General features: G+C 38.1%; 49 protein-coding genes, 2 rRNA genes, 3 pseudogenes and 1 riboswitch (1 of these 55 only partly in view). Of the genes and pseudogenes, 48 read left to right on the top strand and 6 right to left on the bottom strand.

Annotated elements, in window-relative coordinates; all coding sequences use genetic code 11:
- From ACE38V_RS17525 to purD, 17 genes and pseudogenes are all read left to right on the top strand, one after another.
- Positions 1–128 (top strand): 23S ribosomal RNA (locus ACE38V_RS17525); the annotation flags it as partial.
- A 77-nt stretch (positions 129–205) separates the two neighbouring features.
- Positions 206–322: ribosomal RNA gene (gene rrf, locus ACE38V_RS17520) — 5S ribosomal RNA — on the top strand.
- A 193-nt stretch (positions 323–515) separates the two neighbouring features.
- Positions 516–910 (top strand): annotated as a pseudogene (locus ACE38V_RS17515) (transposase); the annotation flags it as partial.
- 44 nt (positions 911–954) lie between these two features.
- On the top strand, positions 955–1,317 hold the full coding sequence (locus ACE38V_RS17510; RefSeq protein ID WP_375843242.1) for a hypothetical protein: 363 nt from the start codon (positions 955–957) through the stop codon (positions 1,315–1,317).
- Positions 1,318–1,748: 431 nt separating this feature from the next.
- Entirely contained in the window at positions 1,749–1,949 is a 201-nt protein-coding gene (locus ACE38V_RS17505) for an NETI motif-containing protein (protein ID WP_375843250.1), read from the top strand.
- 94 nt (positions 1,950–2,043) lie between these two features.
- Positions 2,044–2,145: riboswitch (purine riboswitch) on the top strand.
- Positions 2,146–2,273: 128 nt separating this feature from the next.
- Positions 2,274–2,762, top strand: a complete 489-nt coding sequence (purE, locus tag ACE38V_RS17500; protein ID WP_375843241.1) for a 5-(carboxyamino)imidazole ribonucleotide mutase — start codon at positions 2,274–2,276, stop codon at positions 2,760–2,762.
- Positions 2,749–3,903, top strand: a complete 1,155-nt coding sequence (gene purK, locus ACE38V_RS17495; protein WP_375843239.1) for a 5-(carboxyamino)imidazole ribonucleotide synthase — start codon at positions 2,749–2,751, stop codon at positions 3,901–3,903. Before purE ends, purK begins: the two co-directional genes overlap by 14 nt.
- 3 nt (positions 3,904–3,906) lie before the next feature.
- A complete protein-coding gene (purB, locus tag ACE38V_RS17490) occupies positions 3,907–5,199 on the top strand; it encodes an adenylosuccinate lyase (RefSeq protein WP_375843237.1) in 1,293 nt (430 codons plus the stop codon).
- Positions 5,200–5,370: 171 nt separating this feature from the next.
- Positions 5,371–6,078, top strand: a complete 708-nt coding sequence (purC, locus tag ACE38V_RS17485; RefSeq protein ID WP_375843236.1) for a phosphoribosylaminoimidazolesuccinocarboxamide synthase — start codon at positions 5,371–5,373, stop codon at positions 6,076–6,078.
- A gap of 41 nt (positions 6,079–6,119) precedes the next feature.
- Complete coding sequence (gene purS, locus ACE38V_RS17480; RefSeq protein WP_375843234.1) at positions 6,120–6,374, top strand: phosphoribosylformylglycinamidine synthase subunit PurS; 255 nt, start codon at positions 6,120–6,122, stop codon at positions 6,372–6,374.
- Positions 6,371–7,054 carry a phosphoribosylformylglycinamidine synthase subunit PurQ gene (purQ, locus tag ACE38V_RS17475; RefSeq protein ID WP_375843232.1) on the top strand — a complete coding sequence of 228 codons (684 nt, stop codon included), beginning with the start codon at positions 6,371–6,373 and terminating at the stop codon, positions 7,052–7,054. The genes purS and purQ overlap by 4 nt, the downstream gene beginning before the upstream one ends.
- Positions 7,038–9,254 carry a phosphoribosylformylglycinamidine synthase subunit PurL gene (purL, locus tag ACE38V_RS17470; protein WP_375843230.1) on the top strand — a complete coding sequence of 739 codons (2,217 nt, stop codon included), beginning with the start codon at positions 7,038–7,040 and terminating at the stop codon, positions 9,252–9,254. Before purQ ends, purL begins: the two co-directional genes overlap by 17 nt.
- Positions 9,239–10,651, top strand: a complete 1,413-nt coding sequence (gene purF, locus ACE38V_RS17465; protein WP_375843229.1) for an amidophosphoribosyltransferase — start codon at positions 9,239–9,241, stop codon at positions 10,649–10,651. Before purL ends, purF begins: the two co-directional genes overlap by 16 nt.
- Positions 10,652–10,747: 96 nt before the next feature.
- Complete coding sequence (gene purM, locus ACE38V_RS17460; protein ID WP_375843227.1) at positions 10,748–11,788, top strand: phosphoribosylformylglycinamidine cyclo-ligase; 1,041 nt, start codon at positions 10,748–10,750, stop codon at positions 11,786–11,788.
- Between the two features lie 23 nt (positions 11,789–11,811).
- Positions 11,812–12,384: a phosphoribosylglycinamide formyltransferase gene (purN, locus tag ACE38V_RS17455; RefSeq protein ID WP_375843225.1), complete on the top strand. Its 573-nt coding sequence runs from the start codon at positions 11,812–11,814 to the stop codon at positions 12,382–12,384.
- Positions 12,385–12,386: 2 nt separating this feature from the next.
- Positions 12,387–13,922 carry a bifunctional phosphoribosylaminoimidazolecarboxamide formyltransferase/IMP cyclohydrolase gene (purH, locus tag ACE38V_RS17450; protein ID WP_375843223.1) on the top strand — a complete coding sequence of 512 codons (1,536 nt, stop codon included), beginning with the start codon at positions 12,387–12,389 and terminating at the stop codon, positions 13,920–13,922.
- Between the two features lie 17 nt (positions 13,923–13,939).
- Positions 13,940–15,208: a phosphoribosylamine--glycine ligase gene (gene purD / locus ACE38V_RS17445; protein ID WP_375843221.1), complete on the top strand. Its 1,269-nt coding sequence runs from the start codon at positions 13,940–13,942 to the stop codon at positions 15,206–15,208.
- Positions 15,209–15,624: 416 nt separating this feature from the next.
- Here purD and ACE38V_RS17440 read toward each other — a convergent pair whose 3' ends face one another.
- A complete protein-coding gene (locus ACE38V_RS17440; RefSeq protein ID WP_375843220.1) occupies positions 15,625–15,852 on the bottom strand; it encodes a YgaP family membrane protein in 228 nt (75 codons plus the stop codon).
- Positions 15,853–16,099: 247 nt separating this feature from the next.
- On the opposite strand from ACE38V_RS17440, the gene ACE38V_RS17435 reads away from it, so the two are divergent.
- The 13 genes from ACE38V_RS17435 (at position 16,100) to gatB (ending at position 33,713) form a co-directional block, all read left to right on the top strand.
- Positions 16,100–17,845, top strand: coding sequence for an adenine deaminase C-terminal domain-containing protein (locus ACE38V_RS17435; protein ID WP_375843218.1), 1,746 nt, complete (start codon positions 16,100–16,102; stop codon positions 17,843–17,845).
- An 84-nt stretch (positions 17,846–17,929) separates the two neighbouring features.
- Positions 17,930–18,973 carry a DUF3048 domain-containing protein gene (locus tag ACE38V_RS17430; RefSeq protein WP_375843216.1) on the top strand — a complete coding sequence of 348 codons (1,044 nt, stop codon included), beginning with the start codon at positions 17,930–17,932 and terminating at the stop codon, positions 18,971–18,973.
- A 26-nt stretch (positions 18,974–18,999) separates the two neighbouring features.
- Positions 19,000–19,314: a YerC/YecD family TrpR-related protein gene (locus tag ACE38V_RS17425; protein WP_375843214.1), complete on the top strand. Its 315-nt coding sequence runs from the start codon at positions 19,000–19,002 to the stop codon at positions 19,312–19,314.
- 595 nt (positions 19,315–19,909) lie between these two features.
- Positions 19,910–20,614: a heptaprenylglyceryl phosphate synthase gene (pcrB, locus tag ACE38V_RS17420; RefSeq protein WP_375843213.1), complete on the top strand. Its 705-nt coding sequence runs from the start codon at positions 19,910–19,912 to the stop codon at positions 20,612–20,614.
- Positions 20,615–20,667: 53 nt separating this feature from the next.
- Positions 20,668–22,884 carry a DNA helicase PcrA gene (pcrA, locus tag ACE38V_RS17415; protein ID WP_375843212.1) on the top strand — a complete coding sequence of 739 codons (2,217 nt, stop codon included), beginning with the start codon at positions 20,668–20,670 and terminating at the stop codon, positions 22,882–22,884.
- Positions 22,885–22,942: 58 nt separating this feature from the next.
- Positions 22,943–24,958 (top strand): NAD-dependent DNA ligase LigA, encoded by a 2,016-nt coding sequence (gene ligA, locus ACE38V_RS17410; protein ID WP_375843210.1) that lies wholly within the window; start codon positions 22,943–22,945, stop codon positions 24,956–24,958.
- Between the two features lie 4 nt (positions 24,959–24,962).
- On the top strand, positions 24,963–26,132 hold the full coding sequence (locus tag ACE38V_RS17405; protein WP_375843208.1) for a CamS family sex pheromone protein: 1,170 nt from the start codon (positions 24,963–24,965) through the stop codon (positions 26,130–26,132).
- 166 nt (positions 26,133–26,298) lie between these two features.
- The gene (pruA, locus tag ACE38V_RS17400) at positions 26,299–27,846 is read left to right on the top strand and encodes an L-glutamate gamma-semialdehyde dehydrogenase (RefSeq protein WP_375843207.1); all 1,548 of its coding nucleotides are present in this window, start codon (positions 26,299–26,301) and stop codon (positions 27,844–27,846) included.
- Positions 27,847–28,304: 458 nt separating this feature from the next.
- Positions 28,305–29,588, top strand: a complete 1,284-nt coding sequence (aceA, locus tag ACE38V_RS17395) for an isocitrate lyase (RefSeq protein ID WP_375843205.1) — start codon at positions 28,305–28,307, stop codon at positions 29,586–29,588.
- Between the two features lie 274 nt (positions 29,589–29,862).
- Positions 29,863–30,333 carry a YueI family protein gene (locus ACE38V_RS17390; RefSeq protein WP_375843203.1) on the top strand — a complete coding sequence of 157 codons (471 nt, stop codon included), beginning with the start codon at positions 29,863–29,865 and terminating at the stop codon, positions 30,331–30,333.
- 175 nt (positions 30,334–30,508) lie between these two features.
- Positions 30,509–30,799: an Asp-tRNA(Asn)/Glu-tRNA(Gln) amidotransferase subunit GatC gene (gene gatC / locus ACE38V_RS17385; protein WP_375843201.1), complete on the top strand. Its 291-nt coding sequence runs from the start codon at positions 30,509–30,511 to the stop codon at positions 30,797–30,799.
- Positions 30,800–30,811: 12 nt separating this feature from the next.
- Positions 30,812–32,272 (top strand): Asp-tRNA(Asn)/Glu-tRNA(Gln) amidotransferase subunit GatA, encoded by a 1,461-nt coding sequence (gene gatA / locus ACE38V_RS17380; protein WP_375843199.1) that lies wholly within the window; start codon positions 30,812–30,814, stop codon positions 32,270–32,272.
- Between the two features lie 13 nt (positions 32,273–32,285).
- Positions 32,286–33,713, top strand: a complete 1,428-nt coding sequence (gatB, locus tag ACE38V_RS17375; protein ID WP_375843197.1) for an Asp-tRNA(Asn)/Glu-tRNA(Gln) amidotransferase subunit GatB — start codon at positions 32,286–32,288, stop codon at positions 33,711–33,713.
- A gap of 146 nt (positions 33,714–33,859) precedes the next feature.
- Here the strand turns inward: gatB and ACE38V_RS17370 are convergent, their stop codons facing one another.
- Together ACE38V_RS17370 and ACE38V_RS17365 are read right to left on the bottom strand one after the other, a co-directional pair.
- On the bottom strand, positions 33,860–34,063 hold the full coding sequence (locus tag ACE38V_RS17370; RefSeq protein ID WP_375843196.1) for a hypothetical protein: 204 nt from the start codon (positions 34,061–34,063) through the stop codon (positions 33,860–33,862).
- Entirely contained in the window at positions 34,011–34,172 is a 162-nt protein-coding gene (locus ACE38V_RS17365) for a sodium:solute symporter family transporter (RefSeq protein ID WP_375843248.1), read from the bottom strand. The genes ACE38V_RS17370 and ACE38V_RS17365 overlap by 53 nt, the downstream gene beginning before the upstream one ends.
- Before the next feature lie 669 nt (positions 34,173–34,841).
- On the opposite strand from ACE38V_RS17365, the gene ACE38V_RS17360 reads away from it, so the two are divergent.
- The 9 genes and pseudogenes from ACE38V_RS17360 to ACE38V_RS17320 all read left to right on the top strand — a co-directional run bounded on the left by ACE38V_RS17360 (position 34,842) and on the right by ACE38V_RS17320 (position 44,587).
- Positions 34,842–35,915, top strand: a complete 1,074-nt coding sequence (locus ACE38V_RS17360) for an NAD(P)H-dependent flavin oxidoreductase (protein ID WP_375843194.1) — start codon at positions 34,842–34,844, stop codon at positions 35,913–35,915.
- 152 nt (positions 35,916–36,067) lie between these two features.
- On the top strand, positions 36,068–36,997 hold the full coding sequence (locus tag ACE38V_RS17355) for a diacylglycerol kinase (protein ID WP_375843192.1): 930 nt from the start codon (positions 36,068–36,070) through the stop codon (positions 36,995–36,997).
- Between the two features lie 142 nt (positions 36,998–37,139).
- Positions 37,140–38,513 carry a 23S rRNA (uracil(1939)-C(5))-methyltransferase RlmD gene (gene rlmD, locus ACE38V_RS17350; protein WP_375843191.1) on the top strand — a complete coding sequence of 458 codons (1,374 nt, stop codon included), beginning with the start codon at positions 37,140–37,142 and terminating at the stop codon, positions 38,511–38,513.
- A gap of 286 nt (positions 38,514–38,799) precedes the next feature.
- Positions 38,800–39,654 carry a DUF6612 family protein gene (locus ACE38V_RS17345; protein ID WP_375843189.1) on the top strand — a complete coding sequence of 285 codons (855 nt, stop codon included), beginning with the start codon at positions 38,800–38,802 and terminating at the stop codon, positions 39,652–39,654.
- A 1,331-nt stretch (positions 39,655–40,985) separates the two neighbouring features.
- A pseudogene (locus tag ACE38V_RS17340) lies at positions 40,986–41,551 on the top strand (DUF4256 domain-containing protein).
- A gap of 507 nt (positions 41,552–42,058) precedes the next feature.
- Positions 42,059–42,292, top strand: coding sequence for a single-stranded DNA-binding protein (locus tag ACE38V_RS17335; RefSeq protein ID WP_375843187.1), 234 nt, complete (start codon positions 42,059–42,061; stop codon positions 42,290–42,292).
- Positions 42,293–42,341: 49 nt separating this feature from the next.
- On the top strand, positions 42,342–43,235 hold the full coding sequence (locus ACE38V_RS17330; RefSeq protein ID WP_375843185.1) for an MBL fold metallo-hydrolase: 894 nt from the start codon (positions 42,342–42,344) through the stop codon (positions 43,233–43,235).
- A 12-nt stretch (positions 43,236–43,247) separates the two neighbouring features.
- Positions 43,248–44,096, top strand: coding sequence for a ComEC/Rec2 family competence protein (locus tag ACE38V_RS17325; RefSeq protein ID WP_375843183.1), 849 nt, complete (start codon positions 43,248–43,250; stop codon positions 44,094–44,096).
- A complete protein-coding gene (locus tag ACE38V_RS17320) occupies positions 44,096–44,587 on the top strand; it encodes a hypothetical protein (RefSeq protein WP_375843181.1) in 492 nt (163 codons plus the stop codon). The genes ACE38V_RS17325 and ACE38V_RS17320 overlap by 1 nt, the downstream gene beginning before the upstream one ends.
- Before the next feature lie 194 nt (positions 44,588–44,781).
- On the opposite strand, the gene ACE38V_RS17315 is transcribed toward ACE38V_RS17320, so the two are convergent.
- Positions 44,782–45,117, bottom strand: a complete 336-nt coding sequence (locus ACE38V_RS17315) for a type II toxin-antitoxin system RelE/ParE family toxin (protein ID WP_375843179.1) — start codon at positions 45,115–45,117, stop codon at positions 44,782–44,784.
- A 3-nt stretch (positions 45,118–45,120) separates the two neighbouring features.
- Positions 45,121–45,420: a type II toxin-antitoxin system RelB/DinJ family antitoxin gene (locus ACE38V_RS17310; RefSeq protein ID WP_375843177.1), complete on the bottom strand. Its 300-nt coding sequence runs from the start codon at positions 45,418–45,420 to the stop codon at positions 45,121–45,123.
- Positions 45,421–46,267: 847 nt separating this feature from the next.
- On the opposite strand from ACE38V_RS17310, the gene ACE38V_RS17305 reads away from it, so the two are divergent.
- The 8 genes from ACE38V_RS17305 to ACE38V_RS17270 all read left to right on the top strand — a co-directional run bounded on the left by ACE38V_RS17305 (position 46,268) and on the right by ACE38V_RS17270 (position 52,882).
- Complete coding sequence (locus tag ACE38V_RS17305; protein WP_375843175.1) at positions 46,268–47,032, top strand: stalk domain-containing protein; 765 nt, start codon at positions 46,268–46,270, stop codon at positions 47,030–47,032.
- Positions 47,014–47,322, top strand: coding sequence for a hypothetical protein (locus tag ACE38V_RS17300; protein ID WP_375843174.1), 309 nt, complete (start codon positions 47,014–47,016; stop codon positions 47,320–47,322). Before ACE38V_RS17305 ends, ACE38V_RS17300 begins: the two co-directional genes overlap by 19 nt.
- Before the next feature lie 545 nt (positions 47,323–47,867).
- Positions 47,868–48,320 carry a reverse transcriptase domain-containing protein gene (locus ACE38V_RS17295; RefSeq protein WP_375843172.1) on the top strand — a complete coding sequence of 151 codons (453 nt, stop codon included), beginning with the start codon at positions 47,868–47,870 and terminating at the stop codon, positions 48,318–48,320.
- 2 nt (positions 48,321–48,322) lie between these two features.
- A complete protein-coding gene (locus tag ACE38V_RS17290; protein WP_375843170.1) occupies positions 48,323–49,018 on the top strand; it encodes a group II intron maturase-specific domain-containing protein in 696 nt (231 codons plus the stop codon).
- Positions 49,019–49,152: 134 nt separating this feature from the next.
- Positions 49,153–49,455, top strand: a complete 303-nt coding sequence (locus ACE38V_RS17285; RefSeq protein ID WP_375843168.1) for a hypothetical protein — start codon at positions 49,153–49,155, stop codon at positions 49,453–49,455.
- Positions 49,456–50,033: 578 nt separating this feature from the next.
- On the top strand, positions 50,034–51,152 hold the full coding sequence (locus ACE38V_RS17280) for a DNA sulfur modification protein DndB (protein WP_375843166.1): 1,119 nt from the start codon (positions 50,034–50,036) through the stop codon (positions 51,150–51,152).
- Entirely contained in the window at positions 51,127–52,158 is a 1,032-nt protein-coding gene (locus ACE38V_RS17275; protein WP_375843164.1) for a DNA sulfur modification protein DndB, read from the top strand. Before ACE38V_RS17280 ends, ACE38V_RS17275 begins: the two co-directional genes overlap by 26 nt.
- 130 nt (positions 52,159–52,288) lie before the next feature.
- On the top strand, positions 52,289–52,882 hold the full coding sequence (locus ACE38V_RS17270; protein ID WP_375843162.1) for a competence protein ComK: 594 nt from the start codon (positions 52,289–52,291) through the stop codon (positions 52,880–52,882).
- On the opposite strand, the pseudogene ACE38V_RS17265 reads toward ACE38V_RS17270, so the two are convergent.
- Positions 52,878–53,917: pseudogene (locus ACE38V_RS17265) on the bottom strand (IS4 family transposase); the annotation flags it as partial. The gene ACE38V_RS17270 and the pseudogene ACE38V_RS17265 sit on opposite strands and share 5 nt — an antisense overlap.
- A gap of 225 nt (positions 53,918–54,142) precedes the next feature.
- Between ACE38V_RS17265 and ACE38V_RS17260 the strand changes: the two are divergent.
- Positions 54,143–56,492, top strand: partial view of a hypothetical protein gene (locus tag ACE38V_RS17260; RefSeq protein WP_375843160.1) — the 5' portion only. 2,342 nt of this gene lie beyond the right edge of the window; 2,350 of the gene's 4,692 nt are visible here — the first part of the coding sequence; the start codon lies at positions 54,143–54,145; its stop codon lies beyond the right edge, outside the window.

The raw sequence follows: 56,492 nt of genomic DNA, 5'->3' as shown, positions 1-56,492 counted from the left end.
CTCAAGATGAGATTTCCCATAGCGCAAGCTAGTAAGATCCCTGAAAGATGATCAGGTAGATAGGTTTGAGGTGGAAGCGTGGCGACACGTGGAGCTGACAAATACTAATCGATCGAGGACTTAACCATATTGATTACGATGGATTTCTTTCTTCTTCTGGAACATTATCTAGTTTTGAGAGAACAAACTCTCAAGTGAATACAAGTCTGGTGGCGATAGCGAGAAGGTCACACCCGTTCCCATATCGAACACGGAAGTTAAGCTTCTCAGCGCCGATGGTAGTTGGGGGCTCTCCCCCTGTGAGAGTAGGACGCTGCCAGGCAACAAAAAAACAGTCAATTTATTTGGCTGTTTTTTTGTTTCTTAATTTTGGAGAACACCGATGAGAAAAGTGTTGATCTTGTTGTAGTGTTGATTTTTTATATAGAGGCTATGTTAAATTATTCTGTTGATATTCGACAAAGACAAACGCTTGTTCTATATTATATAAAGAATATCTGTTTAGAGGATCTGAAATGGCGTTAAGAGAATTGATAGCTGAGATAAAAAAATAAATTCAGCAGAGTAATATCGTTTAAAAGAATACTTTGTTAATTCAATTGCCTCATATTCATTCAGTGAACCAGTATTTCGAGAAGTAACAGAACGTAAAAATAAAGATGGATACATTTGTGTACATTGTGATTCTAAACAGATTATACGTTTCGGCAAGTATACTGTTATAATGGGTCATAAAAAGATAGAACTCCAACGATACTATTGTAAAGATTGTCGAAAAACTTTTACAGATGTAACCTCTACAGTACTTTATCTAACCCATAAGCATGAAAAATGGTTGAACTTTATTAAATGTATGCTGGAAGGTTATTCCTTACGTAAATCAGCAGACCTTTTTGGTGATGTACAATTTTACTGCTCGGACTTTTTGTTGCAATCAAGAAAAGAGGTGTCAAATTGAAATACATTTACTATGTGTTATCACTAATTCCAGTAGCATTTTTATTTCATTTCTATGAATATGGGCAACAATTAAAAGGAGAAGAGGCAAGATATTTATTTCCAACTTGGCTTATTTATATCCTAATAATAGGGTTGTTGTCTGTGTATATCAAGAAGCGTAATATACTATTATTTCAAATTATTTCTTGTGTAATTTCAGTTTTATTAGCAAAATTATGGATAGCAGATGATGGTGGTTGGTTTACACCATTTGGGCGAGATGTAGCCGTAGTTTGGATTGCAGGGATAACTTGTATAGGGCAACTGATTATAAGAACTTGCTTAAAGGCATTTAAAAGGAATGACAAATTATCTTAAATCAAGATGGAAAGTAAAATAGGCTTGGTTCTTTTTAAATAGAACCAAGCCTATTTTTTTACGTTGTAAATCAACATCAAAGTATAACATAGCCTATATAAAATATAGGGAAACTCACATATAATGGGTTTCTCCATATACTAAAGCCCTAATAAGATATGGAGTACGTTACAAAAAACAGATCCACGTAGTGATTACTCATTAAAATCTAAATTACTTGGTTGTTCAGGTAAGTAGTCTTGTGTAAGCATATTCGCAGTAGCTACTTTCTCATCCACTTCTTCAAAACGGAAATCGTCTGCCCACACTTTCCCTCACCTATCAGAAAAAAATCCTACCACCAAACAGCATATCCCCCAAACTTTTTGATAAACTAAATGAGAATTAATACTATCCCCATTAATACAATAGAGAGAGGACCAATGTACAGAATGGCCAAGGAAAAGAACAAGCAGTTATTTGAAGTACTTGAAAGCGAAACAATTGAAGAATGTCTTGAGCGGATGAAAAAGGCTGGATATATGCCAATCAGGAGAATAGAAAAGCCCATATTTAAAGAAGTGAAGAAGGGGAATGAAACAATCTATGAGCCTGTTGGAAGGCAAATTGTATTTGAGGGAAAAAATGAATAATAGTAAAAAGCGAACATTACTTATGAATGAGTCATTAATGTTCGATATTTCCATTGACATAATGGAGAAATAGTTGGTAATATGTTATTAAGATATAATATGGATGAAACACCCTCGTATAATGATGGGAATATGGCCCATAAGTCTCTACCCGATGACCGTAAATTATCGGACTATGAGGGAAAGTTTATGCCCGGAAAATGGGTCTTTTTAGTTGCGTTTTTTGCAACATAAAAGAAACGAAGCTTAAGAAGCCCGGACAAATTGCTTTCCCTGATAACGGGAGCAATTTGTTTAGGGCTTTTATTCATGTGGAGGTATATGATGAACGTTCAAGTTGGAGTGATAATGGGGAGTAAATCGGATTGGGATACCATGAAATATACCTGTGAAGTATTAGATGAACTAGAAATACCCTATGAAAAAAAGGTAGTTTCAGCACATCGAACTCCTGATTTAATGTTTGAGTATGCAGAAAATGCTAGAGAACGCGGATTAAAGCTGATTATTGCAGGTGCAGGGGGGGCGGCTCATTTGCCAGGGATGGTGGCAGCGAAAACAACCTTGCCGGTAATCGGTGTACCAGTTCAATCAAAAGCGCTTAATGGACTTGACTCCTTGTTGTCCATTGTACAAATGCCAGGAGGTATTCCAGTTGCAACGGTAGCCATTGGTAAATCCGGTGCAACAAATGCTGGTTTGCTCGCAGCTCAAATTCTAGGTTCCTTTGATAAATTTATAGCGGAAAGACTTGACAGGAGGAGACAAGAGATTAAGAAATCAGTACTAGAAAGTAGTGTTGAGCTTGTCTAATACAATCATTTTACCGAGACAAACAATAGGAATTATTGGCGGTGGACAATTGGGCAGAATGATGGCACTTGCAGCGAAGAAGCAAGGTTTTCGAATTGCGGTGTTGGATCCAGTGGATGATTCACCATGTGGTCAGGTAGCAGATTATAAGATTGTTGGAGAATACAGTGATTTTGAAGCGATAAAAAAGCTCGCAAATATAAGTGATGTTATTACCTATGAATTTGAAAATATCGATGCGGAGTGCTTAGATTGGCTTTGTCAAAATGCTTATGTCCCACAGGGAAAAGTTCTCCTTGAAAAGACGCAAAATCGCATATCTGAAAAGCGGGCCATTGAAGATGCAGGGGTGCAGGTAGCACCATATGCAGTCATTAAGACAGTAGATGATATTTATAGTCATATTGAAAAACTCGGATTTCCTGCCGTACTAAAAACAGCTATGGGTGGTTATGACGGTAAAGGACAACTTGTAATGAAAGAAAAAGCTGACATCAAGGAAGCAGAAGATTTAATTGCGCACGGGCTTTGTGTCCTAGAACAGTGGATTCCTTTTGAGAAAGAAATTTCAGTCATCATTGTTCGAAGTGTTAGAGGGGAAACTGCTGTTTTTCCTGTGGGCGAAAATATTCATCAGGATAATATTTTACATGAAACGATTGTCCCAGCTAGAATTTCAGAAGCAGCCAAAAATAAAGCCATACGAATGGCTGAGATTTTAGCTGAGAAGTTAGAGCTTGTTGGTACGCTTGCAGTAGAAATGTTTTTAACCGCATCGGGTGATATTTTTATCAATGAATTAGCACCAAGGCCGCATAACTCAGGGCACTATAGTATTGAGGCTTGTGAGACCTCACAATTTGAACAACATGTCAGAGCTGTATGTAATTGGCCATTGGGAAGTACCGAGTTGTTAAAACCGGCTGTAATGGTCAACATATTAGGAGAACACCAAGAAAGACTTTTGGATAAAATCCCTGATTTGCCTGATTGGAAAATTCATTTATATGGCAAACAGGTGGCAAAGGTCAAAAGAAAAATGGGGCATGTGACCATTTTACGAAAAACAGTTGAGGATGCATTAGGGGAAATTGAAAACAGTCATATTTGGAATGATGTGAAAGAAAAGATTGGAGGATAAAACATGATAGATCGTTATACACGCCCGGAAATGGGAGCCATTTGGACAGAGGAAAACCGATTTAAGGCATGGCTTGAGGTTGAAATTCTTGCATGTGAAGCATGGGTTGAATTAGGTGTCATTCCAAATGAGGATGTACAAAAAATTCGTGAGAAGGCTTCTTTTGATATCAATCGGATTAAAGAAATTGAAGAAGAAACAAGACATGATGTTGTCGCATTTACACGTGCAGTTTCAGAAACGCTGGGTGAAGAAAGAAAATGGGTTCATTACGGCTTAACTTCAACGGATGTAGTTGATACCGCATTATCTTACTTAATAAAGCAAGCCAATAACATTCTTTTAAAAGATTTAGAGAATTTCATTGAAATCTTAAAAAACAAAGCACAAGAGCATAAATATACGGTTATGATGGGACGTACGCATGGAGTTCATGCAGAGCCAACAACCTTTGGTCTGAAAATGGCGCTATGGTACGAAGAAATGAAGCGTAACCTGGAAAGATTTAAGCAAGCATCGGCTGGAATTGAATTTGGTAAAATTTCAGGGGCAGTTGGAACATATGCAAATATCGATCCTTTTGTCGAAAAATATGTGTGTGAGAAATTAGGTCTGCAACCAGCACCGATTTCTACGCAAACCTTACAAAGAGATCGTCATGCCCACTATATGTCAACACTTGCTCTTATTGCGACTTCGATTGAAAAGTTTGCTATCGAAATTCGAGGGCTGCAAAAAAGTGAAACACGCGAAGTAGAAGAATTCTTTGCAAAAGGACAAAAGGGATCTTCAGCGATGCCGCATAAACGCAATCCTATTGGCTCGGAAAATATGACAGGGATGGCGCGTGTTATTCGCGGGTATATGTTAACTGCTTATGAAAATGTACCGTTATGGCATGAAAGAGATATCTCGCATTCATCTGCAGAAAGAATTATCCTTCCAGATGCAACGATTGCTTTGAATTATATGTTGAATCGATTTGGAAATATCGTGAAGAACTTAACGGTTTACCCTGAAAATATGAAGAGAAATATGGATCGCACTTTGGGATTGATTTATTCACAACGTGTTCTTTTAGCGTTAATTGATAAAGGTCTTCCGCGTGAGGAAGCATATGATACAGTCCAACCGAGAGCCATGGAGGCATGGGAGAAACAAGTTCCATTCCGAAGCTTGGTAGAAGCAGATGTAAAAATAACGGCAAAGCTTTCTTCAGAAGAAATTGCCGATTGCTTTGATTACCGTTACCACTTAAAACCGGTAGATGGTATATTTGAAAAATTAGGTTTGTAATCACATGTATGGGGTGAAAAGTTTCAAGGAGACTCCTTGAAGCGTGTTTCACCCTGCTTATCGATCGAAGATTCCCAATATTCATAAAGTAATGCGTTCATATATGAATGGGCCAGCTAAAAAGTACACCCCGCTGACCTTTAATAGAAAATAAAAGGAGGCTCTCCAATCATGGAAAAAAGAGCAATGGTATATGAAGGAAAAGCAAAAAGGGTATATGCAACAGATGATGAACATATCGTGTGGATTGAATATAAGGATTCAGCAACTGCTTTTAATGGGGAGAAAAAAGCACAGATTTCTGGGAAAGGTCGCTTAAATAATGAGATTACAAGTTTGATATTTTCAAAGCTTGATGAAGAAGGGATTCCCTCTCACTTTATTCAAAAATTATCAGAAACAGAGCAATTAGTGAAAAAGGTTTCCATAATTCCGTTAGAAGTGGTAGTGCGCAATGTTGCTGCTGGCAGCTTTTCAAAAAGATTGGGAATCGAAGAAGGAAAACCACTATCTAAACCATTAGTTGAATTTTATTTTAAAGATGATGCGTTAGGGGATCCGCTTATTACGGAAGATCATATTGAAGAATTACAATTGGCCACACCTTCAGAGGTCGCTTTATTAAAAGAAAAGGCTTTTCAAGTAGATGATGTACTTGTGAAGTTTTTTGAAGGACTTGGCATTCGCCTTATTGATTTTAAGCTTGAGTTTGGAAAGGATGCAAACGGAGAAATCCTTCTTGCTGATGAAATTTCCCCTGATACTTGCCGTTTATGGGATAAGGAAACGAATGAGAAGCTGGACAAAGATGTTTTTCGCCGTGATTTAGGTAATTTAACAGAAACCTATGAAAAATTATTAGCTCGAATCACCCATTAATCAAAATAGCGAAATGAAAATAGACTTGGAGGTCAATTGGAATGTACAAAGTGAAGGTTTACGTTACTTTAAGGGAGAGCGTTCTAGATCCACAAGGAACAGCTGTGAAAAATTCATTACACACACTAAAATATAAAAATGTAGCAGATGTCCGTATTGGAAAATACATGGAGCTTACGATTGAAAAGTCCGACCGCAATATTGAAGAAGTGGTAAATGAAATTTGTGATCGTGTATTGGCTAATACTGTGATTGAGGATTATCGCTTTGAGATTGAGGAGTGTGTTGCTCAGTGAGGTTTGCCGTAGTCGTTTTTCCTGGATCTAACTGTGATGTGGATATGCTTCATGCGATAAAAGACGAATTAGGAGAAGAAGTAGAATACGTTTGGCATGATGCAGAAAACCTTGATGAATTTGATGGCATTCTTCTTCCAGGTGGATTTTCTTATGGAGATTACTTGCGCACCGGAGCGATTGCACGTTTTAGTAATGTGATGAAGGAAGTTATAAAAGCAGCTGAAGCAGGAAAGCCCATTTTAGGTGTATGTAATGGATTTCAAATATTACTTGAAGCAGGTCTTCTTCCGGGAGCAATGCGGAGAAATGAAAGCCTAAAGTTTATTTGTAAGCCTATTGAATTAAAGGTTGAAAACAATGAGACGATGTTTACATCAGCCTATCAACAAGACGAAGTCATTACCATTCCAATTGCCCATGGAGAAGGAAATTATTATTGTGATGAGGCGACTTTAGCTCAATTAAAGGCGAATCACCAAATTGTTTTTACCTATGTGAATAATCCAAACGGAAGCTTGGAAAATATCGCCGGTATCACGAATGAAAAGGGAAATGTCTTAGGAATGATGCCTCACCCTGAAAGAGCGGTTGATGAACTATTAGGTGGAGCAGATGGATTGAAGCTATTTCAATCGATTGTTAAACAATGGAGGGAATCACATGTCATTAATGCTTGAACCAAGTCCGGAACAAATTAAAGCAGAAAAAATCTATCAGCAAATGGGATTGTCGGATGATGAATTTGCGATGGCAGAAAAGATACTTGGAAGAACTCCAAATTACACCGAAACTGGCCTTTTCTCGGTTATGTGGTCAGAGCATTGTAGCTATAAAAATTCTAAGCCTGTATTAAGAAAGTTTCCTACATCGGGCAGTCGTGTTCTCCAAGGTCCGGGAGAAGGTGCCGGAATTGTTGATATTGGGGATGAGCAGGCGGTTGTTTTTAAGATTGAAAGTCACAATCACCCTTCTGCGATTGAACCTTACCAAGGTGCGGCAACTGGTGTCGGTGGAATTATTCGTGACGTCTTTTCGATGGGAGCAAGACCCATTGCATTATTGAATTCTTTGCGTTTTGGAGAGCTGGATAATGATCGTGTTCGTTATCTCTTTAAAGAAGTAGTAGCGGGAATTGCTGGATATGGAAATTGTATTGGAATTCCAACTGTCGGGGGAGAAGTCCAATTTGATGCCTCTTATGAAGGAAATCCATTAGTTAATGCCATGTGTGTAGGGCTGATCGATCATAAGGATATTCAAAAGGGGCAAGCACGCGGTGTAGGAAATACGGTTATGTATGTTGGAGCGAAAACCGGCCGTGATGGAATTCATGGAGCAACCTTCGCATCAGAAGAATTAACGGAAGCTTCAGATGAAAAACGTCCTGCTGTTCAAGTTGGAGATCCTTTTATGGAAAAGCTGCTGCTTGAAGCTTGTTTAGAGCTTGTGCAATCCGATGCATTAGTAGGGATTCAAGATATGGGGGCAGCTGGATTGACCAGTTCTTCTGCAGAAATGGCAAGTAAGGCCGGTTACGGGATTGAAATGAATTTAGACCTTGTTCCCCAGCGCGAAACAGGGATGACTCCATATGAAATGATGCTGTCCGAATCGCAAGAGCGGATGCTCATTGTTGTCAAAAAAGGCAGGGAGCAAGAAATTAAGGATTTATTTTTGAAATATGGTTTGGACTGTGTGTCTATTGGAATCGTTACAGATGATAAAATGTTGCGTCTGATCCATAAGGGAGAGGTTGTTGCTGATGTACCGGCTGATGCCTTAGCTGAGGATGCTCCTGTTTATCATAAACCATCGAGCGAGCCAGAATATTATCGTGAATTTCAAGCAATGGCAAATGAAATTCCAGCTGTGAAAGATTATAAAGAAACCCTTATCCGATTATTACAGCAGCCAACGATTGCAAGTAAGGAATGGGTCTATGATCAATATGATTATATGGTTAGGACCAATACAGTGGTTTCGCCTGGCTCTGATGCTGCTGTCCTTCGAATTCGTGGAACGAAAAAGGCTTTAGCGATGACAACCGATTGTAATTCACGTTACCTCTATTTGGATCCAGAAGTCGGTGGGAAAATTGCTGTTGCAGAAGCAGCAAGAAATATTGTTGCTTCTGGCGGAGAGCCATTAGCTATTACGGATTGCTTAAACTTTGGGAATCCTGAAAAGCCAGAGATTTTCTGGCAAATTGAAAAGGCAGCAGATGGGATGAGTGAGGCATGCCTTGCTTTGAAAACGCCTGTTATTGGTGGAAATGTATCTTTATATAACGAAACAAACGGAACGGCTGTCTATCCTACACCGGTTGTTGGGATGGTTGGGTTAGTAGAAGATATCGATCATATTACGACACAACACTTTAAACATGCTGGAGATCTCATCTATTTATTAGGAGAAACAAAGGATGAGTTTGGTGGAAGTGAGTTACAGAAGCTCGTTTATGGAAGAATCTTTGGGAAGGCACCTGAGCTTGACCTGAAGAAGGAAGAGAAGGTGCAAAGTCAAGTATTGAACGCTATTCGTTTAGGACTCGTACAATCTGCTCATGATTTAGCTGAAGGTGGATTGGCAGTTGCTTTATCGGAATGTTTATTTGGGGCTGAAAACCTTGGAGCAGAGGTTAATATTTCAGGCAATACAGTTACTGCTTTATTTAGTGAAACACAATCTCGCTTTTTGGTTTCTGTTAAAAAGGAACACAAAAATGAGTTTGAAAGCTTAGTAGACGGGACTTTGCTTGGGAAAGTAACCGATATGTCGGTTTTACAAATATTGGCTGACGAAGGAACGGTTATAGTTGAACGAGTGGCAGAATTAGAGAAGGCTTGGAGAGGAGCAATTCCATGCTTACTGAAATAAAAGGTTTAAATGAAGAATGTGGAATCTTTGGGATATGGGGACACACCAATGCTGCTCAAATTACCTACTATGGACTTCATAGTCTCCAGCACCGTGGTCAAGAAGGAACTGGGATGGTCGTAACAGATGGAGAAGTTCTTAAAGGGGTAAAGGGAGAAGGGCTCGTGACGGAAATTTTTACTGAGGATGCAATGGCAGATTTACAAGGGAAGGCAGCCATTGGCCATGTGCGGTATGCCACTGCAGGTGGGGGAGGATATGAGAATGTTCAGCCTCTTCTCTTTCATTTCAAAACGGGCAGTTTAGCACTTGCTCATAACGGAAATCTTGTCAATGCTGAATCGCTTAAGTATCAGCTTGAGGGTCAGGGAAGCATTTTTCAAACCAGTTCAGATACGGAAGTATTGGCTCATTTAATTAGAAGAAGCGGCTTTTCTTCTACGAAGGAACGGGTGAAAAATTCACTTACGATGCTAAAGGGCGCATATGCCTTTTTGATTATGACAGAAACGAATCTTATGGTTGCCCTAGATCCGAACGGCATGCGTCCATTGTCAATTGGAAAACTAGGAGAAGCATACGTTGTTGCCTCAGAAACCTGTGCGTTAGATGTTGTCGGCGCCCAATATATTCGGGATGTTGAAGCAGGAGAGCTAGTGATTATTAACGATGAAGGAATTCATTCGGAAATTTACTCAGTGGCAGAGCATAAGGCTATGTGCGCAATGGAATATATTTATTTTTCACGACCTGATAGCAATATTAATGGTTTAAATGTCCACACTGCCCGGAAGAGACTCGGGAAACGTCTAGCACAAGAAGCTCCAATTGAAGCGGATGTTGTAACAGGCGTGCCAGACTCAAGTATTTCAGCTGCCATTGGCTTTGCAGAGGCTTTAGGAATTCCTTATGAAATGGGATTAATTAAGAATCGGTATGTTGGTAGAACCTTCATTCAACCTTCTCAATCATTAAGAGAGCAAGGAGTGAAAATGAAGCTTTCACCCGTTCGTGGGGTTGTGGAAGGAAAACGGGTTATTATGGTGGATGATTCGATTGTTCGGGGCACGACGAGCAGAAGAATTGTCACGATGTTAAAAGAAGCGGGAGCAACAGAGGTTCATGTTGTCATAAGCTCACCACCGATTCAAAACCCATGCTTTTATGGGATCGATACATCAACAAAGGAAGAATTGATTGCATCCTCCTACTCTGTTGAAGAAATTAGACAAATCATTGGTGCCGATACATTAACCTTCTTAAGTATAGAGGGGTTGCTTGATTCGATTGGAAATCATGATGGCAGTGAAACATGCGGACAATGCTTAGCATGCTTTACTGGTAAATATCCAACCGAAATTTACCCCAGTGCCATGGGATTATATGAAAAAGTTTGATCAGAAAGTGGAAAATGTTGCGGCATAGGCATGTCGCTTTTCTTTTCAGTTAAAGTTTCACTGTAAAATAACCCCTTATTAAGGAGGATTCATGTAATGAGTAACGCATACAAGCAAGCGGGCGTGAATATCGTAGCAGGCTATGAAGCGGTAACAAGAATGAAAAAGCATGTTCAAAAGACAATCCGACCTGGAGTGATGGGAGGCCTTGGGGGCTTCGGCGGCATGTTTGATTTATCTGTTCTAAACTTGAAGGAGCCGGTCTTAGTTTCTGGAACGGATGGTGTCGGAACAAAGCTGATGCTTGCTTTTATGATGGATTGTCACGATTCGATTGGAATTGATGCAGTCGCCATGTGTGTCAATGATATTGTCGTTCAAGGTGCAGAACCGATTTACTTCCTAGACTATATTGCATGCGGGAAAGCTGAACCAAACAAAATCGAAGCTATTGTAAAAGGAGTGAGCACTGGCTGCGAGCAGGCTGGATGTGCCCTTGTTGGTGGAGAGACGGCAGAAATGCCAGGTATGTACAGCGAGGATGAATATGATTTAGCTGGTTTTGCAGTGGGAGCTGCTGAAAAGTCTGCCGTTATTACCGGAGAGAGGATTCAACCAGGAGATGTTTTAATTGGTCTCGCCTCAAACGGAATCCATAGCAATGGATATTCGCTAGTACGTCAGATTTTCCTTGAGCAAGCTCAAATGTCTTTAACTGATTATGTCGATGAGTTAGGCTGTACTTTAGGGGAGGAATTGCTTCGCCCTACAAAAATTTATGTTAAGCCGATACTCTCTGCCTTGAAGAAGTTTGATATTAAAGGAATGGCCCATATCACTGGAGGAGGATTTATCGAAAATATTCCTCGAATGCTTCCATCTGGTACGGGTGTTGAGCTTTCAGAGAGCAATTGGGAGGTTCCAGCAATCTTTAAGCTAATGGAGTCTATAGGGAACCTTGAACGAAAAGAGATGTACAACATTTTTAACATGGGAACAGGAATGGTTTTGGCTGTAAATCCGAAAGAGGTGTCTGAGATCATTAGCTTTTTTCATGAACTTGGAGAGAGTGCTTACCAAATAGGAATCGTTACAGATCAAGAGGGCATTAAGATTAACTATTTAGATAAGAAATGATTAATATAAACGGAGGCTCGGCTATGAACAATATCGCCGTATTTGCTTCTGGCAGCGGGAGCAATTTTCAAGCGATTTTAGACGCAATTAAATCTCAAAAACTTGAAGCGAATATTAAGCTTCTTGTGTGTGATAAACCGAGTGCATATGTACTTGAGAGAGCTAGAAACGAAAATATTCCTCAATTTGTTTTTCATGCGAAAGAATATGCAAGCAAGCAGGAGTATGAGAGAGCCATTTTAAGCCAGTTAAGAGAGTATGAGATTGAGTGGATTATATTAGCAGGTTATATGAGATTAATAGGTCCAACTCTATTGAAAGAATTTGAAGGGAAAATCGTTAATATTCATCCTTCACTCCTTCCAGTATTTCCAGGGAAGGATGCCATTGGACAAGCATTAGAGGCTGGTGTCGAAAAAAGCGGTGTAACGATTCATTTTGTCGATGAGGGGATGGACACAGGACCAGTTATTGCTCAAAGAGAGGTTCAGATTGATCCAAATGAAACGAAAGCTAGCTTACAAATAAAAATACATCAAATTGAACATGAACTATATCCGGCTACACTGCAAAATCTTTTACAAAGGAGATCATGAACGTGAAAAAGCGTGCCCTTATTAGTGTTTCAGATAAGAATGGAATTACAGAGTTTGCAAAAGGTCTATATGAACTTGGCTTTGAATTAATTTCTACTGGAGGAACGAAGAAAGCCCTCGAACAAAGTGGAATTCCCGTTATTGGGGTAAGTGATGTTACCGGGTTTCCAGAAATTCTAGATGGACGTGTCAAAACATTAAATCCGCTCATTCATGGGGGACTTTTAGCAAAATTTAATGAACCAAGTCATCAGGCTCAAATGGCTGAGCATATGATTGAACCGATTCAAGTGGTGTGCGTGAATCTTTATCCTTTCCAACAAACGATTGCGAAACCAGATGTCACAGTCGAGGATGCGATTGAAAATATCGATATCGGTGGACCAACGATGTTAAGATCAGCTGCCAAAAATCATGAATATGTGTCTGTTGTCGTAGACCCTGCAGATTACAATACCGTATTGGAAGAATTAAAAAATGAAGGACATGTTTCAAAGGATACAAACAGAAAACTAGCAGCTAAAGTATTCCGTCATACAGCAGCTTATGATGCCATCATCGCAGATTATATGACAAAGCTTGCGAATGAAGAAAACCCAGAAAAATTAACGTTAACTTATGAGCTTAAGCAAACACTTCGTTATGGGGAAAATCCTCATCAAAAGGCATCTTTTTATCGTAAACCTTTAGGCTCTTTATTCTCCATCGCAAATGCAACGCAATTACATGGGAAAGAGCTTTCTTATAACAATATTCATGATGCAGATGCAGCACTACAAATTGTAAGAGAATTTAAAGAACCGGCCGCAGTGGCAGTTAAACATATGAACCCTTGTGGTGTCGGAATTGGGGAAAATGCGTTTACCGCTTTTGCAAAAGCATTTGAATCTGATCCTGTTTCCATCTTTGGTGGGATTATTGCCTTCAATCGTGAAGTCGATCAGCAAACTGCGGAAAAGCTCCATGAAATCTTTTTAGAAATTATCATTGCACCATCCTTTACTGAAGAGGCTTTGGCTGCTTTAACAAGCAAAAAGAATCTTCGCCTTTTAACCATTCCGTTTGATCAACAGGATAAAGTTGAAAGTAATTTGACATCGATTGAAGGGGGTCTTCTCGTTCAGGATCAAGACCGTTACTCTTTAGATGATGCAACTATTTCTGTCCCAACGAAAAGGGAACCGACTGATGAGGAATGGGAGGCTCTTAAGTTAGGATGGAAAATCGTGAAACATGTAAAATCTAATGCTATTGTGGTGACAGATGCATTCATGACTCTTGGAGTTGGAGCAGGCCAAATGAATCGTGTAGGCTCTGCCAAGATTGCACTTGAACAAGCTGGAGAAAAAGCAAAAGGAGCGGCACTCGCTTCAGATGCCTTCTTCCCTATGGATGATACGGTAGAAGAGGCTGCTAAAGCAGGAATTACAGCGATTATTCAACCAGGTGGATCGATTCGTGATGAGGATTCTATTAAAAAGGCAGATGAATACGGGATTGCGATGGTCTTTACTGGAGTTAGACACTTTAAGCATTAATAGTGGGGGTGCAAGCTTTGAAGGTTTTAGTCGTTGGTAGAGGCGGACGTGAACATGCCATTTGTCGGAAGGCTAGCGAAAGTCCTTTGGTGGAAAAAGTCTTTGTTGCTCCTGGAAATCTGGGAATGACTGACGTAGCGATACCGATAGAAATTAGTGAAAGTGAACAAGAAAAGCTAGTTCATTTTGCTCAAACAGAAGAAATTGGATTAACGATCATTGGACCAGAGGTACCACTGTTTGAAGGGCTGGCTGATCGTTTTCAAGCAGCAAATTTAGCTGTTTTTGGCCCAAGCGGCCGGGCAGCTATTATTGAAGGCAGCAAGTCTTATGCAAAGAATTTAATGAAAAAGTATCATATTCCAACGGCAGAGTATGAGGTTTTTACAGACTTTAAAAAGGCAAAAGCTTATGTCGAGGAAAAAGGTGCACCAATTGTCATCAAAGCGGACGGACTTGCTGCAGGTAAAGGGGTAACAGTGGCTGTTGACTTAGAGGAGGCCATATCGAGCCTTGAGGAAATGATGGTGAATGCCAAATTTGGGGATGCGTCTTCCAAGGTAGTTGTGGAGGAATTCCTTGATGGAGAGGAATTTTCATTGATGGCATTTGTTCATGGTGAAACGGTCATTCCCCTTGAAATTGCACAAGACCATAAACGGGCCTTTGATGGTGATTGCGGACCAAATACCGGAGGAATGGGCGCTTATTCTCCTGTGCCCCATATCGGGAAGGAAATCGTTAATCGTGCCATTGAAACCATTCTTGTACCAACTGCGAAGGCTATGGTTAAAGAGGATAGATATTTTTCTGGAATACTTTACGCAGGATTAATTGCCACCCAAAAGGGTCCAAAAGTGATTGAGTTTAATGCTAGATTAGGTGATCCGGAAACGCAGGTTATCCTTCCACGAATGAAATCTGATCTTATTGAGATTCTATTGTCTGTGTTAAAAGGGGAAAAACCAGAGATTGAATGGGATACGGACGTTTGTTTAGGGGTTGTGGTTGCATCGAAGGGATATCCCGAAAACTACGAAAAAGGAGCTATTTTAACCGGATTAGAAGAAGTAGCTAAGGATTTAATGGTTTTTCATGCCGGAACAAAGAGAAATCAAGATGGTTATTTCGTAACTGATGGTGGAAGAGTTCTTCTTGCCGGAACAAAGGCGGAAAATCTTAAAGAAGCTCAACGAAAGGTCTACCTGGGACTTGAGAAAATGCATTCTGAAGGAGTTTTTTACCGCAAGGATATTGGATTTAAAGCGATTCAGGAAACGGTATAAAGCTTGAGAGGTGAGGGGGAACCGGTTCATTTAATCGATCCCCCTTTTGTTAAGACGGCTTATTGGCTAATAAATCATTTGTTTCTTGATAAGGGTTATTTATCCCACTCTTAACGGACAGTAAGACTCCCACTTCAAGATTCTGAGAATACGAAGAAGATAAGTGGGAGATCAACTGTCCGTAAAGGTCCGACGACGGACAGGAGGTCCTAGTCAGGCGAAGCCACAGGACGTGGCGTTATGAGCGTGATAAGTGAAATAAGATTTTTCTTTGGGCTTCAGCCCTTAGAAAAATCAATCAGGCTTTGCGTGACTAACCATCAGTGGGGGTTGAATGGCAGACTAAAAGCGCGACGTCAATCACAACGTCTGCACTAGCACGTCCTGTGCGTCGAAAACCCCCACTGATGGAAGTTTCACTTTATGTCTTCGCAGCACCCTTTGCTTTGTTCCCATAATGCAGTAATTGGACAGAAACGGACAATTCCTTCCGCTACTTTCATAGCCCCTAGCATGGCAAGAAAAAGATAGGATTGATTCCAAGGTCTTCTGACTAATTTTGCTGTGCAACAGGAAAGGACCGTTAATCCGACGGTAATCCGAATTAACGCATTTAATATTCCAACATTTGGTACAATCTTCATTTTTCTTTCTCCAATCACATAAAATTTCATATTTTTTCATATTCTTTAATGCGGTGAATTATGAAATATGTTAGTATAATAAAAAGCAAATCGTGTAAGGGCTTTCTTTTTATTTGTTTTCTTTTCATACTATTTTGACATTGTAAATACAAATAATTAATCAGTTGTTTCTTTTATTGAGCAATAACAAAATAGATAAACTCTGAACACCGTTCTGATTGATGTAAAATTAAGGGAGGAGTGGCTTGTGCCCGAACAGCGTTATCGATGGAAAAATAAGCAATTGCGCGAACACGTGTCTATCCTTGATGGACAGAAAGCACCAACAATACTTTTAAAAAATGCCCATTATTTAAATCAGACTTTTCAAAAATGGATGACAGCCAATATTTGGATTTATGAGGACCGAATTATTTATGTGGGTGATAGGCTTCCGGAAAAGCTAAATCAATGTGAAATTATTGATTGTACGGGATTGTTAGTAGTACCTGGTTACATCGAGCCTCATGCTCATCCATTTCAATTATATAATCCCCACTCCTTAGCGAGGTATGCATCTCAATTTGGGACAACAACATTAATTAATGACAATATGGTGCTAGCTTTACAATTAGAAAAAAAGAAAGCGTTTTCTTTGTTAGAGCAATTAAAAACTTGCCCCGCAACAATGTATTGGTGGTGTCGATTTGATGCCCAGACGGAAATTGAAAATGAGGAGGTCACCTTTTCCCACGGGAATGTAAAAGCATGGCTGGAGCATGATGCGGTTTTACAAGGCGGAGAGTTAACCGGTTGGCCAAGATTATTGGATGGCGATGATTTAATGCTCCTTTGGATACAGGAAACAAAGAGAATAAGGAAAAAGATAGAAGGTCATTTTCCTGGTGCTTCAGAAAAAACATTAGCAAAAATGATGCTTTTAGGGGCGGATTGTGATCACGAGGCAATGAATGGAAAGGAAATTTATGATCGACTCATGCAAGGCTATATGGTATCGCTCCGTCATTCATCCATTCGGCCAGATTTACCTATTCTTTTGGATGAAATTAAAAAGTTAGGTATTGAACGTTATGATTCATTTATGTTTAATACAGATGGATCCTCTGCTTTGTTTTATGAAAAGGGAATGAATGATTGGATGATCCGCATGGCGATTGAAAAAGGAGTGCCTGTTATAGATGCATATAACATGGCAACTATTAATATTGCTAAGTATTATCATATTGAGCATTTACATGGTCAGATTGCGACAGGAAGAATTGCCAATCTAAATTTTCTTACAGAAGAAACAAACCCAACACCTGTATCCGTATTGTCAAAAGGAAAATGGGTGAAAAGAGACGGTCAGATTGTGGAGGAGGTATTTGAACCAATCCAATGGGATGAATATGGCTTTGCACCATTAAACATTGATTGGAATATTTCTCTGGACGATTTGCAATTTTCGATGCCATTTGGAATGAAGATGGAGAATTCCGTTATAACAAAGCCATACTCGATTTCCATTGAAGCATCGATTAATGAGCTTTCCAGTCTGCACGATGAAAGTTTTTTCATGCTCATAAATCGCGATGGAAAATGGAGAATTAATACATTACTCAAAGGATTTGCGAAAGAATTAGGAGGTCTTTGTAGCTCTTTTTCCAATACAGGTGATATTATTTTGATTGGAAAGAAGAAAGATGATATGATTACCGCTTTTAATCGAATGAAAGAAATGGGTGGAGGAATTGTCATCTGTGAAAATGGAAAAATTGCCTTAGAAATTCCATTAATAATAAGCGGAGTGATGTCCAATCAAAATGTTGAAGTTTTAATTGAACAGGAAAAAGAATTATTGCAGTATTTAAAAGCAAAAGGCTATCGGTTTGAAGACCCGATCTATTCATTATTATTTTTTTCTTCAACGCATTTGCCTTATATACGGATTACGCAACAAGGAATGTATGATGTGATGAATAAAATGGTACTCTTTCCTTCTATAATGCGTTAAAATAGAACAGAGAGCTGTGCTTATCACACATTTGGACTTCTGGGATTGACTTGTTCATTTTAAAAGCAAAAGTCGAGGTGTAGTATGCTAAAAAAATGGATCATATTGTTCAGTGCTGTATTGCTTTTTACAGCTGGATGCGCCCAAAAAGAGGCTGTTAAGAATCATAAAGAGAAGCAAACGGAAAATATCGAGAAACAGCCGCCCGATGTCGAGCATTTTCCATATCAATCGCCACTGACTGGAATTGGGCTAAAGAAAGAGCCAGAGGGAAGAGCTATTGCCGTGATGGTGAATAATCATCCAAGTGCAAGACCCCAGTCAGGTCTTGATAAGGCAGATATTGTTTATGAGGTATTGGCAGAAGGAGATATCACTCGTTTTTTAGCGATTTTCCAGAGTGAAAGGCCAGACACAATCGGTCCCGTAAGAAGTGCACGTGACTATTATATTGAGCTAGCCAAGGGGTACGATAGTTTTTTTGTTGCACATGGATGGAGTCCTGAAGCAAAACAAATGCTTAAGTCCAATTATATTGATAATATTAACGGCATTGAATATGATGGGACATTATTTAAACGAGCGAGCTTTCGTAAAGCCCCGCATAATTCTTATATCACATATGAAAACATTTTAAAAGGCGCTGATAAAGTGGGGGCTAAAATGACTCAGGCCCCATCTCCATTAACGTTTCTTTCCAAAGAGGAATTGGATAGCTTAACGGGGAAAAAAGCTGCAACCGTTGGGATTTCCTATTCTGGGAACTCTTTATTCCATGTTGATTACAAATATGATTCTAAGTTAAAGAAGTATAAACGCTATTCAAATGGAGAGCTAACCGCTGATTATGATTCCCAAAAACCGGTTTTACTTGATAATATTTTAATTGTTGAAACAGAGCATCGGTTTATTGATAATTATGGTCGAAGAGCGGTTGACTTAACTTCAGGTGGAAAAGGGTACTTATTGCAACGGGGATTATGGAATGAAGTCGAATGGAAGAATGTTGATGGCAGAATATTGCCGTTTGCAAATGGGAAAGAGGTTGGTCTAGTTCCAGGTAAAACATGGATTAATATAGTTCCAATTAAGCCTGGTCTCCAATCTAGTGTCTCATTTAAGGATTAATTGCAATCAATAAGGAGAATATATTTATGCAAATAGATAAACTAAGAGGAAAAGAGTTAGATCAACTATTTCAATCCATTTTATCTCTTAAAAACTTAGAGGAATGCTATCAATTTTTTGATGATTTATGTACCGTGAATGAAATCCAATCTTTAGCCCAACGGTTAGAAGTTGCCCGGATGCTGCGCGAGGGGAAAACCTATCACAAAATCGAAACAGAAACAGGAGCGAGTACAGCGACAATTTCCCGTGTAAAACGGAGTTTAAATTATGGCAATGATTCCTATGGGGTTGTGTTAGAAAGAATAAAGGAATTAGAAGCTAATCAATCAAATGAATAAATGAAATGGGAAACCGGAGGATCATAATAGAAATCCTCCGGTTTTTCTTATGAAAATTGTGGATGAAATGTTTATCCCACTCTTAACGGACAGTAAGACTCCCACTTCAAGATTTGAGAATACGAAGAAGATAAGTGGGAGATCAACTGTCCATAAAGGTCCGACGAGGGATTAAGGTCCTAGTCAGGCGAAGCCACAGGACGTGGCGTTATGAGCGTGATAAGTGAAATAAGATTTTTCTTTGGGCTTCAGCCCTTAGAAAAATCAATCAGGCTTTGCGTGGCTAACCATCAGTGGGGGATGAATGGCAGACTAAAAGCGCGATGTCAACACATAAGTCTGCACTAGCATGTTCTGTGCGTCGAAAACCCCCACTGATGGAAGTTTCACTTTATTGTTATAAGGGAAGGGATTCAAGTGAGCTATGTAATTTAACACTTATAAGATAAATGGCCAAGCAGAGATTACTGGCTATAAATGCAAGAAAGAATAAAGGTTTTGTAAAAAAGTAGAAAGACTACGTAATATCTTTTTTATTCAATTCCGCTAATGCTATAATGGTGTAATGAATATCTAGAATGGAGGAAATTTGTGCATGTATGATATTCGAGAGTGGCACCATGTGTTTAAATTGGATCCAAATAAAGAAATCTCAGATAGGGAGTTAGAAAGAATTTGTGAGTCTGGGACGGATGCCATTATCATTGGGGGTTCTGACGGAGTTACACTAGAAAATGTGTTAGATTTAATGGCACGGGTTCGAAAGTTTTCAGTTCCTTGTATCCAAGAAGTATCCAATATTGAATCTGTAACACCTGGATTTGATTTATATTTTATCCCAGCTGTTTTAAATAGTACGGATGCGCTGTGGATTACGGGTCTCCATCAAAAGGCAGTAAAAGAATATGGAGCGATTATGAATTGGGATGAAATCTTCGTGTCTGGTTATTGTATTTTGAATCCTGACTGTAAAGCAGCTAAGTTAACAGGTGCGGTAACTGAGCTTGATACGGATGATGTTGTAGCTTACGCGCTGATGGCAGAAAAAATGCTCCATCTTCCAATCTTTTATTTAGAATATAGCGGGATGTATGGAAATCCGTCGCTAGTTGCTGAAGTAAAAGAAAATCTGGAGAATACGATTTTGTTTTACGGCGGGGGAATCCATAATTTAGAAGAGGCAAAAGAAATGATGGAGCACGCAGATGTGGTTGTTGTAGGCAATGCACTGTATGATCATTTTGAGGACGCATTGGAAACGGTAAAAGTGAAAAAAACGGGGATAGATCATTCGTGTTAAATAACTTATAATATAAATAAGAACGTATGTTTGTATGGTGGTGAATGTAAGGAATGCAATATTTAACGGAAAAATTGTTGAATGGTCTTAATCCAGAACAACAAAAAGCAGTAAAAGCGACCGATGGCCCGTTACTTTTGATGGCAGGAGCAGGTAGTGGGAAGACAAGAGTGCTGACTCATAGGATTGCCTATTTAATGGTTGAAAAGCGAGTAAATCCTTACAATATTCTTGCTATAACCTTCACAAATAAAGCAGCGCGTGAAATGAAGGAACGGGTACAGAGGATGTTAGGTGGTGCAGCCGAGGAAATTTGGATCTCCACTTTTCATTCTATGTGTGTCCGGATTCTCAGAAGAGATATTGATCGGATTGGATTCAATCGAAATTTTACCATCTTGGATACGACGGATCAGCAATCGGTTATAAAAGGAATTTTAAAGGATAAAAATCTGGATCCCAAAAAATTCGATCCTCGCGCCATTCTAGGAGCGATTAGTTCAGCGAAAAATGAGCTGATCGATCAGGATGAATTTTCCAAAAAAGTCGGGGATTACTTTGACCAAGTTGTGAGTGATGTTTACACGGAATATCAAAAAAGATTACGTAAAAATCAAGCGTTGGACTTTGATGATTTAATCATGAAAACCATTCAATTATTTCAAAGAGTGCCTGAGGTACTGGAATACTACCAACGTAAATTCCAGTATATTCACGTCGATGAGTATCAAGACACGAATAGAAGCCAATATATGCTTGTAAAGCTTTTAGCCATGCGGTTTAAAAATCTCTGCGTTGTCGGAGATTCTGACCAATCCATCTATCGTTGGCGCGGAGCGGATATTGCGAATATTCTTTCGTTTGAAAAGGACTATCCAAGTGCACAAGTGATTCTTTTAGAGCAAAACTATCGCTCTACGAAAAAGATCCTCCTTGCTGCGAATGAAGTGATTAAGAATAATTTAAATCGAAAGCCAAAAAACTTGTGGACAGAAAATGCTGAAGGAAATAAGATTGTTTATTTTCGTGCGGATAGTGAGCAAGGGGAGGCGCAATTTGTAGCAGGAAAGATTAAGGAATTAGTAGATAGTGGGAAGCGAAAGTACTCTGACTTTGCGATTCTTTATCGGACAAATGCCCAGTCGCGTGTCATCGAGGAAGTACTGCTTAAATCAAATATAGAATATTTCATTGTTGGCGGAATTAAGTTCTACGATCGTAAGGAAATTAAAGATTTACTTGCTTATCTCCGTTTGATTGCCAATCCTGATGATGATATTAGCTTGCAAAGGGTCATTAATGTACCTAAACGGGGAATAGGCTCCGGCTCGCTTGATAAAATTGCTGACTTTGCTAATATGCATGATATATCGATGTTTCAGGCGCTTGAATCCATTGAATTAATAGGAGTAAGTCCAAAAGTGACAAAAGCGGCTGCGGAATTTCGCAATCTAATTAGCAACTATACTCAAATGCAGGAATATTTATCTGTTACAGAATTAGTAGAGCAGATACTAGAGAAAACGGGATATCGTGAAATGCTAAAAGCAGAAAAGTCTATTGAAGCACAAAGCCGATTGGAAAATATAGATGAATTTTTATCCGTTACGCAAAACTTCGAGGAAAGCAGTGAAGACAAAACCTTAGTCGCCTTTCTAACAGATCTTGCCTTAGTCGCAGATATTGATAAATTAGATGAAGATGGGGATAAAACTGATACTGTTGTGTTAATGACGTTGCACTCGGCAAAGGGACTAGAATTTCCGGTTGTCTTCTTAATGGGATTAGAGGAAGGGGTATTCCCACATAGCCGTTCACTTATGGAAGAGGCGGAAATGGAAGAGGAAAGACGTCTCGCTTATGTCGGCATTACGCGTGCAGAAGAGGAATTATTTATTACTAACGCACAAATGAGAACATTATTTGGACGGACGAATGTGAATCGTCCATCACGATTTATTGATGAAATTCCTAGTGAACTAATTGACGGTGTACAGCCCATTCAAAAAAGAGAAGGTTCTCCTTTTGGAGCACCTCGATCAGGGAGAGCACCAATGCGAAAGCCTGTTATGCGCCCTGTGGCCAATGAGACAGGCGGCAATGAGATTCAATGGTCCGTTGGAGATAAGGCAGCCCATGGGAAGTGGGGAGTTGGTACAGTTGTCAGTGTTAAAGGAAGTGGAGACGGCATGGAGCTAGATATTGCTTTTCCAAGTCCAACGGGAATCAAAAGACTTCTTGCCAAATATGCTCCAATCACAAAGGCATAAAGATTGAAAACGGAAACTGGTGAAATAATAAGTTAAATACTTAGAAAGGACCTGATTTATGGACCTTCAAGCAGCAGAAAACCGAGTTAGTCAGTTGCATCAGCTATTAAATCAATATAATTATGAGTATTATGTCCTGGACAAGCCTTCAGTATCTGACGCTGAATATGATCAGCTATTGAAGGAATTAGCCAATTTAGAGGAACAATTTCCTCAATTGAAAACGGTGGATTCTCCTACTCAAAGAGTTGGCGGCGAGGCATTGTCTATGTTTGCGAAGGTGGAGCATCGGTCCCCTATGCTTAGCTTAGCCAATGCTTTTAACGAAAGTGATTTAAGAGATTTTGATCGTAGGGTACAACAAACAGTTGGAGAGAATTATTCTTATATTTGCGAACTGAAGATTGATGGATTAGCAGTATCCCTTCATTACGAGAATGGACTCTTTATCCAGGGGGCAACTCGTGGAGATGGTGCGGTAGGTGAGGATATATCAGCAAACTTAAAAACGATTCGTTCCATCCCATTACGATTAAAAGATCCTATAACACTTGAGGTTCGCGGCGAAGCGTTCATGCCCAAGAAATCTTTTGAAGCTTTGAATCAAAAGAAGGAGGAAAATGGGGAAGAACCATTTGCCAATCCACGAAATGCAGCGGCAGGATCGCTTCGACAGCTGGATCCGAAAATTGCGGCTTCGAGGAATTTGGATATTTTCCTATACGCCCTTGCAGGAATCGAAAATTCACAAATAACCTCTCATAGTGAAGGCCTGTCTTATCTTGAAACATTAGGTTTAAAAGTAAACCAAGAGAGAAGAAAATGTGCAAATATCGAAGCCGTATTAGATTTTATCAATGAATGGACAAATAAACGTCCGACACTACCTTATGAAATAGATGGAATTGTAATAAAGGTAGATTCTTTAGAGCAACAAAAATTACTAGGGACTACAGCCAAAAGTCCGCGCTGGGCAATCGCCTATAAATTTCCGGCTGAAGAAGTGGTGACAACCTTAAAAGAAATAGAGTTAAGTGTTGGCCGTACAGGAGTCGTAACCCCTACGGCGATTTTAGAACCGGTTCGTGTAGCAGGAACAACGGTACAAAGGGCTTCTCTTCATAATGAAGATCTAATTCGAGAAAAGGATATTCGAATTGGTGATCAGGTGGTAGTTATTAAAGCTGGAGACATCATCCCAGAAGTGCTCAAAGTCTTAGTGGAAAATCGTTCTGGAGAAGAGCAAGAATTTCATATGCCAGACCATTGCCCTGAATGTGCCAGTGAGCTCGTTCGTTTAGATGGGGAAGTGGCATTAAGATGCATCAATCCAAAATGTCCGGCACAAATTCGCGAGGGTTTAATCCATTTCGTTTCCAGGGATGCGATGAATATTGAAGGACTTGGAGAAAAAGTGGTTAGTCAGCTATTTCAAGCTGAGCTCATTCAGGATGTTGCCGATATTTATCATCTGAATTATGATCAATTAATCGGTCTTGAGAGAATGGGAGAGAAGTCTGTAACGAATCTTTTAAAAGCTATCGAAGCCTCTAAGGAGAATTCTTTAGACAAACTTCTTTTTGGTCTAGGAGTTCGTCATGTTGGGGCAAAGGCGGCTAAAACTCTTGCAATTCAATTTGAAACAATGGATGCATTAGCTGCTGCAAGCAAAGAACAATTAACAAATATTAATGAAATTGGAGAAAAAATGGCTGATTCTATTGTGACATTTTTTGAACAAGAAGAGGCTCAGGAGCTCTTGACAGAATTAAAGACAGCCGGAGTTAACATGGAATATCGAGGACCAAAACCAATATCTCCTGAAGAAAATGACTCTATTTTTTCAGGTAAAACAATTGTGCTAACAGGAAAGCTTGAGCAGTTGACAAGAAATGAAGCGAAGGAAAGAATTGAGGCTTTAGGGGGAAATGTTTCAGAAAGTGTAAGTAAGAAAACGCATCTCGTGATTGCAGGTGAAGATGCAGGCTCCAAATTGGCCAAAGCACAACAATTCGGAATTGAAGTGTGGACTGAGGAGAAATTGCTAGAAGAATTAAAAAGGTTAGAGGTGTAAGGTTGTGAGAAAGCTCTCAATGATTGCGCTAGCGCTTGTACTCCTCTTAACTGCCTGTGCTCCTAATTTTCAAAAGGAAGATGAGGTAGTTCAAGAAAAGGACAATACGCAAAAAAAGGCGATTATTCCTAAATATAAAGTGTCAGATAAATATTATCAGACCATCCTTCCATTTGAACCTTCACAGGCTCGAGGATTGGTTGTAAATAATATTGACTCAAGATATGATCTAAGTGAATTTGAAACAGGTTTAATGAGAATTTCGCAAAATAACTTCGACCCAGATAAGTATCTTTTTCAAGAGGGACAATATTTGGACAAGGAAACAGTAAGTCTATGGCTAAACCGCAAATTTACTACAGCGCAATTAAAGGATGAAGGGCTAAAGTCTTCTGAAAATATTGGGTTAAATCCATTAAATCCTGGAAAAAGCAGTTCGAAAGCGAGTAATGAAAAATATCCAATCTATTTATCCGATATCCTTGAGCATAACTATTTAGTCAAAAATGACAAGGGCACAGTAAGCCTTGGCGGAGTTGTTATTGGACTTGCTTTGAACTCTGTTTATTATTATCAAACGGAAAAATACGGTCCAACCTACGAAAAGAAAATTGATCATGCGAAGGTTGAAAAAGAAGGAAAAGAAATGGCTGCTGAAGTAATTAAGCGTCTAAGAGGTATTAAAGGTTTAAGAACTGTACCGATCACCATTGCCCTCTTTGAACAGCAAGAACGCTCTTCTGTTGTGCCGGGTAATTTCTTTGCTTATGCCAGTGTAGCCAAAGGCAGCTCAAATATTGATGAATGGGAAAAGGTAAATGAAAAATATGTCTTATTCCCATCAGATACATCGAAGGAACAATACCGCGAAAATGATACATCCTTCAAAAATTTCAAACAGGATGTAGAGAATTATTTCCCTAATTTTAATGGGGTTATCGGAAAAGGTTTTTATGTAGACGATCAGTTACAGGAATTAAGCATTGATATTCCCATTCAATTTTACGGAAAAACAGAAGCAATCGGTTTTACGCAATATGTTGCTGGTCTCGTGATGGAATATTTCCCGAATTACATTACGGTTCAGGTTAGCATCACATCAGTGAATGGTCCAGAAGCGCTGATTGTCCGAAAAGCAAAACAAGATGAGCCTTTTGTGCACATATATCAATAATTAAAGAAGAGAGTTTTGCCGCTTCAACGGTAAAGCTCTTTTTTGTTTTTTACAGAAAATTAAAAATCACGCAAATATATGAAATAGTTGGTCTAACAATTGTAGGTGGGAAAGTAATCATGATAAAATTATGATTGTATACAACTTATACATAGGAGGCGGTAAAATGGTCCAACCATACAAGCATGAGCCACTTACAGATTTTTCAATTGAAAAAGAACGTCAAGGCTACCTAGAAGCATTAGAAACAGTGAAAAGTGATCTAGGTAAAGATTATGATTTGGTAATCGGCGGAGAGCATATCTCCACAGATGAAAAAATCGTCTCTATTAATCCATCAAAAAAAGAAGAAGTGATTGGCCGAGTTTCAAAGGCGAATCAAGAATTAGCTGAGAAAGCGATGAAGGTCGCGGTGGAAACATTCAAAACGTGGAAAAAAACAAAGGCAGAAATGCGTGCGGATGTTTTATTTAAAGCTGCTGCCATTATTCGCCGCCGTAAGCATGAATTCTCTGCTTTAATGACAAAAGAAGCCGGAAAATCATGGCGTGAGGCCGATGCAGACACAGCAGAAGCGATTGATTTTTTGGAGTACTACGGTCGCCAAATGCTTAAATTAAAAAATGGCGTACCGGTTCAAAGCGGTCCAAATGAATTTAACCGATATGATTATATACCTTTAGGGGTAGGAATTATTATTTCCCCTTGGAATTTTCCTCTTGCCATTATGGCCGGGACAACGGTTGCAGCTATTGTTGCAGGAAATACGGTTCTATTAAAACCGGCATCCACAACACCAGTTATTGCAGCTAAATTTGTGGAAGTTATGGAAGAAGCGGGTCTTCCTGCGGGCGTCTTAAACTTCGTCCCAGGCAGCGGTGCTGAGGTAGGAGATTATTTAGTCGATCATAAAGATACTCGTTTCATTTCCTTTACGGGTTCCCGGGATGTTGGTTTGCGCATCAATGAGCGGGCATCGAAGTTAAATAAAGGACAAATCTGGATCAAACGCGTGATTGCCGAAATGGGCGGTAAGGATACGATTGTCGTAGATAAAGAGGCAGATTTAGAATTAGCAGCCCAATCTATTGTGGCCTCTGCATTTGGCTTCTCCGGCCAAAAATGTTCTGCATGTTCAAGAGCCGTCATTGTTGAAGATGTGTATGATCAAGTACTAAACCGTGCTGTGGAACTAACAAAAGCGCTTGGCGTCGGTGATCCGGAAGAACAGACAACATCAGTTGGACCTGTTAATGACAAAGCGGCATTTGATAAAAATATGAGCTATATTAAAATCGGAAAACAAGAAGGAAAAATCTTAACTGGAGGAGAAGGAGACAGCTCTAAAGGCTTCTTCATTCAACCTACCATTATTGCTGATCTTGCTCCAGATGCCCGAATTATGCAAGAAGAAATCTTTGGCCCTGTTGTTGGGTTTACGAAAGCGAAAGATTTTGATCACGCTATCGAAATCGCGAACAACACAGAATATGGACTAACAGGAGCCGTGATTACGAATAACCGCTACCATATGGAACAAGCACGTGAAGATTTCCATGTAGGAAATTTATATTTTAATCGTGGCTGTACAGGTGCGGTTGTGGGCTATCAGCCATTTGGCGGATTTAATATGTCCGGTACGGATTCCAAGGCTGGCGGTCCTGATTATTTATTGCTACACATGCAAGCAAAAACAACTTCAGAAATGTATTAATGATTTCGAGGAGGATGGCTTTCGTTTGGGAGTCATCCTTTTTAATATGAGAGGAATATTGTGCAAATGGCGGATGCTTTATTAGACTGATGTAAGTTATTTTCGAGGGGATTTTATCGAAAAATAGAAGATTGGCTTTCCTAAAAAATATTATTGGGAACAAACAATATTTTCTGCAAACGCTTACAAATAGTCTCTTTTACAAAGATTACTAGTGAATTTGATTCAAATAAAATAAAATTTCAGAAAAATTTCAAAAAGGGGGTTCCATTTCCATTTTATCTGTTATACAATACAAACAGAAGTTATGATGTGTATTATAACAAACGAGCCGGCTCTCAAAAATGAAACAAGAAGAAAGCTTTTTTAGTGGATGTTTTTATCTTTATTGGGGTTTATGTTTTTAAAAAATGATAGATTTTCAATTTTAAAGGGAAATGGGAAGGAGTTTTTTGAAGATGGCAGATGAAAGAATTCAACAGCTTCAAGAAAGCTGGGAGCTTGACGAACGATGGAAAGGTGTTACAAGACCTTATACAGCTGAGGAAGTTATTAAACTACGTGGATCCATTGATATTGAATATACTCTAGCTCGCCGTGGAGCTGAAAAGCTTTGGAAGCTAGTTCATGAAGAAGATTTTGTAAATGCTCTTGGTGCATTAACTGGTAACCAAGCTGTTCAACAAGTAAAAGCTGGTCTTAAAGCAATCTACTTAAGTGGATGGCAAGTCGCAGCTGATGCGAACCTTTCAGGAAACATGTATCCTGACCAAAGCTTATATCCAGCAAACAGTGTACCAGCTGTTGTAAAACGCATTAATCAAGCGTTACAACGTGCGGACCAAATCACACATACAGAAGGAAATGATGCAATCGACTGGTTTGCACCAATCGTTGCAGATGCTGAAGCAGGCTTTGGCGGACAATTGAATTGCTTTGAATTAATGAAAGCCATGATTGAAGCTGGTGCATCTGGCGTTCACTTTGAAGACCAACTTTCTTCTGAAAAGAAATGTGGACATTTAGGTGGAAAAGTTCTACTCCCAACACAAACAGCTGTACGTAACCTAATTGCTGCACGCCTTGCTGCAGACGTTATGGGTACTCCAACTGTACTAGTTGCTAGAACTGACGCAAACGCTGCAGATTTAATCACTAGCGATGTAGATCCGTATGATGCTCCATTTATTACTGGTGAACGTACTCCTGAAGGCTTCTTCCATACGAAATCAGGAATTGACCAAGCTATTGCTCGTGGATTAGCTTATGCTCCATATGCTGATTTGGTTTGGTGTGAAACTTCTGAACCAAATGTAGAAGAAGCTAGAAAATTTGCTGAAGCTATTCATGCAAAATATCCTGATAAATTGTTAGCTTATAACTGCTCTCCATCATTTAACTGGAAAGCTAAACTTGATGACGAAACCATTGCTAATTTCCAAAAAGAACTTGGAAAAATGGGTTATAAATTCCAATTCGTTACACTTGCTGGTTTCCATGCCTTGAACCACAGCATGTTTAATCTTGCTCTAGGTTACAAGGATCGTGGAATGGCAGCTTATTCTGAATTGCAACAAGCAGAATTTGCAAGTGAAAAAGATGGATATTCAGCTACTCGCCACCAAAGGGAAGTAGGAACTGGATATTTCGACCAAGTATCAATGGTTATCACTGGTGGAACTTCATCCACTACAGCTTTAAAAGGTTCAACCGAAGAAGCTCAATTTACAGCTAGTAAGTAATCATTATTGTTTGAAACTGTGATTTTTCACCCTATATTTCTCCTAAATAGCCCTTCTCTTCTTTGTGAAGAGAGGGGATTTTTTTGTCGAAGGATAAATTCTTTTTTAAAGGAGAAATGTATCTCTCCCTGAGAGAGCCATGTTGGTTTTTCACAAAAATATTCGTAATTTCTTTTAAAAACAGGTTAAATTGCACTATTATAGATAATGATACATACATAATAGTAGTTAGTCGTAAGATTTTTTTGTAAGAATAAATGAAGGAGGCAATTTTTTGGGAAAAGCCAAGCTTGATGATTACATTGAACAAGGTATTTATGGAGCAAAGCAAATCAAGCCTGATGAGAGGAGGAAATTCCTCGGGACTATTCGTGAGCGTGTCGTTATTACTTTAACGACCTCTCAAGTCATGGAAGCAGAACCATACCCAGAAGTGCTGAATGCGATGAAGGAAAATAAAAAAGCTCAGCTATTGCTGAATGGAAATCTCGATTATAGCTATCATTCAAAGTATATAAAACGGGTGACTGAATTATCGATGGAATATACCATGGTTAATAATAAGGATTATCACTCAGAGCTTGGGCTTGTTCTTGCCTATGATTATGCAATCGATCAGGAAGAAATTTACGTCGCGAAAAAGGATGCACCGTCATCTAATCAGGAAAAGAACATGGCAGAAAATGAAGAGAATGAAGGCAAGGGACTTTTTTCCGCGATTACCAAGATATTTAAGAAGGATTAAATCTTAAATCTGAGGAAAGGGCACATGGAAAATGAATGTGTCCTGTTTTTCTGAATTAATTAGGAAATTATCATTTAAGCCGAGATTATCCTTGGTTCATATTGCTTTAATGCGTAAAAGTTTGCTATTATCAATATTATTGTGTGATTGTTCGAATATTTTGGAGGTGAGAGGAATGTCAAGAATTTCAATCGACCAAGTAAAACATGTGGCGAATTTGGCAAGATTAGCGATAACGGAAGAGGAAGCACAAAAATTTACGACGCAATTAGATGCGATTATTTCCTTTGCTGAATTGCTAAATGAAGTAGACACTGATCAGGTAGAACCAACTTCTCATGTATTGGATATGAAAAATGTGATGAGAGAGGATATACCAGGCAAAGGTTTACCACGTGAGGAAGTATTGAAAAATGCACCTAAACATGAGAATGGACAGATTAAGGTTCCAGCCATTATCGAATAAGGAGGGAAAATCATGAGTTTGTTTGACCAGAAATTGGCGGATTTACATGCACTTTTACATAAAAAAGAAATTTCCGTTTCAGACCTTGTTGATGAATCGTATAAAAGAATTAATGAGGTAGAAGACAAAGTACAAGCTTTTTTAACATTAGATGAAGAAAAAGCTCGACAAACCGCCAAGAAATTAGATGAAAAAATAGATACCGATGAATCAAAGGGACTTTTATTTGGAATGCCAATTGGGCTCAAGGATAATATTGTGACCAAAGGATTACGGACAACCTGTGCCAGTAAGATTCTAGGAAACTTTGATCCTATTTATGATGCAACTGTGACGCAAAAGCTACAGGAAGCGGAAACCATTACAATTGGGAAATTAAATATGGATGAATTTGCAATGGGCTCTTCAACAGAGAACTCTGGATTTAAAGTAACGAAAAACCCTTGGAATTTAGAGACCGTTCCTGGAGGCTCTTCAGGTGGTTCAGCAGCATCTGTTGCTGCGGGAGAAGTTCCATTTTCTCTTGGTTCAGATACAGGGGGCTCTATTCGCCAGCCAGCTTCTTTCTGCGGTGTAGTTGGGTTGAAGCCAACTTATGGACGAGTTTCCCGTTTTGGTCTAGTTGCCTTTGCTTCTTCTTTAGATCAAATAGGGCCAATTACTCGCAATGTTGAAGATAATGCCTATCTTTTACAGGCAATATCAGGGGTCGATCCAATGGATTCCACTTCTGCTCCTGTCGAAGTACCCAATTTTGTAAGCTCTTTGACGGGGGATGTGAAAGGTCTTCGTATTGCAGTACCGAAGGAATATTTAGGGGAAGGTGTTGCTGAAGAAGTACGGGAATCCGTGCGTTCCGCTTTAAATGTATTAGAAAAGCTTGGAGCAACCTATGAAGAGGTTTCGCTTCCGCATTCTAAATACGCATTAGCAACTTATTACTTGCTTTCCTCTTCAGAAGCATCTGCGAATTTATCTCGTTTTGATGGCGTACGCTATGGCTATCGTTCACCAAATTCAGATACTCTAATGGATCTTTATAAAAACTCAAGAGCAGAAGGATTCGGGGATGAAGTGAAAAGAAGAATCATGCTCGGAACTTTTGCCTTAAGCTCTGGTTATTATGATGCTTATTATAAAAAAGCTCAAAAGGTGCGGACATTAATTAAGAAGGACTTTGAAGATGTATTTAGCAAATATGATGTGATTGTTGGACCAACAACGCCAACGCCAGCTTTCAAGATTGGTGAAAACATTGCCGATCCTTTAACGATGTATGCGAATGATATCTTAACTATTCCTGTTAACCTTGCTGGTGTTCCAGGAATTTCAGTTCCTTGTGGCTTATCCAATAACGGCTTACCACTAGGCTTACAAATTATCGGTAAACATTTTGATGAAAGTACGGTTTATCGTGTAGCTCATGCATTTGAACAAGCGACTAATTATCATAAACAAAAACCAGAATTGTAAGGGGTGAGAGAAAATGAATTATGAAACGGTTATTGGTCTTGAAGTCCATGTTGAATTGAAAACTGATTCAAAAATCTTCTCTTCTAGTCCAAATCACTTTGGTGCAGAACCAAATACAAATACAAGTGTGATTGATTTAGGGTATCCTGGGGTACTGCCAGTCGTAAATAAAAAAGCAGTGGAATTTGGAATGAAGGCAGCAATCGCATTAAATTGCCAAATTGCAGAAATCACAAAATTTGACCGCAAAAATTATTTTTATCCAGATAATCCAAAGGCCTACCAAATATCTCAGTTTGATAAACCAATTGGGGAGCATGGATGGATTGATATTGAAGTAGACGGATATAAGAAAAGAATTGGCATTACACGCATCCACTTAGAAGAAGATGCCGGGAAATTAAACCACGGAAATGGATATTCATTATGTGATTACAACCGTCAAGGGACACCATTAATTGAAATTGTATCAGAACCGGATATCCGTACACCTAATGAAGCGTATGCTTATTTAGAGAAGCTTAAATCCATTATTCTTTACACAGGAGTTTCCGATTGTAAAATGGAAGAAGGGTCTCTTCGTTGTGATGCCAACATCTCCATTCGACCAGTTGGCCAAGAAGAATTCGGAACCAAAACCGAGTTGAAGAATTTAAACTCCTTTAACTTTGTTCGCAAAGGATTAGAATATGAAGAATTTCGTCAGAAGGAAGTATTAAGCTCTGGTGATGTAATTGAGCAAGAAACACGCAGATATGACGAAGCAACAAATACCACTATCTTAATGCGTGTTAAAGAGGGTTCAGATGACTACCGCTATTTCCCAGAGCCTGATTTATTAGATATCTACATTGATGAGGACTGGAAAGCACGCGTTCAGGCGGAAATTCCAGAGCTACCGGATGCAAGGGAAAAACGCTACATCGAAGAATGGGGCTTACCGGCCTATGATGCGGATGTCCTAACGGCAACTAAAGAAATGGCAGATTTCTTCGAGGAAACAGTAGCTGCAGGGGCTGATGCCAAGCTTGCGTCAAACTGGGTAATGGGTGATATTTCTGCCTATTTAAAAGCAGAGCAAAAGACTCTAGCAGAGATCGCATTAACTCCTCAAGGACTCGCAGGAATGATTAAGCTAATCGAGAGTGGTACGATTTCTTCAAAAATTGCAAAGAAAGTCTTTAAGGAATTGATTGAAAATGGCGGAGATGCAGAACAAATTGTGAAGGAAAAAGGCTTAGTGCAAATTTCCGATGAAGGGGCATTATTAGCGATTATTGATCAAATCCTTGACCAAAATCCCCAATCTATTGAAGATTTCAAAAATGGAAAACAAAAGGCGATTGGATTTTTAGTTGGACAAATTATGAAAGCAACAAAGGGACAGGCTAATCCACCGCTAGTCAATAAATTACTGCAGCAGGAAATGCAAAAACGATAAGAATAGGAAAAGGTGATATCTTCAAAATACAAGAAGATATCGCCTTTTTTCGTTCGACAGAAATATTCAATATTTCCCAGGAAAGTAGAAATATTTTAGGAAATAGCAAGGAAATGAGAGACTTATTTGTCGAATCGATGTATTTCTTATTTCTCCGCTTTTAATAATTTCACACTTTCATTAAACTCTTCTTCAATTTTGTAATTATGTTGGAAGGTCATGTTGCTGGCCATAAATGAAACCACTAAATTTACGATAAAGCCTGGAACAATTTCATATAATTCAAAGGGAATAATCTCAGCCTTTGTCAGATTGCTCCATACAATAACCGTAACAGCTCCGACAATCATGCCAGTAGGCTCCCCAGTTGGCCATTTTTCTCCAATATAAGCTTAATAGAATAACCGGTCCGAATGAAGCACCAAATCCCGCCCAAGCATAGGCGACTAAGTCAAGAATCGTGCTATTTTGATCCTAGGCAAGGGTTGCCGCAATGATCAGCTAATCGTTCAAAAAGTGCATATTCCTTGTTAAAAGTATTTTTGCGGAACAAAATTCTATAAATATCCTTCCCTTTTGTTATTTTGAAAAACTAATTTATCCCACTCTTAACGGACAGTAAGACTCCCACTTCAAGATTCTGAGAATACGAAGAAGATAAGTGGGAGATCAACTGTCCGTAAAGGTCCGACGAGGGATTAAGGTCCTAGTCAGGCGAAGCCACAGGACGTGGCGTTATGAGCGTGATAAGTGAAATAAGATTTTTCTTTGGGCTTCAGCCCTTAGAAAAGTCAATCAGGCTTTGCGTGACTAACCATCAGTGGGGGATGAATGGCAGACTAAAAGCGCGACGTCAACACATAAGTCTGCACACTTCACGTCCTGTGCGTCGAAAACCCCCACTGATGGAAGTTTCACTTTATATCGTTCTGAATATATATGCAATACTTTAACATCTTTATAACGATAGAATAATAAAACATTCTATTAGAAAATAGGGAAATGCATCTAAATTAATATTGAAAATTACAATAAATCGAAAAAATAAAATTATTAGAAGGGTTTTGAAGATGAAAAAAGAATGTGTAAAGAAGTAGATTTTAAGAAATAAGGAGTAGGTGTTGATAAGTGAGCTGGAATCAGAATAAGTCTACAATGCAACTACATATTGACTATCCAATTTTTCAAGCGCCTATGGCGGGTGGAATTACCACAGCTGAATTGGTTAGTGAGGTCTCTAATAATGGAGGACTAGGTAATTTAGGAGCTGGCTATTTAAAGCCAGAAGAAATAAGAAATGAGATTAGGAGAATAAAATCGCAGACAGCAAGACCTTTTGGAGTTAATTTATTTGTTCCACCAAAGGAGATTCAAGTGAATGAGGAACAAATGAATGCCATGAGGGAGATTCTCTCAGAATTTGAGGATGCTTTACAGCTAGAAAGAAAAGACGATCAGCTAGTTGAACAAGACTTGGAGAGGCTTTTTTTAGCCCAGGTTGAGGAAGTTTTACAAGAAAAGGTTCCTGTTTGTAGCTTTACGTTTGGCATTCCTGATCAGGATATTCTCCAAGAATTGAAGAACCAAGGCTGTCTGGTGATTGGAACGGCGACTAATGTCGAGGAGGCAGTGGAGCTGGAAGAGAACGGAATGGATATGATTGTTGTCCAAGGGAGTGAAGCAGGGGGGCATAGAGGCACCTTTCATTCTGAAAAGAGTGGATTTATTGGATTAATGGCGCTGATTCCTCAGGTAGCGGATCGCGTTCGTGTGCCAATCATTGCAGCGGGTGGCATTATGGACGCAAGGGGAATTGCCGCTTCGCTTGTGTTAGGAGCAGATGCTGTTCAGCTTGGAACAGCGTTTCTTTGCTGCCATGAAAGCGGGGCCCATCCTGCCTATAAAGAAGCTGTTTTGGAGGCAACGGAGGATAAAACGAGACTTACGAAGGCTTTCTCCGGTAAGAATGCCCGAGGGATTTATAATCAGTTTATGGAAAAGATGGAGGCAAGAAATCCCGAACTTCCGTCATATCCCGTCCAGCACTATTTAACCAATAGACTTCGGAAGAAAGCTGCTGAACAAAATAATCGGGAATTCATGTCCCTTTGGGCAGGACAAGGCATCCGTTTGGTTAAGGAAACTTCCGTAAAGAACTTCATGAAGGAGCTAGTTGAAGAGGTGCAAAGAATCATTTATTAATGGATACATTGATTTGAAAAATTGCTTTGTCTTAATCATTTGAGTTATTATGATAAAGGTGGAATATAGATGAAGATGATTTAACAAAAAAACGTGAAATGGTTCTTTTTCAAGAGGGTTTCACTTTATCTTTTTAATTAGGATGGATGGTAATGAAAAGAGCAAGAATTATTTATAATCCAACTTCTGGTCGGGAAATTTTCAAAAAAAATCTACCGGATGTGTTGCAAAAGTTGGAGCATGCCGGATATGAGACCTCTTGCCATGCAACGACAGGAGCAGGAGATGCAACTGTTGCTGCAAAAATTGCAGTGAACCGACAATATGATCTTGTGATTGCAGCGGGTGGAGATGGAACCATTAATGAAGTGGTCAATGGATTAGCTGAGCAGGAATATCGTCCTCGCCTTGGCGTCATCCCAGTTGGAACAACAAATGACTTTGCTAGAGCATTACAAATACCTCGGGATATTTTAAAAGCAGCGGATATTATAGCTAGAGGAGAAACAATTCCAGTCGATATCGGCAGAATCAACGATAAATATTTTATCAATATCGCAGGTGGCGGCCGTTTAACAGAATTGACCTATGAAGTTCCCAGTAAGCTGAAAACGATGATTGGACAATTAGCGTATTATTTAAAGGGCATCGAGATGCTTCCGTCCATTCGTGCTTCGGATCTGAAGATTGAGTATGATGGAAAGCTTTTTGAAGGGGAAGCGATGATGTTTCTCGTTGGATTAACGAACTCCGTAGGCGGATTTGAAAAGCTTGCACCGGATTCTTCTATTAATGATGGATTATTTTCTTTACTAATTTTGAAAAAGGTGAATCTCGCTGAATTTATTCGGGTTGCAACCCTTGCAATAAGAGGTGAACATATTAATGATTCCAATGTCATTTATACCCAAGCAAATCGAATAAAGGTGACTTCCGAAGAAAAGGTTCAGCTCAACTTAGATGGAGAATTCGGTGGATTGCTGCCAGCTGAATTTGTGAACTTATATCGCCATTTTGAGGTATGTGTCCCATTGGATAAAATCAGGAGACAGGATCTTCCCGATGAATGGGATGACCAATAATGATAAGATGGAAGCCAGCTTTATTTAGGCCGAATGGTCAGAGGCTGGTTTTTTTAATACAAAATTTCATGTTCATTCCGATATTATGATACAATCTTGCTAGTTAAGAAGACAGTGGATTCTAAAGCAAAGGAAGTTTAGCATGAGCAGAACATTACCAGTTCAGAAAAATGAATACATAGATGTAGTTTTTGAAGATTTAACCCATGATGGTGCAGGGGTTGCCAAGGTGGAGGGATATCCTCTATTTGTACCCGGTGCTTTACCTGGGGAAAAGGGCCAGATTAAGGTGATAAAAGTTAATAAAGGCTATGGCATTGGACGATTAATCGAAATTCATGAAAAGAGCTTTTATCGGGTAGATGTAGCTCGTTCTGAGTCTCATAAATATGGCGGCTGTCAGCTTCAGCATATGAATTACGAGGGACAGTTGAAGTATAAGCAAAATCAAGTAGAGCAAGTTTTGAAGCGTATTGGCAAACTTGAAAATGTAAAGGTTCACCCTATTCTAGGAATGGAGAATCCTTGGCATTATCGCAATAAGGCACAGGTCCCTGTGGGAGAAAGAAACGGGGAGCTGATTGCTGGTTTTTTTAAGCCGAGAAGTCATGAGATTGTTGATACGAATGAAAGTTTGATTCACACACCTGAAATCAATGAAGCGGTCAATGTGGTGAAAGAGACTTGTCGTAAGTTTGGAATTCAAGCTTATAATGAAGAAAACCATACAGGCGTTTTGCGTCATATCATGGCGCGCTATGGAATGAAGACGGGAGAGCTGATGGTGGTCATCATTACGAGAACGAGAGAGCTCCCTCATAAGAATGAAATCATCGAAAAAATTCTGGAACGTCTTCCGCAGATAAAATCCATTGTTCATAACGTTAATTTCAAAAGAACAAATGTGATTATGGGGGATCAAACCACTGTTCTGTGGGGGAATGAAGTGATTTATGACTATATCGGGGATGTAAAATTCGCGATTTCTGCCTTGTCCTTTTATCAGGTGAATCCGGTCCAGACGAAGGTTTTATATGATAAGGCATTGGAGTATGCCGGACTAACAGGGGAAGAAAAGGTTATTGATGCCTATTGCGGAATTGGCACGATTTCTCTATTTTTAGCGCAAAAGGCAAAGAGAGTGTTTGGCGTTGAGGTCGTTCCAGAAGCGATTGATGACGCCAGAAGAAATGCGGAATTGAACGGAATCACAAATGCCGAGTTTGCGGTTGGTGAAGCAGAGATCGTGATTCCAAAGTGGTATAAGGAAGGGAATACGGCTGATATATTAGTCGTAGATCCTCCGCGCAAAGGCTGTGATGAGGCACTGCTGAACACTATTATTGAGATGAAACCGAAGAAGGTTGTGTATGTGTCTTGTAACCCTGCCACTCTTGCAAGAGACTTGCGGATTTTGGAGGATGGTGGGTATAGGACGGTAGAGGTGCAGCCGGTGGATATGTTTCCGAGTACAAGCCATGTGGAGTGCTGTGCGTTGATAAAATTAATAGAATAATGATGAAAGTTCGTCAGTTCAAGAAAAAGCACTTATTTTCGAGTGCTTTTTACTTTGGAATAGGGGATGAACTATTTCTTATAAAATATACCAAAAGAGTGGTTGTGAAGAATTGCACTTAAACCCATCATTTCACCCCTCCGTCATCTCTAATTTCCATAAAACAAGTTGATAATAATCCCATAAATGAAAAAATAGGAAATAAGTATGGGGCATTTTTCCAGTGAAACTTTTATAATGAATAGGTCGTATTGACTGTTCGAATAAAAAAAAGGGGTGTGAAAGTGTGAAAAAGGGTTTATCGATTTTAATAGGAGTGTTCATGGTTTTGATGCTGGCTGCCTGTAATTCTAAGGCTGAACCTGTGAACAAACAGGAAGGATCTAAGAACAAAGAGCCATCCGGGTTGACTTTAGAGCAAGTTTTTGAAAAAACAGCCGAGGCCTCTAAAGAATTAAAAAGTTTTAAAGTGAAAATGAATATGAAGCAAGACATGAGCTCTGATCAAGATGAAGCTCTTAATGAGAATGTAGATTCAAATATTGAAATGGATGTTGTTCAGGATCCAATGGCTTTCCATCAAAAAATGAGTATAAAGATGCCTGGATCTGAAAAAGTCATGGATATGGAAACTTATTTTTCCAAAGACGGCATGTATTATTATGACCCAACTACTCAAACTTGGATGAAGTTCCCAGCTGAAATGATGGATCAATTAGTGAAAGTATCTGACCAAGAAACGAACCCAGCGGCAGAAATCGCGAACTTAAAGAAATTTGTCGATGATTTTAAATTCCAACAAGACGATAAAAGTTACATTCTATTATTAAATGCATCTGGCGAGAAATATACTGATTTCTTAAAGGAAACGATTCAAAAGACATTGCCTGCGGGAATGGGGGATTCTGCCAAAGTCTTTGAAAATATGAAAATCAACAAAATGGATTACGAAATTCATATTGATAAAAAGACATTCTACCCAACAGCATTAAATGTCAACATGGAACTGGAAATGTCTGTTGAAGGCAAAACGGTTAAACTTGTGCAGGATTTAAAAGGTCAGTATGTAGAACATAACCAAATTAAGGAGATTACGATTCCTCAAGAGGTTATTAAAGGTGCAATAGAAACAGGTCAATAATATGCTGAAAAGGGTCGCTTTTTTTGTGAGAAGCGGCCCCATTTTGCTTAAATGCTGAGTGTTTTACCTATTATCTGGTACAGTTAAGGGGCACAGCCTGGTAGAAGATACACCAATTAAAGGACTGGGAGGATTTTAGAGATTGCTGAAAAAGTATTTAGTCACAAAAAACAAACTCTCCGAACATCTATAACTAGTAGATAAAAAACGTTAATCTTCAACATATTGTAGTTGAACGTCCTAATTTACATTTCATTCGTACTTTTTCAGTGGTCTCGGTTTTTGCCCGGTTTTTCTTACACACCAACACCATTATTTAATCCTTAAATCTTTTGTTAAATCCCTGCGGTTACTTGCAGTGGGCGGTTCTTTCAGCTATTTCATATCAATCATTAGGTTTGCTCCATCTCCCGCATATCTTAAAAGATCTGCAGTCAGCGTCACATATTTTAAGGCAAGATCTTTTCTGGCACTAACCCTTAGAGTGGTTCCATAAAAAGCAATCGTTATTGTGTTGATAACTGCACTTGATACATTATTAATTTGTAAGAAAAAGGAGCCTTGGTAGAGTTGTAACGAGTGACTTCCATAATATGAATGAATTTAGTTTTTCTTCACGGAATATGGACTGAAATGAATTGATATGTTTATCGGACATCTCCATCCCCATAATAATAAATTTCCGTACCCTCTCTGAATGAGTCGCCTGTCTAAATCTAAGCTTCAATCCACATGTAAATTCATTTTGTTCATATTTAAGGTGATATCACCAATTTCCATAGCGGTTAAGGAACGTCGTTTTCCAAACCAACCTGTTAAGAAGGCTTGATGATTGATAAAATCAATCGACTGAGCCGGGGTATCACTGGAGGACGAGAATAGAGTCCTTTCGTCAGCAGGGTATCAATTGTTTTTTTTTTAAAGACTCGTTACTACTGTATTGCAGGTTATGTACTACTTCCTAATATCAGTACGTATCGAAGTACTATAGGAAAGGGCGTATCTAGTTAAAGTATGGTAGTGCTAGAAACGATATCAGGAGAAGGGCGCACTAGGTTACACGAATAGCCTGTGAATCAAGCAATTCTTGAGTAAGTTTTATGAGGAGTTAAGGATCTTTGATTGATAATCGAGACAAGATAAAGACACTCTGTGGGACATGTGCTCTGCTGGAGATAATGGGTTAAAAAATGGAACTACAATAAATTGTGATTGTTACATAAATATTCTGTTATATTGTTATAATGAAGAACTGATGGCTCATGTAAAGATAGTTGTAGTATGCAAGGTATAACTATAATTAGGTAGTTGGAGTCCAAGGAGGTTTGAGTATGAATAATGAAAATAGAAAGTTGTCACCAGATCAACATGAAGAAATACTCAAAATATTGAAAGCACGTTTTGAGAAAAACATGAATCTCCATAAAGAAATTGAATGGGCTAAAGTACAAGAAAAGCTAGAAACTAATACAGAAAAACTGTGGTCGCTTTTTGAAATGGAAAGAACTGGCGGAGAGCCGGATGTTATTGTTTATGATCAAAAGGCGGGGAATACATTTTTTATGATTGTTCAAAAGAAAGTCCTAAAGGGCGGAGAAGTGTTTGTTACGATCGTGAAGCGCTAGAGTCAAGGAAACGACATAAACCACAAAACAACGCTATTGATATGGCTGCTGATATGGGTATTGAGATTTTAACGGAAGAACAATACCGGGAGCTGCAGAAACTTGGAAACTTTGATACGAAAACATCGAGCAGGGTAAAAACACCTACTAATATTAGAAAACTAGGTGGGGCCATCTTTTGTGATCGTCGCTACGACACTGTCTTTGTGTACCATAATGGAGCAAATTCCTACTATGCTGCGAGGGGATTCCGTGGCTTGCTTAAGGTCTAATTATTGGTGTGAAACGCTGCCCGGTGAATGGACGTAGTGGCTTACACTCCAAGGGAATAGATTTCGCCATAAGCTTATATCATCAAAACTCTTTTGATTTTTTGTATAAGAGTTATGTGATTTCGCACGTGGAGTGTGAAGTAGGAATGCAAAGGAAAGATATGTACAAATCCTGAGTTTTCAGCACTTTGCACGATATACTACTTTTACCACGGGTGGCGATGATTTTAGGAATAAGGTTTTAAAAAATAAAATTGATGTTTCAGTTGTATTGGACATGGAGTGTGTAGACATGTTTAATGCATGCGTGGACAAGAGTGTTCAGGCATGTCTTTATTACGCAGTGTAGGGCAAATTTAAGACTAGGCAATGATGAGAGAATGTCGGTTTTTAGCTGACATTCTCTTTTTATATAGAATATTGTTAAATTAATAGAAATAATTACATATTTGCGATATAATCATATCAATAACATTGTTGACATCAATATCATATGGGGGTTCATTAATGCAAGATGTAAATGAGCTTTTAAATGTTGCAATTAAAGAAACAGAAAGGTTAAAACAGGGTGAGATTTTTCTTGTTAAAGATCTTTTTAAAGGTTATGAATGGAACCGTATTCCTCGCAATCAACGTCTTTTGCTAGGTATATTATTTCTAAATCGCGTGAATTCATTAAAAGATTTTATACAAGTATTTGAGAAAACTTCTTCCGGACAGCAAAAATATAAAATAAAGTAAGAGAAAATAATTCAGACCATAATTTAAATTTTGATGGGGGGTATAGATTATGAGTGTTATTAAATCGTTCTCTGTTGGAAACGGAGATACATTTTACATTAAGCATGGGAGTAGTAATTTCACAATAATTGATTGCTGTTTAGACGATGACAATAAAGATGCCATTGTTAATGAAATTATTACGGAATCTAAAGGTAAAGATATTACACGTTTTATATCTACCCACCCAGACGACGATCATATCTGTGGATTAGAGTATTTAGATGACAAGATAGGTATCATAAATTTTTACTGTGTAAAAAATGAAGCTACTAAAACAGATGAATCTGTGGATTTTGATAGATACTGCAAATTGCGTGATTCCAGCAAAGCTTTTTATCTTTATAAAGGATGTAAAAGGAAATGGATGAATAAAAATGATAAAAACGATGGTAAAAACTATGGTTCATCCGGAATAAATATCCAATGGCCTATCGTGGATAATTCAGAATATAAAAATGCACTATCAAATGCCAAGGACGGCAAAAGCCCTAACAATATATCGCCCATATTTACATATTCTTTTAACGGTGGTGCAACCGTAATGTGGATGGGAGATATTGAAAATACGTTTTTAGGTAAAATTAAAGATGAGATAGACTGGAAAAAAATCGATATTTTATTTGCACCACATCATGGTCGTGATTCAGGAAAAGTTCCTACCGATATCCTAAATCAACTACAACCTCAGATTATTGTTATTGGGGAAGCACCTTCTGAAAACTTAAACTATTATAACGGGTATAACACCATTACTCAAAATACCGCTGGAGATATCATTTTTGAATGTGAATCTTCAAAAGTACATGTATATGTTTCCAATAAAAATTACAGTGTTTCTTATTTAGAAGACGAGAACAAATCAAATACATATGGCACATATATTGGAACTTTAAGTGTATAGGAGGGATTGCAAATGGAAATGACAATCAATTTTTATGATGTTGAACATGGAAGCTGTACTCATATTATAACGCTGAATAACAAACACATTTTGGTTGATATTGGGTCCAAAACATATAAAAGCATTACCTCTTATATCAGGAACAAATATTTAAGATATTATGGCGGCAATATTGATGAATTAATAATTACACATCCCCATGAAGATCACATCTATGATTTACCACAATTATACAATATTTTAAAGCCTCGAGTATTACAAAGACCCAAGGGTGCTTTTGATATTATACCCACTCAAAACACAGCACTACATAAAGAGATTGCGGATTATGCAAATAAAATGAATCGTGAATATAGCAATCCGATTGGCACTGGTGAAAATCCTCTTTATTCAAGTAATAATGGTGGAGTAGATATAGAAATTATATCCTCCGCTGACAGTTGGACTACTAAAGACGATCTGAATACTTTTTCGAGTATAATTATAATAAATTATGAAGGTTACAAATTTATATTAACGGGAGATAATCCAAAATCAATATTACAAAATATGATAGAAATAAATTATTGTGATATAAAAAATAAGATATCAAATGCTACAGCATTACTTGCCCCTCACCATGGTAGGACGGGTGAATATTGTGATTCTTTCTTTAAGCTTGTAAATCCTTATTTAACAATTGTCTCGGATAAATCTATTGTTCATACTACACAAGAGAAAACAGCTCAATTATATAAAGGTAGAGGTGCTAAACTTTATGGAAAAGAACGATATGTTTTGACGACAAGAAACGATGGGACAATTTCATTTACTGTTACTACAAATAGTTGTACGGTATCAATGAATCAGGAAGGGTATTAATGGAGACTAAAATACCGTTTTACAATATATTAAACATGCTTTTAACTGGATTTATTTTCGTTGGCTGCTGTATATTTATTTATATCAACACTTTTTTACATTTACTTATTTCAAATGCCTTTCCTAAAATTAGTTTTGGTTCAGAAACTATAATCACAATTAGCTTTTTTTCAGTCATTTATGAGATAGGTTATATAATTAATAGAATTGGCTCTATAGTAACCGAACCCATACTAAAAAAAACTAAAGCTATTCCATTTGACAATGATTATAAAAAGTTTAACGATTGTAAAAAGCAATACCCAATTTTAAGTACACTCTCAAGAGAATATGCGTTATCAAGGACTACGCTGACGTTGTTCTTGATAACTACTGTTTTAGCTGCATTTCAAAAACAATGGATACTAGCTTTAATATTTATACTAATAGCTGTATTGTTTAGTCTTTCATGTAGAAAACATGCAAAGAAAATTGTGGATATTATGAAGTAACGGATTTTGAAATTTAACGCAAACTGCTTCTCTTGAACACTTTATGATATTAAATAAGTGCCTGTCACCACCCGACTCCTGTCGAAGAACTTCGACAAATTTCGGGTGGTGACTCTTTTATTAATGTGGAGTTAGCGTGAAAAATAAAGTGGAAACCCTTTCAACATAGCGTTGAAAGGCTACTTTAATTTGTTTTATTCCATATCCATCTGTGAAAGCTGTCGTATCTGTTCACGTTTTCCGTAAACAACAGCGGTTACCTGTACTTTAAAATGATTCTTGTCTATCCAGAAGTAGACTAGAAAATTTTTAACAGGCATTTTTCGGATTCCATAGATGTGCCACGGTTCTTCTTCGGTAAGGGTAATTCGCTGTGGGAATTCGGAGAGAGAGGAAATCGCATTCTCTAATGCATCCAATAGACGTAGTGCTGCATCCGGGGCTTTCAGTTCAGAAGCAATGTAATGTGTGATTTCCTGCATCTGTTCCTGTGCGTGTGTTGTGATTTTTACAACGTAGGTTTCACCCATAGATTATAACTCCCGTCTTAAGTCTGCAAATACATCGGCTGCAGGACGGGAATGGTTTGCTTTAGCATCTTCAAATCCAGCTTGCATCATGGCATCGAATTGTGCTGCATCCATTTCATCGAGAGCAATAGGTACAGTGGGAATGGAAAGAGAGAATGGGATACTCTTTGTCATAATGATTTGTTTGTAAAGCATATTGATGACAACAGAAGCTGGCACTCCCAATTGAGCCATGATTGCTTCAGCTTTTTCTTTTATTTCCGGTTCAACACGAGCGAGGATATTTGCGGTTTTAGCTGCCATAATCATTCCACCTTTCGTTTTTCTTTATTGTATACTTTTGTATAACGATTAGCAATACAACAATAAAATTTCTAGAAGCAGGGGTAGGGAGGTCTACATCCCTACAAGCCAAACAACAACGGTAATGCGAATGGAATTTTGTCCATTTAGCGGATATACTCCGTTACTTGATGCTTTGGATATTTAATGAAAGTGAAAAACAAATTTTTTTCTCTCATTATCGTCTGAGACAGCCGTAGGAGAGCGTTTACTAAAGTGAAGCTGATGGTAGCACTACTAGCGCAGGTGGTGTGTGGCTTTGAGCTGAACTTCAAAAATAGGTTAAAATTATATAGAGTAGCATACAACTGGGCGAGAATTGATAATTTTGCGTATAAATATAAATCACAGAACATTAATACCCCCTTGGTTATAGGGGGTACAACTTTACGCAAAATCAATATTTACGCGTATTAGTATCATTTTTCTATAACAACACCATGTGGAATACTGTACGTTGATCACATTAAAATAATCGAAAAGTAGTTCATTTACCCTATAAAAAATTCAAGCTTACACCCAAGCTTGAGTTTTTATATAATTCAAAGATTTATTCTAAAAGTATTGAATAAGAAATAATCTAATTATAAAATAGGTAATATGTACCAAATAATTTTATTATTTTTATCGAACTTACCTAAATGGTGTAGAGCGATTATGATAGAGGATTTTATTAAAATTATTTCTTACATATTGAAAAACTGGGAAATAGAATTGATGGACATTTTAAACAAAATAGAAGAGATTTAAAGGGAGGCCTAACTATGCATAAAAGTAATCAAGACTGGTTTAGCTCTTACGCTATTCCTTGGGGTATCAATGCCAGCCACAATTAAAGCGGTTACTGTCGAAGTCAGCAATAATAGGAAACAGAACGATTATTAGCCAAGCCGCATCTTACACAAAGCTCAAAACAATCATAAACGGCTCAACCAAGTCCTACAAACAACCATCCATCTACAAAGAAAAACAAGTCTTAGTTCCAATGAGTTCCGTATTCGCATCATTCGGAGCCAAAGTAACACACACAAGCAAAACCATGACAGCGGTAAAAGGTAAAACAAAAGTAGTAGTAACGTTAAACAGCACCAAAGCTACAGTCAACGGCAAATCATATGTCCTACCAATCAAAACACAAAAATGTGGCACAACCCTAATGGTATCATATAAACTAGTCAACAAAATGTTTGGCACAACAAGTCATTATTCTACAACATACAAATCCGTCACCTTCACAACACAGAAGGCATCAAATACTGTTGGAGGTATCAAAGTTAAGTTTGGAACACACACATATGCTTCAAAAAGCCAAGCTGAATACGATGCAGTGTTGAAAAAAATGGAAGAAAAGATGAAATATGTAGATAATATATCATTTGGTGGAGAGGATTATGAACAGTATTATTATGAGTATTTAAAAGGAGCAAGGTGGAGTGGAGATAAGAGTGATAGAAGTGACAGAAATGTAGGATTAGCTTCGGCTGAGAATGCATTAGCAGATTTGGTAAGTGCTAAAGTAAGTAAATCTGATATGGAAAAGTATATAAAATACAAGTGTTATTTGCACAAGTAGTAGATGGGGTAAACGACCCACTAACAGGAGCACCAAATTCTGCATATCAAGTACTCTACAAGAACATAGGAGATTGTGATGCATTTGCTCAAGCTAAGTCAGCTTTTTACGACTATGCAGGATACACTAATATGATAGTAGCTGGGCATAATCATGCAGAGATGTATTTAAAATTGAACAATTCTTGGTTTTTAGTAACTGCAGGAACATTTGAGAAAGTCAATATAACAACTGTTATAAATTCAGGGAATTATGTTTTAACAAATCCTACGTATGGAAGCTACAAATAATAGTAATTACATGAAGAATCTGACTAATAGTCAGATTCTTTTATTGTGCGCCCGGCATGGGTGTAATCTCTAGGGTGAAAGTCCCGAGCCGCGAAGGCAGAAGTAGTGGTTAGCTTAACGCAAGGGTGTCCGTGGTGACGCGGAATCTGAAGGAAGCGAGCGGCAAACTTCCGGTCTGAGGAACACGAATTTCATATAAGGCTTGGTATCATTGGATGAGTTTGCAGTACAAAACAAAGTCCATTCTGCCAAAGGTGATACGGAGTAAATGAAGCAGATAGGTGGAAGGAAAGATTACACTCTTACCCAGGGAGGTCTGATGGATACGTGAAGTACCCTTCATAACCTACTTAGCGATAAGTAGTTGAACCATCAGAAGTCAGCCGAGGTCATAGTACGAATCGGTCTAGAACGATTTGGAAGGACCGAACAATTAAGAGAGAATAGCCCTTGGCATTCAGTGAGTCATGACGAACACAGAAAACGTAGTACCTCACTTGAGGAAGGAAACGGTGAATCCCGTGGGGGACCTCTTGGAGGATGGAGTGACGACTGTTATAAGAAGATACGCTATTCACGGAAGGAAAGAAATAACGATGCTTATGAATCAAATCCTGTCACGGGAGAATATGCTCCAAGCATTGAAGCGAGTAGAACAGAATAAAGGAAGCCATGGAGTAGATATGATGCCCGTACAAATCCTACGACAGCACATACTCGAAAACTGGTCATCCATCAGAGAGGCAATTCTCAAGGGTATCTATGAACCAATGCCTGTCCGAAGAGTCGAAATCCCGAAACCTGATGGCGGTATTCGGTTGTTAGGTATTCCAACTGTGACAGATCGTTTGATTCAACAAGCCATTGCCCAAGTACTATCGAAGGTATATGACCCAATGTTCTCCAAACATAGTTATGGGTTTCGCCCAAACCGAAGTGCCATGATGCAGTTAGGAAAGCAAAAGCATATATCAAAGATGGATACAGATGGGTGGTAGACATGGACCTAGAAAAGTTCTTTGACAAAAAGGTAAACCATGACAGACTCATGAGCACACTAGCGAAAAGAATCAACGATAAACCATTACTAAAGCTCATTCGCAAATACCTACAAGTTGGTGTCATGATTAACGGAGTTGTTTCGAGTGCAGAAGAGGGAACACCACAAGGAGGACCTCTGAGTCCACTGCTTTCTAACATTGTCTTAGATGAACCAGACAAGGAATTAGAAGCCAGAGGACATAGATTCGTTCGTTACGCAGGAGAACGAACAATGGCAAGCATTCAACTATTCATTGAGGGGAAACTCCGCTTAAAAGTGAATGAGATGAAGTTAGCAGTAGACCGACCATGGAAACGGAAGTTTCTAGGGTTTAGCTTCACCTCTTCTAAAGAGCCAAAAGTCCGTGTCGCAAAGAAAGGCCTAAAACGAATGAAGAAGAAAGTACGAGAAATCACCTCAAGAAAGATACCCTATCCGATGGAATATAGGATTCAGAAATTGAATCAATATTTAATAGGGTGGTGTGGATATTTTGCGCTAGCTGATACGAAATCTGTATTCAGCGAATTAGATGGTTGGATTCGGAGAAGGCTTCGCATGTGCTTATGGAAAAACTGGAAGAAGCCAAAGACAAAAGTACGCAATCTTATAAATCTAGGCGTACCTGAATGGAAAGCCTATGAGGGGGAATAGCCGAAAAGGTTTTTTGTCGAAGTTGAAATTATTGTAAATAAATTTTTTATGGGGAGTGTATATGAATAAATTTGGGTTTAAAGGAAAAGGTATTGTTGGCAATATATATTGAATCTTAAAAAGAATATCCTGATTTGGTAGATATATATCATGAGGATTTTGATATAGATGCTGAGAAGTTTATTGAGGCATTGGATGATTTATTTGAAAAGGGCTATATAACAGAATATTATATTGATGATGAAGGCGAATATGATTTATCTGAGACGAAGTTAACAAAATCTAGAGAGCGATATGTGGAGAGATTTATTAATATAAAAAATACTTTAAGTAAACAAGATAAACTAAAAGCGATTATTCAGAAGGCTGTAGAATTTGGATATAATGAATTGAAAGATATAGGGGTAAAAGTACTTAGAATAACTTACACACTTTAGTTGACAAGCCCAAGGAAATTAATCTTCATATTTTATGTCTAGAAAAAAATATTCCTGATGGTTGTTCTGTTATGATATAGGATTAATTTTATAAGATTAGTAAAAAAGAAATGCATTAAATTGAAAGGCATTTGGGAAGTAATCTTTTCCAAATGCCTTTTGCCGTCTATTTGACTTGATCAATAAATTTAGCATAGATTTTCTTGTTTTAAAAAAGAGGCTCTTTTCAACAAAAAATATGAGAGCAAAGAACGTATAAATAGTGTTTTTCACTATTATGAATGATTGGTGAGTAAATTTTTAATGTTCACAAAATATTCAAAATTTTTTGGTTAAAAACATTACTATAGGGTTAAATAGCAATGTTTTTATATCATTTTGATGAAGAACAAGCAGAATTAGAATTTTTTATAAAAGAAATATAATATTATATCGTCTTAATATAAAATTGTCAATGTTTTACAGAATTGAGACAAAAAACAAGTAATTCGTTAGAGTTCAATATCGAAATAGACAACAAAATATGATTTACATTTACATTTGGTAAAATTTATAATATTTTCAGGAGGGTGATGAAATTGTCAAATAATGACTTTAAAACCATCATTGAAGGAATCGGCTATAATCAATTTGGCAAAAAAGTACTGGCAACCCAAATTCGTTTTTCTACACTGGAGGCATTATTTGAGGTAGATCCAGAGGTACAACGCAAATTGGACCCGATTAGAAGGGTGGAAATAAGACAATTTATATTAGAATCTTTAAAGAACATTGATTTTTATTTTTCGCCATTTGTTTTCTCGGCTAGGGGAGCCATTAAGAAGACGGAACATGGCTGGGAGCTACAGCCAGGGAGCAAGCTTTACATCTTAGATGGGCAACATCGCGCCTCAGCACTGTCATCTGCTTTAAGTCATTTGATATCACAAAAAGAAACGGCAGAAGAGGCTGGAAATATAAACGAAGCGCGAACCATTCAAGATTACATTGAGAAGTTGAAGGAATATCCGATAGCGATGCAAGTATATTTGGACCTCTCTACACAAGATGAACAGCAGATGTTTACTGACATTAATACGGAGCGAAAAGAAGCACATATAGGATTAATTATGAAATACGATCATCGAGACACCTATACGGAATTAACGAGACAGGTAGCAAAACAACTGGAACATCAATTTGAAATTGAACAAGAATTATCCCGACTTACATACCAAAACTCAGCTGTTACTTCACTTACAATTATGAGGAAATGTTTGTTAGCCTTATTCGAAGGGAATTTAACAGTCAAAAAAGGCAACGCAAATTTTGGAAGCTATACACCTGACGAAGTAATGGCTATCTCTTTGGCATTTTTTGAATCATGGCTGCATTTATTCCCTAAACAAATGGCTAACCGAAAGAAATATGTGACGGGTCTCACGGGAATTCAAGTTGCGTTGGCTCTTACAATCTATGAACTCAACAAGAAACATTCCATTCCTCATCAAAAAGCAATTATGCAGCTTAAGCAACTTAAACAATACTGCACGTGGCAACATGATGACCCACTTTTTTCCCATCTATATGATTCCACATCGAGAAAAATAACAAATCACTCATCCACTACTTCAATCCAAAGAACAGCAGTGAAATTTTTGGCAATTCTAAATAAAGAAAGGATTGAATGTCATGATCATCAACGAAGTATTCTCTAAGCGACAATCGATCGTAACTTATACACTTAATGAGTTGTCAGCCCTGATCAATAATGGGCAAGTGAAATTGCGCCAGGTAAACAAACTGCATGTGAGAGCAATAAAAAGATACATTTTGGAAAACGTATTAACCGAACAAATTTATTTTCCACCATTGGTGGCGAATGTTGCTTATCTCGGGACTGAAAAGCCTCAAGAATTGACCATTATAGATGGTAGCCAAAGACTAGCAGCATTTTGTCAAATTGAAGAAACGGGATACAGAGTGGCAAAAAGTGATCATCATGAGGAAATGAAAAAAGGGTACAAGCTCATTCATTTTGCACAACATACGGAGGTGGCCATACAAATTTTTGAAGGGCTGTCACAGGAAGAATCGGATCAACTCTATATTGACCTAAATACAAAAGGGAAAAAGGTGGCTCTATCAAAAAGAATTGCCTTTGACTCGAGAAAAGAATTGAACATTATAACCAACACTATTCTAAAAATGAATACACAATTAAAGACAGCAGGTGTTGAAATCGAAAAAAGAGCAGTGATAAGACCAGCCAATAAAAAGTTGCTATCTTTGTCACACTTGCGTCAAATTGTAGCGATATTTCTTACCGGAAGAATGGTCTTCAGGACGATAGAGGAGCGTTATGAACCTCATTTGCGTGCGGAGGATTATGTCCAATTGATTAACACATGGTTTCATGAATTATTTCGTTTATACTCACCGGAAAAAATAGGTAATTTTCAAATATCGATGCTGGCAAATCATCCATTACTTGTTAGTGTTGCTTATTTTGCAAATAAGGGCTTGGGGAAAAAGGGATTAGAAGAGCGAGAACAAGAATTATTTAAGCGAATGCGCAGGTTAAAAGATGTGGACTTTAATAGACAGAATCCCATATGGAAAGAGTTTAGGGGCACTGCTAGAGCAGGCTATTATTATCTGGCTAACGACAAAGGAAATATTGAAAAGCTTGTTAATTGGCTCGAGGAACAAGGGGGTGAGTAGAATGTGAGAAATCAAATAAAAATCCCATAGGTAACACAGTCTGGCAGACAGTACCTATGGGATTTATCGAGTTGGGTATACCAACTTTATGTTAGTATACCCTTTTTCGCAATAATTTTATAGTTCTAAGATGAAAGGAAGAATCAACAAAACGAAGGAGGGTTTAACAATGAAAATTAGGAATAACTACTTAATTAATGAAAAAACAGTTCTATTCTACGGTGAATGGAATGAAAATGGAGAATTATTCACATTTGTTATTGAAGGTGATGATAGCTTTTTAGTCTCAATGTCACCTATCAAGCTTATTGACAAGTCGCTTCTCAGCTATGGATCAAACTTCATAGGTGCGCTGAGGAGTTCGAGGGAGTTATTAGGTGGAAACAGAAAGATGTACCCAATCAAAATCGATGCCTCATTGGACATTTGGCTATTCCCTACAAAGTCGTATAAAAAAGAAAATTGCGTCTGGTTTGCTTTATCTCATGTAAAGTATACCAAGCGACTGGGCAACAAGCACACGAAAGTGTTCTTAAGCTATGGACATGAATTTGAAATTGAAATGGGGGAATCTTCTTTCCGCAATAAACGAGACATTACTTTAGACCTGAGGAACATTATTTACCGTAACACGAAAAAGTCGTTGAACTATGTTGCTGTATCCCAAAAACAATTGATAATCCTTGAACAGGAGGGGCAGTTTGAATGCAAATCTAACAACTAATTTGTAAGGTTTTTCGCTTACTTCTTGTTTCGATTTGTGCGAGTACATGTAGGCAAAAAACAATAAGTGCGATAAATACTTGGTTTTGAATCGCCCATTCGCTCTGACCGTAGAACTTTTTAATGCTGAGATGTTGTTTGATCCATTTGAAACACAATTCAATGGCCCAGCGTGATTTGTACATCTCTGAGATTTCTTCGGCACTTAAATCAAAACGATTCGTGATCAAATGGAGTTCATTTCCTTTTGAATCTAAGACTTTTATTAGGCGAAAGTAATTTTCAGCACGATTTTGTGTCGTACCTATCAGTTCCATTTGATCCGATAAAACAGACGTGTTTTCGGGCAGCTTAAAGTTGTAAACTTCTCGTATTACAGCATTTTTCCGTAGCCTTGAAAGAAAAAAGTAGCCATCATCTGTCATTCGATCAAAACGTTCGTAATCTAAGTAACCACGGTCGAACACATACATGCATTCTTTGTCATCTACCATGATTTCAAGCTGACCACGGTCATGTTCTTTTGCTGTTGTCATAACGGCTTTTTCAGGATAAGATGTGCCTTTTTCCATAAATACAAGATGCAGGTGCAGTTTCACTCCTGCCTTTGTTTTCCGGAATTTTGCCCATTTATGATTTGTCAAATTCAGTGGCAACTTGCTTGAATCGATGATTTTTAATGGCATCACAAGTTTCGTATAATGCGTTTTAGCATGAATTTGTGATACTAAATCGAGAAAAAGACTTTGGAAAAGGTCGGGATTCAACCCATTTAATCGTTTTGATAACTGAGAAATACTAATAGAGTCAAGGTCGATTGCCTTTTGAAGCTTGTCATCGAAAAGATAGTCACTTAGTGCATGAAGACTCTCGACTTCCTGTAACTGCGCAAAAAGCAGTAACTTTGGAAAGACTCGGTCGTTAATTTTTTCGTATAGAAATCTAATTGCAATGTTTTCACTTGTTCCTCAAAAACCTTCGAATTTATTGGTGAAAACCATTGTCCAAATGAAGTTTTTCGTGTAATCTTGTCCATGAGTGATGTCCTTTATTAGTGGATTTGGACGGGTTACCACCTGACTTATCCATTATAAAGGACTTTTTCTTTGCACAAAATGATAAAATTGAACATTCAGAGTATTTTTAATAGTGAAATCTAATTAATACAACTCTAGTGAATTAGAGATAATAAATAAATCTGTAATTAAAATATTTAAATGTTATAATATGGTAAGGAATTTATTGTGTAGGGAGTGATGGTATGCGAAATTATTGTGAAGAAATTCAAAGCGAGAAAGGAAGTAAGTATTTCTTACTGCCAACCTATCAAAGTAAATTAAGGAAAGTGGCCGAATGGTATAAAAGCCAACATAGTAAGTATAGTAAAATATTACAAACGGAAATACAACAAGAGTTTTTGGGTGAATCTCTACACGGTGATTCAGAACTCAAATTAGCTATTGATGATTACGAAGATAATTTCGCAACGAAATTATCACTTTTTTGCGTTGCGGATTTTTTATGTAAACATATCATATCGACTTATTCTTTCGGGCCGGTAAACACAGTAACGAGGCAATTTAATTCCAAAAAATTAGGTCAGTCGTGGTTTGAGTATAAAGGAAATGCCAATGAAGTTACAGAGATTCTACAAGCTATCTTAGCTGAAAATAATGAAGGTAATCGAATCAACTTAAGTGTATTACTGGAAGACCGGCCTGTTAGAAGTAAGTTGACTCATAGCGGGGATATCGCAACATGCTTATCTGCCATAAGATGTTATAACATCATCAGAGATATGATTATCTTCATGGATAGTGATTACGAATCACAATTGTCAAGATTTACATATCCAGATGATATTCATTGTGATATGCAGGCTTTTTTTAGTCATACAAACAATCTGAATTTCAATCATAGAACAACTATTCTAGTGGCTGGGTCGTTAAATGATATTCCAGGTGATCAAAGAGCAATATTAGCGAATATGCCTTGGGATATTGTGATTGACTTTGATGGTTATACGGAGTATGGCGGGCTCCAATCAGTTGTAAATCATAGTCAAATTCATCCTCAATTATTAACAAAAGAAACTGCAGAATCGGCAATACTGAAAAAGGGCATTACTCAATGGTTTAAATGTGGTCAATTGGTTACACCATCTCATGATGAGCAGCACTCAAATATCTTAAAAGTATTACCGACAAAAATCCCATTTTATACTGGAAAATTTAATAAGTACCATTCTAAAGTATCGGCAATATTTAAAGAGATTTTGCAAAAAGTTGCACAAAAATTAAATCCGGTTACAATCGTCTATTTACATCCAGATGATCAAATTGCCCAAGACTTATTAAAAGTATGTGAAGAAGAATTGGACTCCGTTTCATACGCGTTTTCCGGCATCTATTACTGGAGTAATGACACTATACAAAATTTAGAACGCAATATTTTCTCATCTTATTTGCGATACAACTATGATTACAGCAATCGTTTTCAATTTATCCAGAGTGATCTTGACAGCTTTTTCAGAGGATTAAAGGAATATGAGGTTACTTTTACAAAGAGAGAAGATGTGAGTACAGATACACTTTTGCCTTCTAATGATGGTTATAAAGAGTTATCAATCAATCAAGCGCAAAATGTTGAGACTTATTTTGAAGTGCTTTATAAAGGATGCGGCCAAGAAGAACAAAAAAAGGCAAAGGAATTAATAAGCGATTTTTATCGGGGAGGAAATGCACCGTGGTGTGCATTTGCAAGTAAAGAGACAGCCGATCTTATTCCGCAAAATGAGTTTTATAGAATGATCCATAAAATTAAGACCCAACTTGGACGTATCCCGGATGCCAATAAAGATAAAGTCTTCTATTTGGAACATACGCCTGGTATCGGAGGTTCAACTTTATTACGGCGGATAGGCTGGGAATTGCATTCGGATTATCCTGTTCTTCTTATTCATCGTTTTGATAAGAACCGTATCTCAAAGATCATTACAGATTTGTATGATTATTTATCAAAAGGTGTGGTCGTTTTAGCGGACGAATACTTTGAGAATATTGCAGAGTTGGAAACCATTATAAAAGAAACTCCGAGAGCTTGTGTACTTATTGCAGCTGTCAGACAAAATGGTGAACGTTATAATGCGCAGAAATTACCATTTTCCGCAATTACTTCTGATTCTGAAAGGCAAATTAGAAGATTTATTAAAGAGTATAGTCCATTATCAAAGGATGATTTGGAGTTAAAAGATGCAGGGTATGATAATTTTATCAGGCAAGATATTAGTTCCATGAGATGTCCGTTTATGATTGCTCTTTATTATATGGACAAGCACTTTAACGGAATTGATGGATATGCAGAACGAGTCATAGCAAATATTACACATGGGGAAAAGGAGATAAAGGCAATTGCCTTTATGGCATTGTGTGATATTTATGGACAGGAAAGTTTACCTGCTGTTTTTGTCAATAAATATTTAGGTTTAAATCCGAGAAGCAATTACATAAACACAAATGAATCTATAAAAAGTGCTTTTTATATACCAAATAATCAAGAAATGATTGTATATCGGCCAAAACATTATTTAATCAGCCAAAATTTACTAGATA

The organism is Cytobacillus sp. Hz8 (assembly GCF_042263505.1).
Taxonomy (GTDB): domain Bacteria; phylum Bacillota; class Bacilli; order Bacillales; family Cytobacillaceae; genus Bacillus_BE.
This window is presented reverse-complemented; position numbering and strand designations above follow the sequence as displayed.

What these genes read in the sequence shown, in the direction of transcription:
- ACE38V_RS17505 (WP_375843250.1), top strand. Translation starts at nt 1,749, where the DNA reads ATGGCCAAGGAAAAGAACAAGCAGTTATTTGAAGTACTTGAAAGCGAA.
- purE (WP_375843241.1), top strand. Translation starts at nt 2,274, where the DNA reads ATGAACGTTCAAGTTGGAGTGATAATGGGGAGTAAATCGGATTGGGAT.
- purB (WP_375843237.1), top strand. Translation starts at nt 3,907, where the DNA reads ATGATAGATCGTTATACACGCCCGGAAATGGGAGCCATTTGGACAGAG.
- purC (WP_375843236.1), top strand. Translation starts at nt 5,371, where the DNA reads ATGGAAAAAAGAGCAATGGTATATGAAGGAAAAGCAAAAAGGGTATAT.
- purS (WP_375843234.1), top strand. Translation starts at nt 6,120, where the DNA reads ATGTACAAAGTGAAGGTTTACGTTACTTTAAGGGAGAGCGTTCTAGAT.
- purL (WP_375843230.1), top strand. Translation starts at nt 7,038, where the DNA reads ATGTCATTAATGCTTGAACCAAGTCCGGAACAAATTAAAGCAGAAAAA.
- purF (WP_375843229.1), top strand. Translation starts at nt 9,239, where the DNA reads ATGCTTACTGAAATAAAAGGTTTAAATGAAGAATGTGGAATCTTTGGG.
- purM (WP_375843227.1), top strand. Translation starts at nt 10,748, where the DNA reads ATGAGTAACGCATACAAGCAAGCGGGCGTGAATATCGTAGCAGGCTAT.
- purN (WP_375843225.1), top strand. Translation starts at nt 11,812, where the DNA reads ATGAACAATATCGCCGTATTTGCTTCTGGCAGCGGGAGCAATTTTCAA.
- ACE38V_RS17440 (WP_375843220.1), bottom strand. Translation starts at nt 15,852, where the DNA reads ATGAAGATTGTACCAAATGTTGGAATATTAAATGCGTTAATTCGGATT.
- ACE38V_RS17430 (WP_375843216.1), top strand. Translation starts at nt 17,930, where the DNA reads ATGCTAAAAAAATGGATCATATTGTTCAGTGCTGTATTGCTTTTTACA.
- ACE38V_RS17425 (WP_375843214.1), top strand. Translation starts at nt 19,000, where the DNA reads ATGCAAATAGATAAACTAAGAGGAAAAGAGTTAGATCAACTATTTCAA.
- pcrB (WP_375843213.1), top strand. Translation starts at nt 19,910, where the DNA reads ATGTATGATATTCGAGAGTGGCACCATGTGTTTAAATTGGATCCAAAT.
- pcrA (WP_375843212.1), top strand. Translation starts at nt 20,668, where the DNA reads ATGCAATATTTAACGGAAAAATTGTTGAATGGTCTTAATCCAGAACAA.
- ligA (WP_375843210.1), top strand. Translation starts at nt 22,943, where the DNA reads ATGGACCTTCAAGCAGCAGAAAACCGAGTTAGTCAGTTGCATCAGCTA.
- pruA (WP_375843207.1), top strand. Translation starts at nt 26,299, where the DNA reads ATGGTCCAACCATACAAGCATGAGCCACTTACAGATTTTTCAATTGAA.
- aceA (WP_375843205.1), top strand. Translation starts at nt 28,305, where the DNA reads ATGGCAGATGAAAGAATTCAACAGCTTCAAGAAAGCTGGGAGCTTGAC.
- gatC (WP_375843201.1), top strand. Translation starts at nt 30,509, where the DNA reads ATGTCAAGAATTTCAATCGACCAAGTAAAACATGTGGCGAATTTGGCA.
- gatA (WP_375843199.1), top strand. Translation starts at nt 30,812, where the DNA reads ATGAGTTTGTTTGACCAGAAATTGGCGGATTTACATGCACTTTTACAT.
- gatB (WP_375843197.1), top strand. Translation starts at nt 32,286, where the DNA reads ATGAATTATGAAACGGTTATTGGTCTTGAAGTCCATGTTGAATTGAAA.
- ACE38V_RS17370 (WP_375843196.1), bottom strand. Translation starts at nt 34,063, where the DNA reads ATGATTGTCGGAGCTGTTACGGTTATTGTATGGAGCAATCTGACAAAG.
- ACE38V_RS17355 (WP_375843192.1), top strand. Translation starts at nt 36,068, where the DNA reads ATGAAAAGAGCAAGAATTATTTATAATCCAACTTCTGGTCGGGAAATT.
- rlmD (WP_375843191.1), top strand. Translation starts at nt 37,140, where the DNA reads ATGAGCAGAACATTACCAGTTCAGAAAAATGAATACATAGATGTAGTT.
- ACE38V_RS17335 (WP_375843187.1), top strand. Translation starts at nt 42,059, where the DNA reads ATGCAAGATGTAAATGAGCTTTTAAATGTTGCAATTAAAGAAACAGAA.
- ACE38V_RS17330 (WP_375843185.1), top strand. Translation starts at nt 42,342, where the DNA reads ATGAGTGTTATTAAATCGTTCTCTGTTGGAAACGGAGATACATTTTAC.
- ACE38V_RS17325 (WP_375843183.1), top strand. Translation starts at nt 43,248, where the DNA reads ATGGAAATGACAATCAATTTTTATGATGTTGAACATGGAAGCTGTACT.
- ACE38V_RS17320 (WP_375843181.1), top strand. Translation starts at nt 44,096, where the DNA reads ATGGAGACTAAAATACCGTTTTACAATATATTAAACATGCTTTTAACT.
- ACE38V_RS17315 (WP_375843179.1), bottom strand. Translation starts at nt 45,117, where the DNA reads ATGGGTGAAACCTACGTTGTAAAAATCACAACACACGCACAGGAACAG.
- ACE38V_RS17310 (WP_375843177.1), bottom strand. Translation starts at nt 45,420, where the DNA reads ATGGCAGCTAAAACCGCAAATATCCTCGCTCGTGTTGAACCGGAAATA.
- ACE38V_RS17290 (WP_375843170.1), top strand. Translation starts at nt 48,323, where the DNA reads ATGGACCTAGAAAAGTTCTTTGACAAAAAGGTAAACCATGACAGACTC.
- ACE38V_RS17275 (WP_375843164.1), top strand. Translation starts at nt 51,127, where the DNA reads ATGATCATCAACGAAGTATTCTCTAAGCGACAATCGATCGTAACTTAT.
- ACE38V_RS17270 (WP_375843162.1), top strand. Translation starts at nt 52,289, where the DNA reads ATGAAAGGAAGAATCAACAAAACGAAGGAGGGTTTAACAATGAAAATT.